Source organism: Clostridium gasigenes (assembly GCF_900104115.1).
Taxonomy (GTDB): domain Bacteria; phylum Bacillota; class Clostridia; order Clostridiales; family Clostridiaceae; genus Clostridium; species Clostridium gasigenes.
Genome location: NZ_FNJM01000003.1, coordinates 115343 through 173013, shown reverse-complemented (window position 1 = coordinate 173013; position 57671 = coordinate 115343). Strand labels below are relative to the sequence as shown.

The following is a 57671-nucleotide window of genomic DNA, read 5'->3' as shown; positions in this document are numbered from 1 at the left end:
GGTAATTTAAAATGATAAAACCAGAAATTTTAGCGCCAGCAGGAAGTCTAGAGAAATTAAAAATTGCAATTGATTTTGGAGCAGATGCTGTATATATAGGTGGTGGAAAGTTAAACCTAAGGGCTTTTTCAGATAATTTTACAAATGATGAAATGGCTGAAGGTGTTAAGTATTGTCACGATAGAGGGAAAAAACTTTATGTAACAATGAATGTATTTCCAAGAAATTTTGATTTAAAGGGAGTAGAAGAGTATATTCTATCTTTAGTGGAACTGGGAATAGATGCTATAATTGTAGCAGATCCAGCTATTATAGTTGCAGCAAAAGAAGTGGCTCCGAATTTAGAAATACATTTAAGTACTCAAGCTAATACTGTAAACTGGAAAGCTGCAAAATTTTGGCATGAACAAGGAATTAAGAGAATTGTTTTAGCTAGAGAACTAACATTTAATGAAATTAACGTAATTAAAGAAAACTTACCAGAAGAATGTGAATTAGAAGCTTTTGTACATGGATCTATGTGTATAGCTTATTCAGGTAGATGTTTAATTTCAAACTATATGTTAGGAAGAGATGCAAATAAGGGGATATGTTCAAATGCTTGTAGATATAAGTATTATTTAGTTGAGGAAACAAGGCCAGGAGAATATTATCCAGTAGTAGAAGATGATAAGGGAACATATATAATGAACTCTAAAGATCTTTGTATGATAAAACATATACCAGAGTTAATGAAAAGCGGGATATATTCATTTAAAATAGAAGGAAGAATGAAAAGCGAATTTTATGTAGCTTCAGTAGTAAAAGCATATAGAGAAGCTGTAGATTCGTACATGGCTGACCCTGAAAATTATGAATTTAAAGAAGAGTGGTTAGATACTTTATCAAGAATAAGCCATAGAAAATATCATACAGGGTTCTTTATGGGAAAAAGTGGAGAACAAACATATGATGTTTCATCGTATGTTAGAGATTACGAAATAGTTGGAGTGGTTCAATCTTATGATGACGAAACTAAAATAGCTACTATTTTGCAAAAGAATAGGGTTTATGATGGTGATGAGTTAGATGTTTTGAGAGCCCATACACCAAATTTCAATGTTAAACTTGAAGAAATGTTTGATGTTGAAAAGAAAGTGCCTGCAACTGTTGCAAATAGAGCACACATGATATTTAAGGCTAAAGTGGAGACACCATTAAAAGAAAAAGATATGTTAGTTAAATGTAAAAAAGGTTTGGAGCTATAAGATAACTTAGGAGGAGCTTAAATGAATAATGCTGTTTTAATCGGAATTGCTGGTGGGACTGGGTCGGGTAAGAGTACAATAGCTGATGAAATATACTCAAGCTTTTCCCATGAATGTATTGCTATGATACAACAAGATATGTACTATAAAGATCAAAGTCATTTAACAATTGAAGAAAGAGTTAAAACTAATTATGATCATCCTAGAGCTTTTGATAATGATTTAATGATAGAACATTTAAAAGCTTTAATTAAAGGTGAAGGTATAGAAAAACCAATTTATGATTTTGAAAAGCATAACAGATCAAAAGAAACTGTTACTGTTAATCCAAAAAGAATAATAATAGTTGAAGGTATATTAGTATTAGAAGATGAGAGAATTAGAAAACTTTTAGATATAAAAGTATATGTTGATACAGATGCAGATATAAGAATACTTAGAAGGTTAGTCCGAGATATAGATGAGAGAGGAAGAACTGTTGATTCAGTTATTCAGCAATACCTTACAGTGGTAAGACCTATGCATATGCAATTTATAGAGCCAACAAAAAGACATGCAGATATAATAGTTCCAGAAGGTGGACAAAATAAAGTAGCTATAGATATATTAGCTAGCAAAATTAAAGATATATTAAAATAATTTGAATAAAAAGCACCTCCATAGGCGATAATTAAGCCTAGGGAGGTGCTTTTTTTGTTTGAAAAAGAAAAAAAGAAATTTAATAGGATAAAGTATATAATGGGTATATTTGCAGTAGTATTATTATGTCTATCTGTAAGGTTATATTTTTTACAAGTACATCCTTCAGAAATGGTTGTAGGAAGAATGCAAAATCATCAAACAGAGAATATTGCACAGATGAAGTATAATATTTTAGATACAAATGGTGAAAATATGCTCGCGTATAATAAGGAATATGTAATGGTATTAGATACAGAGCCATTTAAACTTAATAATTATGAAGAAACATTACAGGATTTAATGGCATTAAATTTTATTATGAAATCTGAAGATAAAGATTTTAATTACACCGGAATAATGAATGAAGTTGGAAAACATTATTACAAAATTAGTAAAGAAACTTTTGAAAAAGTAAATAAATTATCTAATGTAAAAGGTATATATACGTATGTATACGATAAAATAGAAAGGAAAGAAGCTTGGGAAATAGGTAATTTATTATCTGAAATAGGTGAAAATGGTGATGTAGTTGAAGGATCTTTAGAAGCTGAATTAAATAAATACTTAGGAGAAAATTTAATACCACAATCTAAATTTTATTTGGATGATAAGGCTGTTTATAGTGATGGCAGTTTAGATACAAACAATGAAAATAAAAATTTAAAACTAACAATTAATAATGAATGGCAAAATAAAGTTAAAGAAGTTTTAAAAAGAAAAGATTATGATTTTTTAAAAAATGTAGGTGTAGTAATATCCGAAGCTGAAACAGGTAAAATAAGAGTTATGGCTCAAAAGGATGATAGTCAGGCTAATGTTAATATAGGTGTTGAAGCTCTGGGATTTGAGCCCGGATCTATTTTTAAAGTTGTTACAGAAGCAGTAGCTTTAGATTTAGGATTAATACATACTCAAGATGTATTTGGTTGTACGGGTCAAATATGTAGCAAAGATGGAAAACCTTATGGTCACGGTAACCTATCTGTAGAGGATGCAATAAAAATATCTTGTAATGACGTTACTGCAAAAGTAGGAGGATTGGCTGGGTATGAAAAAATTATGGAATATTCAGAAAAGATGGGATTATTTAATAGAGTGCTAAATATACAAGGAGAAAATAGAAATGAAGCTGCAGGAATAAAACCTCCTAAAGAAGCAGGAATTAATAATATTTCTATAGGTCAAACAATAATGGTTACACCACTTCAAATGGCAGGTGTTTATAATACAATTGCAAATGATGGAGTATATGTGAAGCAAACACTAGTAGAAGAAATTCTTAATAAGGATGGTAAACCAGTTAAGAAATTCAAAAATGAGCCAGTTAGAGTGTTTAGCCAAACTACTGCTAAAATAACTCAAGAAACTTTAGGAAAAGTAATTTGGGAAGGGTCAGGATTTGAGGCTAAGGTCAAGGGTGTAGAAATTGGTGGGAAAACTGGAACATCAACAGGGAAAGATAGAGCTGATCATGGCTGGTTTGCAGGCTATTTTGTTAAAGATGAAAAGAAGTATAGTATTGTTGTTATAGCACCAAATATAGGAACTAATCATCCAGATGGAAGAGAACTTGGGGGAGGAAATACAGGAGCTCCAATATTTAGAGATATAGTAACGGAACTTACATCAAAATAAAATAGGGAATTAACTAAAAATAATATTATAAGTGTATTAGGGAGTTAAAAGAAAATAGATCAGAATATGACTAGTTATTTTTGAAGCTCCCTTAGACATTTGAAAAAAATAGCAAGTCAATATATCATATATATTTTATAGTGAACTAGAAAATACAAAACATTAATAATTCAATAAACTTCTAATTAAATAATCTAAATTAGAAGTTTATTTTTTGTGTACAAGCAATATTTTTATATTAAGCCATATTATATAATAAGCATTAGTAGGAGGGCTTTCTATGTTTATTATATCAAATATAATAGAACTGATTTGTAATTCTATATTATTAACGGGATACATATCAGGTACTAATACATTTCCAAAACCTTTAGATGAGAAGGAGGAGGCACATTATTTAACACTCTTAAGGGAAGGTGATAAAGAGGCAAAAAGTGTACTAATAGAGAGGAATCTTAGATTAGTTGCACATATTGTGAAAAAATATTCGTTTCCGAATAAGGATATAGATGAGTTAATATCTATAGGAACGGTAGGACTTATTAAAGCTATAGATTCTTTTGATTCTCTTAAAGGAACAAGACTTGCCACCTATGCATCTAGATGTATTGAAAATGAAATTTTAATGTTGTTTAGAAACAATAAAAAGCAAAAGGGTGAAGTTTACCTTCAAGATCCAATTGGAGTTGATAAGGAGGGCAATGAAATATGTTTAATTGATGTTTTAAGTAGTGAAAAAGATTCTGTGCTAGAAAAGGTTGAAAGTAATCTTCAAATAAAGGCATTATATAGTAAAATATGTATATCTTTAAGTGAAAGAGAAGGTGAAATATTAAAAATGAGATATGGACTTATAGATGGCAGGTGTAAAACACAAAGAGAAATAGCTGTTATATTAGGTATTTCAAGATCTTATGTATCTAGAATAGAGAAAAAAGCGTTGAAAAAATTAAAGAAAGAATTATATAATAATTAGAAAAATATACTTTTATTAAAAAATATATTTAATAAAAAAGGATTGCAAACAGTTTTATAGAATATAAGCAAGAATAGAACTGAATTTTAGGAGGAAATAATGTATTTTTTAAAAGAATTATTGAGTAAAACAATAGAAGTAGGTGCTTCAGATTTACATTTGACTGTTGGAATCCCACCAACAATAAGAAGTAATGGCAGATTAATTAAATTAGGTGTGGATAAGTTAGCTCCAGAAGAGATTGAAGCATTTGCCAGAGAAATATTAGGAAGCAAGTTTGAAAGATATCTACAAATAGGGGAAATAGATACCTCATATTCTATGCAAAAAATAGGTAGATTTAGAGTTAATATATTTAAACAAAGAAATAGTGATGCTATAGCTATAAGAGTAATTGCATTAAAAATTCCAACGGTAGACGAATTAAATCATCCACCTGTAATAAAGGACTTAGTTAAAAAGCAAAGAGGATTAGTTTTAGTTACTGGACCTACTGGAAGTGGTAAGAGCACAACTTTAGCAGCTATGATTAATGAAATTAACGCTACTAGAGAAGCTCATATTATTACGCTTGAGGATCCTATAGAATATTTGCATAAACACAATAAGTGTATTATAAATCAAAGAGAGATCGGTAAAGATAGTAAAAGCTATCAAAATGCTTTAAGAGCAATTCTAAGAGAAGATCCAGATGTTATTCTTGTAGGAGAAATGAGAGATTTAGAAACAATATCAATTGCTATTACTGCCGCTGAAACTGGGCATTTAGTATTTTCTACATTACATACAATAGGAGCAGCTAAAACTATAGATAGAATAATTGATGTATTTCCACCACATCAGCAACAGCAAATTAGAGTTCAATTAGCAGCTGTTCTTCAAGGTGTAGTTTCGCAACAGTTAGTTGAAACTGCAGATGGAAAAGGTAGAGTTGCTTCATTAGAAACAATGGTTACTACACCTGGAATTCAAAACTTAATAAGAGAAGGTAAAACACATCAAATTGAGTCTGCAATTCAAACGGGTAATAAGTATGGAATGAAAACTATGGATATGGCTCTTGCTGAATTATATAAAAAAGGAATTATTACAATTGAAACAGCATTAACATATTCAGTGGATAGGGAAACTATTAAGAGAATTATGATGTTATAATAAATTTAAATAACTATAATTTATGTAGTTAGGCATCTTTTTAAAATAACTAGTTAATATGCTAGTCTATTTTGTATCGTTCTTTGTTGATATAAGTTATTGATAGAACAACTATCAGTAACTTGTATGGATTAGTTCTAGTATAAAATATACATTGCACATTGGTTTGGTATTTTTTTAAGGTGCCTTATTTATTTTTTTGTAAATACATAAAAATTTATGGAGGAAATTCGGAATATATGTGGAATACATTAATATATAATTCTTTATACTAAATTCAAATGTATTGAAATAAAAAAGTGATATTAAATTTATTACAATTATTCAAGTAGATAAGTTAAAAAAATACTAAAATCTAACTACAAAACTATCTATAGTGACAATAGTAGAGAAAAAAAATTAAAAATAGGGACATGTATTGTAGATAAATAGTTGTTTTATTTATTAGTAAATGATAAAATGAAAGAAATATTAAATTTTATTAAAATTAATTCAAAAAATACTGGCTATTTTTATAGAATTAGTAGTATAATTTTATTTAATAGTGGTATGATTTTAAAAAAGTATATTAATGAACATACCAAATTTAATATATGTGAAGAATATAATTATTTTACAAAAGAACTAATGTAAATGCAAAATTCTTCATTATTTAACTTATTAGCTATTGTTAAGAATGTATATAATGAGTTAAAATTAGTATATGAGTATAAATGTAACGTATACAACAATAAAGAAGAAATAAAAAGAAGTGAAAAATAATAGATGAAATTAATCTTTTAACTAAGGTGAAAAAATACTACTAGATATTTTCTGAGGGAGGAATTGTTTTGTTAGATTTTGAAGTGGATATGCAAGAATTAACCAATATTAAAGTTGTTGGTTGTGGTGGCGGTGGTGGAAATGCCGTTAATAGAATGATTACAGAAGGTTTGAAAAATGTTGAGTTTATAGTTGTTAATACTGATAAACAAGCTTTAATGTTATCTCATGCTAATATTAAGATTCAAATTGGAGAAAAATTAACTAAAGGGTTAGGAGCCGGAGCTAATCCAGAAATAGGTAAAAAAGCAGCAGAAGAAAGTAGAGAAGAAATTGCAGAATCTATAAAGGGCGCAAATATGGTATTCATAACGGCAGGTATGGGTGGCGGAACAGGAACTGGAGCAGCTCCTATTGTAGCTCAAATAGCAAAATCAATGAATATTTTAACAGTCGGTGTTGTAACTAAACCCTTCCCATTTGAAGGTAAAAGAAGAATGACGCATGCTGAAATGGGTATAGAAAACTTAATGCAAGCTGTAGATACATTGGTAATTATTCCAAATCATAGATTATTATTAATGGCTGATAAGAAGACAACACTTCTTGATTCATTCAGATTAGCAGATGATGTTTTAAGACAAGGAGTACAAGCTATATCAGATTTAATAACTATTCCAGGGGTAGTTAATGCCGATTTTGCTGATATAGAAACAGTTATGTTAAATAAAGGCTTAGCTCATATGGGTGTAGGTTATGGTACTGGGGATAATAAGGCTCAAGATGCTGTAAGGCAAGCAATATCATCACCATTGTTAGAAACATCAATAGATGGTGCTACAGGAGTTATTATTAACTTTACAGGTGGGGTTGATTTAGGTGCTATAGAGGTATTTGAGGCTGCAGATATTGTACGAGAATCAGCAGATCCAGATGCTAATATAATCTTTGGAGCTGTTATTGATGAAACTTTAAATGATGAAATTAGAATAACTGTAATAGCCACAGGTTTTGAAGAGGATGAAAATAAAGTTCCTCAAGCTAAACCAGTAGTTGAAACAAAGAGATTTTCTGGAAAAGCTAATAATGTAGTTGCAGAAGAACCTGTAATACAAGAAATGCCAAAAGCTGATCCATTATTAGAGTTTGACACAGAGAGTGTTAATATACCGAGTTTTTTAAGAACAAGAAAATAGTATATTAATATAAAAAATAGTCAAGATAACATATATATTCCAGTGAATTACTAAAAAATGAAAACTCTAAGAGTAGGTTTATAGGTGGATTCCATAGATAAAGTATGTTATAAAATAGACTGGTGGTTTTTAAAATATCTCATATGTAAGTAAAGACAAGGATTAATAGCTATTAATCCTTGTCTTATTTTATTTGGGAAAAAATAAGTCTTATTAAAAGAAATAAGTGTAAATAATTGTAAAAAATAAGGGAGGAAAATATATTTTTTGGTTAGTTATTATGACAAAATTTTAAGGTATAAGAGTTTATAATTTAATTATAGAGGAGGAGGGGGTATGGTTGTATATATTGATGTATTATTATTTGAAAATTTTGTGGTTAATTTATTTTTGCTATTATTAACATTTAAATTATTAAGATTTAGTTATAAGAAGAGGATATATTTATCGGCTATATTAGGATCTATATATACATTAGCTTTATTCTTAGAATGGCCTTTGGGGACAAGTTTTATTGCGAAAATATTGGTTGCAGTATTAATGATAATTATTGCAATAGAAAAAAGAAAAATTAGTAATATATTAAAATGTGTAGGATGTTTTTTTATTCTCTCATTTACACTTTGCGGGGTATGTTTTAGCTTTGCATTAATGCAAAATAAATATGGGATTATGCAAAAATTTGAGATGAATAACTATTCAATAAAATATATATTAATATCTATAATGATACTATACATAGTTATAGTTAGGGCTTATGAATATTTAAGAGGGAGAATTATTGTAAAAAGCCTAATATATGATATAGAAATATCAGTTAATAAAAATATATTTTATATAAAGGGATTTTTAGATACGGGTAATGATCTAAGGGAGCCGGTAACCAACCTACCTTGTATTATTGTAGAAGATGGTTACTTGAATGAAGTACAACTTCCAGAAAAGGAATATTTTAATATTTCCTATAGTACCATTGGAGACAGTGGAAAAATAAAAGGATTTAAAGGAGAAAAAATAAGAATAAAAAGTCAAGATGAAGATTGGAGAACCGTTGATGCAATTATATGTAGTTGCACTAATAAATTAAGTAAAGAAAATGATTTTAATGCGCTATTATCAAGAGGGATAATTTAGGAGGGCAATATGTTAAGACTATATATTTTAATAAATAGAATTTTAGAAAAATTAAATATTTTTAAATCTAAAGTACATTACGTAGGGGGAAACGATTCTCTTCCACCACCATTAAAAAAGGAAGAAGAAGAGGAATTAGTTGAAAGACTAATGAAAGGAGATGAAACTATAAGAGATATTCTTATAGAAAGGAACTTAAGGCTAGTAGTATATATTGCAAGAAAATTTGAGAATACTGGTGTATGTGTGGAAGATTTAATTTCTGTTGGAACTATTGGGCTAATAAAAGCGGTAAACACTTTTAATCCAGAAAAGAAAATTAAATTAGCAACCTATGGCTCAAGATGTATAGAAAATGAAATACTTATGTATTTGAGAAGAAATAGTAAAGTAAAGGCAGAAATTTCTTTTTATGAACCACTAAATATTGATTGGGATGGAAATGAATTATTATTATCTGATATATTAGGAACAGAAAATGATACGGTTTACAATTTAATTGAAGATGAAGTTGATAAGCAATTATTATTTTTAGCCCTTAAACATTTAAATGATAGAGAAAAAGAAATTGTTAAATTACGTTTTGGGTTAAATGGAACTAAAGAAAATACGCAGAAGGAAGTAGCTGACATGCTTGGTATATCACAATCATATATTTCAAGATTAGAAAAAAAGATAATAAGTAGATTAAAAAAAGAAATCAATAAAATGATTTAGGTTGTCTTTAGTATAAAAGCAAACCCTCTCGGAAATAATGTTTAATGCAGTATGTTATTACTTCCGAAGGGGTTGATGATTTTGATCATTAATAAAGTAGAAATATGTGGAGTAAACACTTCAAAATTACCAGTAATAAAAGAAAAAGAAAAAAGAAAACTACTTCTTAGTATGAGAGCAGGAGACCCAAATGCAAGAGAAACATTTATTAATGGTAATTTAAGGTTAGTTTTAAGTGTAATTCAAAGATTTAATAATAGAGGAGAAAATGTTGATGACCTATTTCAAGTTGGATGCATAGGGTTAATGAAATCTATTGATAATTTTGATTTAGGTCAAAATGTTAGATTTTCAACTTATGCAGTACCTATGATTATAGGCGAGATTAGAAGATACTTAAGAGATAATAATGCTATAAGAGTAAGTAGATCTTTAAGAGATATTGCCTATAAGGCATTATTAGTTAGAGATAGGCTTGTTAAGGAGAATAACAAGGAACCTACAGTATCACAAATAGCAAAAGAATTAAATTTGCCAAGAGAAGATGTAGTATTTGCATTAGATGCAATTCAAGATCCAGTATCATTATTTGAACCAATATACCACGACGGTGGAGATGCAATTTATGTAATGGATCAAATAAGTGATTCGAAAAATACAGATGAGAGTTGGCTTGAGGATATTTCAATAAAAGAAGCTATGAAAAAATTAAATGATAGAGAAAAATTAATTTTAACATTAAGATTTTTTAATGGAAGAACACAAATGGAAGTAGCAGACGAAATAGGTATATCTCAGGCACAAGTATCAAGGTTGGAGAAGACTGCACTAAAACATATGAAGAAGCATGTATAAAGGAGCTCGTTTGAGCTCCTTTATATTTAGGAACATGGGAATAAATAACAAGACAATATACATAGTACGTTGTCTTGTTATTTATTTTCAAATGTATTATAAAATATTTTGTGTAGGACATGCATATACTTATAAGGGTAAGAGAACTGAAAGAAAATAGTAAGTCAAAGACTCTGAGCATATTTAAAAAGAAAATTAATGGAAATGAAAGGGGGTAGATTAATATGTACACTAAATTTAATGATGGAAATACGGATAATAGTATAGCTTTAGAAAATAATATTTTAGAAGAGAATTTAGAAAATGATATAATATTACACTCATTAAATGCAATAAGATCCATGGAAATAATAGATATTAGAACTGGATGTAAGCTTGGATTTGTACAAGAATTAGTAATAGATATTGAAGAGAGTAAAATAGTTTCTATTATAATACCATCGGCAGGTAAAAATTGGTTTAACAAAGAAGAGGATATTGAAATTCCTTGGGGAAAAGTTATAAAAGCTGGAATGGATGTTATTTTAGTTGATACTTCCAAATAGAATTTCAATTATATATAGATAAATTGTATTTTAAATTGTATAATGATAATATAAGGATAAAATTAACTATAAGGCACTTTCAAAAAATAATAGAGCAATTTGCTAATCTGTTATTTTTTTTCAAGGGTCTGAGAGAAAGGCGTGAAAAATATGAAATGCCCTTTTTGTTCATTTGAGGAGAGTAAAGTAGTAGATTCTAGATCAACTGATGATAATACTACAATAAGAAGAAGAAGAGAATGTTTAAATTGTGGGAAAAGATATACCACTTACGAAAAAGTAGAAGATATACCAATTTTAGTTGTTAAAAGAGATTTAACAAGGGAAATATTTAATAGAGAAAAAGTTGTTAATGGCTTAATAATTGCTTGTCAAAAAAGACCTGTATCAAGAAAACAAATTGAAAATATAGCAGAGGATATTGAAAAAACAATATCTAATAAAATGTTAACAGAAGTTGAAACAGGATGCATTGGTGAAATGGTAATGGATAGATTAAAGGAAATAGATGAAATATCATATGTGAGATTTGCATCTGTTTATAGACAATTTAAAGATATTAATACATTTTTAGAAGAAATTAAAAATTTAGTTGAAAAAAATAAATAAGTTATCTAAAAACAACTAGTTTATAAATTAATTATTTTCAAAACATTTATAAAAGAAATCCTAATTTATTTTAGGATTTCTTTTTTTATTTGTAGTTAAATATTTATATTGTTTTTTCGATTGCCTAAAGTTAAAATTATGTTAAATAAAGTTAAGATGTTATGATAAAATAGAAAAAATATTGATATAATGTTAAAATACATTATAAGAATACAAGAGGTGAAAAATGAAAAAAATTAAAGCTAATAGTTTAAAAGTAAATAAGGATTTTCTTGAAATAGATTTAGAAGGTATTAAAATTGTATTTTCAACAGCTGAAATGGATAGAAGTTTTAATAGACATAATGAGCTTGGAGTAGTAAATTTAGAAAGTATAAGAGATGATTTTAAAGTTGATAGTGTTAAGTATTTACAACAGATACATAGTGATAAGGCTTATATATATAATAAATATTATAAAAACATAAAAGATGAAGAGGGAGATGCGATAATTACAGTAGAAAAAAATGTTGCAGTAGGGGTTTTTACAGCAGATTGTGTTCCTATAATTATAGTGAATGAAGAGAAAAAAGTAGTGGCTGCGGTACATAGTGGATGGAAAGGAACTTTTAATTCAATAGTAGTAAATACTATTAATAAAATGAAGGAAGAATATAAAATAAATATTTCTAATACAAAAGTATATATAGGACCACATATAAGACAATGTTGTTATGAGGTTTCAGAAGAATTAAAAGAAAAATTCATTAAGAATACGAGCGTAGAAGAGGGCAAATTATTTAAAGGAAGAAATCTTAGTATGGAAGAATTCATATTAAATGATCTAAGGACTTCAGGAATAAAAGAAAATAATATATTTTCTTTAGATTTATGTACTCATTGCGAAAAAAGCATAAAGTTATATTCATACAGGTCAACAAATGGAATATATGGACGATTATTTTCATTTGTATATATAAAATAAATAGATAGGGGGGAATAATAATGGCTCAAGAAAAAATATTAGTAGTAGATGATGAAGGGCATATTGTTGAATTAATTAGCTATAACCTTAGTTTGGCAGGATATAAAGTAGTGACAGCTAGTAATGGATTAGATGCTGTTAAAATAGCAAAAGAAGAAAAACCAAGATTAATTCTTTTGGATTTAATGATTCCTGGATTAGATGGTTTTGATGTGTGTAAAGAAATAAGAGGAAATAAAGAACTTAAAAATACATCTATTATTATGCTAACTGCTAAAGGAGAAGAACTTGATAAAATACTAGGGTTAGAGCTCGGTGCTGATGATTATATAACAAAACCTTTTTCAGTTAGGGAATTATTGGCTAGAGTAAAAGCAGTACTTAGAAGAGTTGGAACAGTAAAAGAAGAAAACGATATATTTGTTGCAGGTAATTTGAAGGTTAATTTTGAAAGAAGAGAAGTGTTAATTAGTGATAGTAAAGTAGATTTAACATTAAAAGAATACGAACTTTTAGATATTTTAATTAAGAATAGAGGGAAAATATTAACTAGAGATACCCTTCTTGATAAAGTGTGGGGATATGAGTATATAGGTGAAACCAGAACTGTAGATGTTCATATAAGATATATTAGAAAAAAAATTGAAGAAGATGATAAGAATCCTAAATTTATAGAAACTATAAGAGGAGTAGGTTATAGATTTAACCCGAATGAATATTAAATGAAAAAGAGAATAATAGTATTTAATATAATAACAGTTTTATTTGCATTATTAATACTAACAAGTTCATTTGTAGCTTTGGTTAATGTTAATGAAATAGAAAAAACAAAAAGTTTACTATCTTCTTATAATAAAATAATGATTTTAAATCCAAATTTTACTGAAAAAAATTTGGAGAATTTTAAAATAAATAATGTTAGAGTTAGGTTTACCTTGATAGATAAGAATGGTAATGTAAAGTTTGATAGTAGCAACAAGGACTTAGAGAATCATTTCGATAGAGAAGAAATAATTGAAGCAATTAAAAAAGATGAGGCAAGTATAACTAGATTTAGTAAAACAGAAGGAGTAAATTTAGTTTACTATGCAAATAAGTTAGATGACGATATAATTATAAGAAGCGCAGTTCCGCTATCTACAGTAAAGGTGCTCTCTTTGAGATATTTTAAATATTATATTTTAGTTATTATCTTAGTGCTTTTATTATCATTAGGGTTATCATTAAAATTAGTAAGAGCAATTATTTATCCAATAAAAGAACTAGAAACAGCGACAGCGAAAATTGCAAATGGTGACTTTAATAGAAGAGCTAAAATTCATACTAATGATGAGGTTGGATCACTTGCACATACTTTCAATAATATGGCGGATCAGCTTCAAGTTAGAATAAGTGATTCTTTAGATAAACAAAATAAGTTAGAATCAATATTAGAAAGTATGGAGAGTGGAGTTATTGCAATAGATAAGCAAGAAAAAATTATGCTTATAAATCCATATGCTAAAAGAGTCTTTGGATTAAATAAAAATATAATAGGCAAAAATATAGGTGAATACATTATAGATTATGATTTGATAAAATTTATAAAAGATACACCGGAAATAGAAACTGTGGAAGTTAAAATACTACATCCTTTTGAAAGGGAACTTAGGATAAAAAAGGCACCAATAATAAATAGTATTAAATTGCCTATAGGAACTGTAATTGCGGTTCAAGATATTACAGATATTAAAAGGCTTGAAAATATGAGAAGTCAATTTGTTGCTAATGTATCCCATGAATTAAGAACACCATTAACTTCTATAAAAGGGTTTGCAGAAACTTTAAAGTATGTTAAGGAAGATGAAACTAAAAATAAATTTTTAGACATTATTGATAAGGAAGCTGATAGGCTTACAAGATTAATAAATGATATATTAGTTTTATCAAATATTGAGAACAATAATAATGTATTAGAAGTTGAGTTTGATCCAAATGAAGTTATAACAGAGGCAATTAACATGGTATCAGGTCAAGCTGTACTTAAAAATACAAAAATAGAAATTTTAAATAATTACAAAGGATTATTAGTTGGAGATAGAGATAAATTTTTTCAACTAATACTTAATCTAGTTGAAAATGCTATAAAATATTCAGGTGAAGAAAGCAATGTGCTAGTAAAAAGCTATAATGTTAATGATTATATATATATAGAAGTAGCAGATAATGGTTTTGGAATACCAAAAGAAGATTTGCCAAGAATATTTGAAAGATTTTATAGAGTAGATAAATCAAGAGCTAAGGGTGGAACTGGTCTAGGTCTTGCTATTGTAAAACATATAGTTAAAATATTTAATGGAGAAATATATGTAGATTCTAATGTTGGATTTGGAACAAAATTTACAGTTAAAATAAAAAAGATATATTAAGGATTTGAAAAAATAGATTAGCATATTTACTAGTTATTTTTCGAGGATGCCTTATGTGTAGATAGTTAGTATGAATTTTAATTAGGGTATCTAGTTTTTAATAGACTGGTTACCCTATTTTTTTTATAAGTGGTAATGTTAAGTTTTATTAACAAAATTCTAATGTTTGTTAACACTAAAATAATATTTACTTAACTTTGGAAAGCTAATATAAGCACATGAGATATATGAAAAAAATAAGAAATGTGGGAGGAAGAAATATGTTGAATAAAGGTTTTAAATTAGTTGCTAGTTCAATAGTAGTGTTAATGATTGGTGGGGTATTCGTAGGGTGTTCAGGTAGTAAAGTAAAGACAGAAGGAAAAACAGAGGAAACTAAAATTTCTGTATCAGGATCTACTTCGGTAGGACCATTAATGGAAAAGATATCAGAACAATATGAAAGTGAAAATGTAAATACAACAATAGAAATTAATCAAGTTGGTTCATCAGCAGGGATTAAGGATACAATAAATGGTGTTTCAGAAATCGGTATGTCTTCAAGAGAATTAAAAGATGAAGAAAAGAAAGATGTAACAGCAACAACAATAGCATACGATGGAATAGCTTTAATAACTCATAAAAACAATACAGTTAAAGAAATAACATTAGAACAAGTTAAAGGCATATATACTGGGAAAATAACTAATTGGAAAGAAATTGGAGGGAAAGATGCTCCCATAGTTGTAGTATCTAGAGAAGAGGGGTCAGGAACTAGATCTGCTTTTGAGGAAATAGTTAAATATAAATCAGAAGAACTAGTATCATCAGCAACAATTTCAGATGGATCAGGAAGCATAAAAACTACTGTTGCCGGCAATGAAAATGCAATTGGGTTTGCTTCGTTTGAATACTTAGATGATACAATAGGAGCATTAAATCTTGGAGGGGTAAAACCTGAAGCGAAGTTTGTTAAGAGTGGTGAATATAAATTATCAAGACCATTTATATTAGTAACTAAAACTTCAAGCCAATCAGAGAATAGTAAAAAGTTAATTGATTATATATTAAGTAAAGAAGGTCAAAAAATAGTTGCAGATAATAAGCTTATAACGTTGGAGTAATAAATAAGTAATTAATATATAGTTTTTTTATGGGGTATCTAGTTTTTAATAGACTAGGTATCTTATTTTTTTATAAGAGGGAAAAAATATTCCGAAAAAATAACAAGTAAAAATTTTTGAATTGTTATTTTTTTTAAGTCCCTAATGTTAAGTTTTCTTAACAAAATTATAATATTTCTTAACATTAGAATAATATTTTCTTAACTTTGGAAAGATAATATAAATACCATAGTAATAAAGAAATATTGGAGGAAGAATATGTTGAATAGAGGTTCAAAATTATTTATTAGTGCAATATTAGTATCGATGATTGGGGTATTATTTGTAGGATGTTCAAATAATAAGGAAAATGCAGAAGGAAATACAATTTCTATATCAGGATCTACCTCAGTGGGGCCATTAATGGAAAAAATAGCAGCTCAATATGAGAGCGAAAATGAAAATACATCAATAGAGATTAACCAAGTTGGTTCATCAGCTGGGATTAAAGATACAATAAATGGAGTTTCACAAATTGGTATGGCTTCCAGAGACTTAAAAGCAGAAGAGAAAGCAGAAGTTACAGGCACAATAATAGCATATGATGGAATAGCTTTAATAACACATAAAAACAATCCAGTTAAAGAAATAACATTAGAAGAGGTTAAAGGTATATATACTGGGAAAATAACTAATTGGAAAGAAATAAATGGAGGAGCAGATTTACCTATAGTTGTAGTATCTAGAGAAGAGGGATCAGGAACTAGAACTGCTTTCGAAGAAATAATTGGATATAAATCAGAAGACTTAGTAGTATCAGCAACAATTTCAGATGGATCAGGAAGTATAAAGACTACTGTTGCTGGTAATGAAAACGCAATTGGGTTTGCTTCGTTTGAATACTTAGATGATAAAGTAGGAGCATTAAATCTTGGGGGAGTAAAACCAGAAGCTGATCTTGTTAAAAATGGTCAATATAAATTAGCAAGACCATTTATACTAACAACTAAAACTTCAAGTGAAACAGAAAATAGCAAAAAAATAATAGATTATATATTAAGCGATGAAGGTCAAAAAATAGTTTCTGATAATAAGCTTATAACTATTAAGTAACATAGCAGAAGTTAAGGCGTTTGAAAAATAATAAGGCATGGAATATATAAATTGACTAGTCTTTTAAAAAGATTATCTATATTATAATTTTTTTAATTTATGTAGTATGCTCTAGGAGGTATTTGGTATGATAATTGCGAATGAAAAAAAAAATAATAGAAAATATATAATAGAAAATATATCGCATGCTGTATTTTTAATAAGTGCATTAATTGCAGTAATTAGTTTGCTCCTGATAATAGGGTTTGTATTTTATAAAGGATTAACACCTTTTATTAGTAAGGGGTACTCATTTAAAGAATTTTTGTTTGGTACAAAATGGGTTCCTAGTGCTGATAAATATGGAATATTGCCTATGATTTTAGCATCAGTATTTGGCACGGTAGGATCCCTAGTTGTAGGAGTTCCAATAGGTATATTAACAGCAGTTTTTATTGCAGAAATAGCACCTAAAAGTGTTGGCAAAATAATATCAACTGCAGTTGAATTGTTAGCGGGAATACCCTCTGTTTTATATGGAGTATTTGGACTCGCTATTATAGTTCCTTGGATACAAAAAACTTTTAATCAACCAATGGGACAAAGCTTGTTTGCAGTAATTATAGTATTATCTATTATGATGTTGCCAACAATAATTACTGTAGCAGAAACTGCAATTAGATCAGTTCCAAAAGCTTATAAAGAAGGTTCTTTAGCACTTGGTGCATCTCATATAGAAACAACTTTTAAGGTTGTAATTCCAGCGGCTAAATCAGGAATTCTAGCAGCTGTAGTACTTGGAGTTGGTAGAGCAATAGGAGAAACAATGGCAATAATACTTGTTGCAGGAAACTCGCCAATTATAGCGAATTCTATATTTGATGGGGTAAGACCTTTAACTACTAATATAGCATTAGAGATGGGATATGCATTTGGAACTCATCAAGAAATGTTATTTGCTACAGGTGTAGTATTATTTCTATTCATATTAGTATTAAATCTAGTGTTAAGTAAACTTTCGAGCAAGGAAGGTATGTAATTATGAGGAAGTTCAAAGAAAATATATTAAAGTCATTAGTATGGATGTCTGCAATTATTACGGTAATAGCCCTTGTAGCTATTCTTTCATTCATATTTATAAAAGGATGCAAATTAATAACATTTAAATTTTTAACAGCAAACTATTCACCTAGTGGGAGCGGTGGAATATTTCCAATGATAGTAACAACTATCTATACTGTAATATTAGCAGTAGGGATTGCAACTCCAATAGGAATATTAGCAGCTATATATCTTCGTGAATATGCAAAGCAAGGAATAATTGTTAAATTAATAAGATTTGCTACAGAAAGCTTAGCGGGGATACCTTCAATAGTATATGGATTGTTTGGATCTATATTTTTTGTAGTAACATTAAAACTTGGATATTCAATTTTAGCAGGGTCTTTGACAGTTGCTATAATTATTTTACCAGTTATTATACGTACTACTGAGGAATCTTTAAAATCAGTTCCAGATGCTTATAGAGAAGCATCTTTAGGCCTTGGAGCAACAAGGTTTCAAACTTTATATAAAGTTATTGTGCCAAGTGCACTACCTGGTGTTTTATCTGGAATAATTCTTTCTATAGGACGTGTAGTTGGGGAGTCAGCAGCAATACTTTTAACAGCTGGTACAGTTGCAAAAATGCCAAAAGGAATTATGTCTAGTGCTAGAACACTTACAGTGCAATCTTATTTAGTAACTAAGGAAGCAGGAGATATAGAACAAGCGGCAGCAGTAGGAATAGTATTAATAGTAATAATATTAGTTTTAAATACTATAGCTAAGTTAATTGCTAAAAAGTTTAGTAAGGCTAATTACTAATGTTAAGTAAGTTATTTTCTCAAAGGACTAATAGAAATATTATTAAGAGGTGTAAAAATGTCAAATAAAACACAAGCTAAGATACAAGTTAGAGATTTAGATTTATTTTATGGTGATAATCAAGCATTAAAAAAAATAAATATAGATTTAGAAGAAAATAAAGTAACAGCATTTATAGGACCATCTGGATGTGGAAAATCAACTTTTTTAAGAACACTAAATAGAATGAATGATTTAATTGATGGTGTTAAGGTAACTGGAGAAATAATAGTAGATGGAGAAGATATATATAAGAGTTCTGATGTAATTGCACTAAGAACTAAGGTAGGGATGGTTTTCCAAAAACCAAATCCATTCCCAATGTCTATATATGATAATATAGCATATGGGCCAAGATTACATGGTATTAAAAATAAAAAGATGTTAGATGGAATTGTTGAAAGAAGTTTAAAAGATGCAGCGCTTTGGGATGAAGTTAGTGATAGATTAAAGAAAAGTGCATTAAGTTTATCAGGAGGACAACAACAAAGATTATGTATAGCAAGAACTATAGCAGTATCTCCTGAAATAATATTGATGGATGAACCAACATCTGCATTAGATCCTATATCAACAAAAAAAATGGAAGAACTAATGGATGAATTAAAGAAAAAGTATACTGTAATAATAGTAACGCATAATATGCAACAAGCAGGAAGAATAGCAGATAAAACAGCATTTTTCTTACATGGTGAAATTATTGAGTATGGAAATACAGAAGATATATTTTATAAACCAAGAGATAAAAGAACAGAAGATTATATAACTGGTAGATTTGGCTAAAATAAATTATATGAGGTGATAAATATGAGAATAGATAGGGTGAAAATATTAAATGCAGATTTAATAAGTATGGCAAGTTTAGTTGAAAAGCAAATATACGATAGCATGGTTGCATTAAAAGAGCAGGATTTAATTCTTGCAGATAAAATAATTAAAAATGATGATAAGGTAGATGACATGCATAGAGATATAGAAGAAAAGTGTGTGAAATTTATGGCTACAGAATCTCCAGTAGCTAAGGATTTAAGACGTATATATACTACATCTAAAATTGTTACAGATTTAGAAAGAATGGCAGATCATGCAGTTGATATTTGCAAAATTGTAAAAAGGTTAAAGGGTGTTAGCTTTGTAGATGAAATAACACCGATATGGAGAATGGGTGATATAATTATTGAAATGATAAAATTATCCATTGATGCTTATGTAAATGGAGATGTAGATGCAGCTTATGAAATATGCCATATGGATGATAGTGTTGATGAGATTCATCAAGGTATGTTTGAAACGGTTTTAAAAAAAATGGTAAAAGATGACACTGCAATAAATCAAGGAACACAAATTCTTTTTATATCTAAATATATAGAAAGAATAGGGGATCATGTAACTAATATATGTGAATGGATTATTTTTTCTAAAAAAGGTACTTATGTAGATTTAAATGAATAATTTTAATAAAAGATAGAGGCTTTTTAAAAAGCCTCTATCTTTTATTAAATAACATTTGTTCTAATTAATTGACTATCAACTGTTATTAAGGTAATATAACATAAAGGTACTATGTTATTATAGGAGTGAAAAAATGAAAAACTTAATTACAAAAGTAGAACCAGGAAGCATTGCTGAAGAGGTTGGAATAGAAATTAATGATGTTCTACTAGCTATTAATGATACAGATATTGATGATATTATAGATTATAAATTTTTAATGCCTGATGAAGAAATAGTTTTAGATATAGAAAAACCAAGTGGTGAAGTTTGGTCTTATGAAATAGAAAAAGAGTACGGAGAAGATATTGGACTTGAATTTGGTGGAGGTATAATGGATAAAGCTAAAAGCTGCAGTAATAAATGTATGTTTTGTTTTATAGACCAATTACCAAAAGGAATGAGAGATACTTTATACTTTAAGGACGATGATTCAAGATTATCTTTTCTTCAAGGTAACTTTGTAACTCTTACTAATATGAAAGACGCAGATATTGATAGAATAATAAGGTATCAAATTAGTCCTATTAATATTTCAGTACATACAACAAACCCGGAGCTTAGAGTTAAAATGCTTAAAAATAGGTTTGCAGGTTCAATAATGGAAAGACTTCAAAAATTAAAAGATGCCGGAATAGAAATGCATGCGCAAATTGTTTTAATTCCTGGGGTTAATGATGGCGAGGAGTTAAAAAGAACTATAACTGAGCTTTACAGTTTAACACCTTATGTTAAAAATATTGCGGTAGTACCAATTGGTATTACTAAATATAGAGAAGGCTTAGCAAAAGTAGATACCTTTAACAAAGAAATGGCTAAAAAAGAAATAATCATGGTACAAGAATTTCAAAACAAATATATTAAAGAAACAGGAGTCCCATTTGTAAGACTATCAGATGAGTTTTATCTAACTTCAGGTATAGAAGTACCAGAAGAAAAATTTTATAATGGATATGAACAAATTGAAGATGGTGTAGGTATAATTAGATACTTTAGGGACAGAATTATAAATGATGTAGAATTCTTAAATAAAAACATTAAAGGAAGCTTTTCTTTAGTTACAGGAACTTTAGCTTTTAATGAAATAGATAGGGCTGCAAAATTAATAAATAATACAAATCCCAATATAGAAATAAAAGTTTTCAAAGTTATTAATAATTTTTTTGGCGAAACAATAACTGTAGCAGGACTTTTAACAGGAACTGATATAATAGAACAATTAAAAGGAAAAATAACATCGAAATATTTAATTATGCCAGATAATATGTTTAGAAAAGGATACGAATTAGGTCCTAAAAATGAACAAATAATGTTAGATGATATTAAAATGAAAGATTTAGAAGAAGCATTAGGTATTAAGATTATAGTTTGTGATTACACAGGTGATGATCTTATTGACATAATAAATACACATTGCAAGGAGGAAATATAATGGGAAAACCAATAGTTGCTATAGTTGGGAGACCAAATGTAGGTAAATCAACGTTATTTAATAGATTGGCAGGTAAAAGAATATCTATAGTTCAAGATACTCCAGGGGTAACAAGAGATAGAGTCTATGCTGAAGCTGAATGGTTAAATTACAATTTCACAATGATAGATACAGGGGGTATAGAACCTGCAAGAGAAGATTTTATTATGCAACAAATGAGAAGACAGGCAAACATTGCTATTGAAACAGCAGATGTTATAGTATTTATAGTTGATGGTAAAGAGGGATTAACTCCAGCTGACCATGAAGTAGCTAATATGCTTAGAAAAAGTAAAAAACCAGTAGTTCTTGTAGTTAATAAAATCGATAATATGAAAGATGAAGACAATGCTTGGGAGTTCTACAATTTAGGGATTGGTGATCCAGTTACTATATCTGCAGCTCAAGGTCTTGGTCTTGGAGATATGCTAGATAGAATAGTTGAGCCTTTTGATAAGGTGAAAGCTGATGAAGAAGATGATGATGTAGTTAAAATTGCTATGATTGGGAAACCAAACGTAGGTAAATCATCATTAATCAACAGACTTTTAGGTGAAGAAAGACTTATTGTATCAGAAATTGCTGGTACTACAAGAGATGCTATTGATAGTAAACTTGAAACTGATAAGGGTAAGTTCTTACTTATTGATACTGCAGGGCTTAGAAGAAAGAGTAAAGTTAAGGAAGAAATCGAAAGATATGCTGTAATTAGAACTTTTACTGCAATTGAAAGAGCTGATGTATGCATCTTAATGGTAGACGCTACTGAAGGTGTTACAGAACAGGATGAAAAGATAATAGGATTTGCACATGAACTTAATAAAGCTATAATGGTTATTGTTAATAAATGGGATCTTATTGAAAAAGATGATAAAACAATGCAAAAATATAAAGAAGAACTACAACTTAGCTTAAAGTTCTTAAAATATGCTAAATATCTGTTTATTTCAGCAAAAACTGGTCAAAGAGCACATAAGGTACTTGAAGTAGCTCAGGAATGTTATGCTAACTACAACAAGAGAATAGGAACAGGGGTATTAAACGAAGTAATAAATAGAGCTATTCTTATGAAAGAACCACCACTTATAGCGCTTAAGAGAGTTAAAGTTTATTATGCAACTCAAGTTGCTACAAAACCACCAAAATTTGTGTTCTTTATAAATGATTCAAGAGCACTACATTTCTCATATCAAAGATACCTAGAAAATCAACTAAGAGATAGTTTTGATTTCAGTGGTACTGGTATCCAAATAGAATATAGAGAAAAGAAAAACTAGATATGAAAAAAGTGACTTTTTTGGGAGGAGGTAGTTTTGGTACAGCGCTTGCCATACTACTTGCAAACAAAGGAAATATAGTTAATATATACGCTAGAGAAGACTCGGTAGTTAATGATATAAATAACAACAGAAGAAACGATAAGTATATTAAGGGCTTATGTATACCTGAAAATGTCATGGCTTTTACAAATTTAGAGGAAGCTGTTAAGGACTCAGATTATGTTGTCCTTGCAGTTCCATCACATGTAATTAGAAGCTTAAGTGCAAGTTTAAAGGGCAAAATTAGGAATAGTGTACCTGTAGTTAGTATTGCAAAAGGTATTGAACAAGACACTAACCTAAGATTATCTCAAGTAATAGAAGAAGAACTACCAAATCCAGTAGTTATTTTATCAGGGCCTAGCCATGCTGAAGAAGTAGCTTTTGGAATTCCAACAACAGTAGTAACTTCCTCAAGAGATATGATGTATGCAAAGGATATTCAAGATTTATTTATGACTAATAGCTTCAGGGTATATACTAATGAAGACTTAATTGGAGTAGAAATTGGAGGGGCTGTAAAAAATATTATTGCATTAGGAGCAGGTGTTTGTGATGGTATTGGATATGGTGATAATTCTAAAGCTGCATTAATGACAAGAGGAATGGCTGAAATAGTTAGAATTGGAATGAAGCTTGGTGGAAAGCCAGAAACATTCCTTGGATTAACAGGTATGGGCGATTTAATAGTTACCTGTACAAGTAAGCATTCTAGAAATAGAAGAGCAGGATTTTCATTAGGTAGTAGAAAAACTGTAGAAGAATCAATTAATGAAGTTGGAATGATTGTAGAAGGAATAAAAGCTTGCAAAGCATTTTATGAATTAAAAGAAAAGTTAGGGGTAGAAATGCCTATAACAGATGTTTTATATAAAATATTATTTCAAGGCGAAGATCCTAAAAAAGCCGTTGCTCATTTAATGGAACGTGGAAAGAAAAATGAAATATATTAAATAAAATAAGAAGAGAATAGCATTTGCTATTCTCTTCTTATTTTATTTAGAATTAGTTGTAACATTTTTAATTTTTATTGTAATTAGAAGTTTGAATATCATTTTGTAATGGGATATATAAAATAAAAATAATAGATATTAGTAATAAATTAACATATGAGTTCATAGTATTTATAGTAAGGGAGAGGAATTAAAGAGTGGTGAAAATATAAATATAAATTTTAATAAACTTGTATACTTTTTTAATAACTAGAATATATATATAGTGTTAAAAATATTTAGGAGGGTACAACGTGGACAGCTTTAATATATACAAGGATATTGCTGAAAGAACCCAGGGGGACATATATGTAGGAGTTGTGGGACCAGTAAGAACTGGAAAATCAACTTTTATAAAAAGATTTATGGACCTTATGGTTATACCAAAGATTGATAATGCCTATAAAAAAGAAAGAGCAAAGGATGAGTTACCACAAAGTGGGTCAGGTAAAAGTATTCATACAACAGAACCTAAATTCATTCCAAATGAGGCCGTAGAAATAACATTAGATGAGGATATTAAATTTAAGGTTAGAATGGTTGATTGTGTTGGCTATATTGTAAAGGGTGCACTTGGATATATGGATGGAGAAGAAGCTAAAATGGTTAATACTCCATGGTATGATTATGAAATACCTTTTGAAGATGCAGCTGAGATTGGAACTAGAAAGGTAATTACAGATCATTCAACTATAGGGCTAGTAATAACTACAGATGGTAGCATCACAGGTATAGATAGAGAAGAATATTTAGATGCAGAAGAAAGAGTTATTAATGAATTGAAGGCTATAAACAAACCGTTTATTGTAGTACTTAATACAAAGAATGTTAACGCTCCAGAAACTAAGGAATTAAGAAAAGAATTAGAAGAGAAATATAACGTTTCAGTTCAAGTTATTGATGTATATAGTATGAACCAAGAAGATATAGAAAAAATATTTAGACATGTACTTAAAGAATTCCCAGTAAAAGAAATAAATATAGATATGCCAAAATGGATTGAAAAATTAGAGGCAGAACATTGGTTGAAAAAAGATTTCTTTAATATAGTTAAAGTAATGTGCAAGGACATAAGTAGAGTTAGAGATATAAAATCGACTCTAAATTCATTTAAAGAAGAAGAGTACTTAGGAGCAACTGATTTAAGCGAAGTTAATTTAGGAAGTGGGACAGCAAGGTTAATGATGAAACCTAAAGAAGGTATTTTCTATAAAATATTAAGTGAAATATGTGATTTAGATGTAGAATCAGAAAGTGAACTTTTATCTTTAATTAAAGATCTTAATTTTGCTAAAAAGGAATATGATAAAATAAAGGATGCACTAGTTGATGTTAGAGAAACAGGATATGGACTTGTAGCACCGCAATTATGTGAAATGAAATTTGAAGAACCAGAGATGGTTAAACAAGGAAATAAATTTGGGGTTAAGCTTAAGGCATCAGCACCATCACTTCATTTTATTAAGGCTAATATTAAGACTGAAATCAGTCCAATTATGGGGTCAGAAAAAGAAAGTGAAGAACTTGTAAAATCTCTTATGGACCAATTTGATAAGGATCCTGCATCGCTTTGGCAAAGTAATATGTTTGGTAAATCCTTAGAGGTGTTAGTTAAAGAAGGATTACAAAATAAATTATATAAAATGCCAGAAGATGTTCAAGTTAAGATTCAAAAAACACTTCAAAAAATTATTAATGAAGGTAATGGCGGTTTAATTTGTATAATTCTATAATTTAAAATCTTAAAAACAAACCTTTTGAGAAAGTTCCACTTGGAACTTTCTTTTTTATTTTCAAGTATTATCACTATATAGTTACCTTGGGGAATATAATACAATATACAACTTTGTTAGAAATATTCAGTGCGCTACGCACAATAGAGGTATAGCATATGGAAAATAAATTTTACACCTATAAAAGAGTTGGATATTTTAGACGCAAAATGGCAAATGTTTTAGGCTTATCCTATAGTGGAGTAATATATGCTTCTCCAGGAGTACTTAAGCATATAAAGAATAGACATGGAAAACAGCTATCAAAAAAAGTGATAACAAATATTCTAGATGTTATAAAAAAAATAATTAATGAACCGGATTATATTGGAATATATAAACTTAGCAATAGTAAAGCTTCTATTGAAATTATTAAAAAAATTAATGTAAATATTTTAGTGGGGATAGAAGTAGATTTAAAAAAAGATTATATATATGTTTCTACAATGTACCCAATTACTGAGGAAAAAATAAAAAGTAAGTTGTATAGTGGGAGAATTGTAGAATGGAAGAAATAAGGGCTCTGAATAAAATAGGCCAGAATCTGACTAGTTAATTTTTTGAAGCTTTCTAGGTTCTTGAAAATAAAAGTTGAAACATGACTATGTGAAATGTATAATATGTATATTGTGTTGAATATTATTGAGGTGAGAAATGGCTCCTCATACGCTGAATTAATCAGTAAATAGAGGCGTAGGACGCTGTCCTGCCAATAAGATAAAATAAAGCTTTTGGATCATCCAAAAGTTTTATTTTTTGAAGATCCCTTAAATAAACATAAGAGGATTTAGGAGGAATAGTATGAAAAAAATAGCAGTAGTATTTAATGGTGGAACAATATCGATGAAGATAGATGAAAGAATTAAAGCAGCTGTGCCTAGTTTAACTGGTGAAGAAATAATGTCAATGGTAACTGGTATAGAAGATTTTGCAGAGGTTGAATCTTATAATTTCTCAAGTATGCCATCGCCGCATATGTCTGTGGAAATAATGCTTGAATTAAGCAAATTTGTTGAAGAGTTATTAAGCCGAGAAGATATAGATGGGGTTGTTATAACACATGGAACAGATACCCTTGAAGAAACAGCATATCTTTTAGACTTAACTTTAAAAACAGAAAAGGTTGTAGTAATAACTGGATCAATGAGAAGTAGTTCAGAACTTGGCTATGATGGTCCTTTTAATTTGGCAGCATCTATATGTACTGCAATATCAGAAGAGGCTAAGGGAAGAGGTGTCCTTGTTTGTTTTAATGGAGACTTGAATTCAGCAACAGAAGTAACAAAGGCCAATTCTATGGCTTTAAGTGCGTTTAGAACACCAAATTTTGGACCAATTGGAATGGTAGATAATAATAAAGTTCTTTTCTATAGAAATGTACAAAAAACAAATACATATGAAGTTGAAGAGTTAAGAGGTGAGGTAGCACTTGTTAAATGTGTTGCTGGAATGGATTCATCATATATTAATTTTATAATAGATAAAGGGGATAAAGGTATAGTAATAGAAGCTATGGGGAGAGGGAATGTCCCGCCTAAAATGATACCTGGAATAAAAAGGGCAATAAATAAAAATATCCCAGTAGTAATAGTGTCTAGATGTTTTGAAGGAAGAGTATTTGAATCTTACGGATATGAAGGCGGGGGGAAAATGCTTAAAGATCTAGGTGTAATATTTGGAGATACATTACCAGGTCAAAAGGCAAGAATAAAATTAATTCTTGCAATAGGAGCGAAACTTAAATTAGAAGAAATTAGAAATAGTTTTTAAATGATAAAAACAAATGTTAACAATATATGAACAAACTGTTGACAGATGTAACTATACTTTATTAATATGAAACTTGTGATTAATAAAGTATAAAATAAATTTGTTTTCAGGGAGGAAAGTATGGTTAAAAGTATGACTAGCTTCGGAAGAGCGAGTAGCAGGCAAGAAAGTAAACATTTATTTTCAGTAGAAATGAAAAGCGTAAATCATAGATACTTAGATGTTAACGTAAAAATGCCAAAGAGTATGATATCTTTAGAAGAACAAATAAGGAAATTAATTAATAAAAGTCTTTCAAGAGGTAAAGTAGACGTCTTTATTAATTTGAAAGGTAACTCTGAGGGAAATGGCGTTGCAAAAGTAAACTTAGATTTAGCAAAGAGCTATTTAAAATGTTTAATGGACATAGAAGAAAGCCTGGGAGTTAGAAATGATATTACTATTAACCAAATAGCAAGATACCCAGAAGTAATTAAAGTAATGGAAGAAGAAGATTCCATAGAAGAAATATTTAAAGAAATTAAACCACTAATAGAAGAATCTATTTTAATGATGGAAGAGATGAGGAAAGTTGAAGGCGAAAAGCTTAAAGAAGATATACTTTTAAAACTTTCAGAAATAGAAAATCTAGTAGAAGAAATTTCTAAAATTGCAGAAAAAGTGCCAATGGCATATAAAATAAAACTTGAAGAAAGATTAAAAAAATTACTTGATGGTATAGAAATTGATGAAAGTAGAATAGCATTAGAAATTGCAATTATTGCTGATAAGGCGTCAGTAGATGAGGAAATAACTCGTCTGCATAGCCACATACATCAATTAAGAAAAACTTTCGAAGAAGATGAAACAATAGGAAGAAAGTTGGATTTTATAATTCAAGAAATGAATAGAGAAGCGAATACAATAGCATCTAAATCTAGCGATGTTTACATGACAAATATTGTCATTAACATAAAGAATTTAATCGAAAAAATGAGAGAACAAGTACAAAACATTGAGTAACAAGGAGGAAAAAAATGGGAATTAAATTGATTAATATTGGATTTGGAAACATAGTTTCAGCTAATAGATTAGTTGCTATTGTTAGTCCTGAATCTGCACCTATTAAAAGAATAATCCAAGAAGCTAGAGACAGAGGAATGTTAATAGATGCAACTTATGGAAGAAGAACAAGAGCAGTTATAATAACTGATAGTGATCATGTTATTTTATCAGCAGTACAACCAGAAACGGTAGCACATAGACTTTCAAATAAAGATGGAACAGTAGATGAGGTTGACGAATAATGAATACAAATAATAGAGGCGTGCTAATAGTTATTTCAGGTCCATCTGGTGCTGGAAAAGGAACTATATGCAAAGCTTTATTAGAAAAACATAAAGACTTATACTTGTCAGTTTCCGCAACAACAAGATCGCCAAGAAATGGTGAAGTAGAAGGCGTAAACTATTATTTCCTTACAAGAGAGCATTTTCAAGCACAAATTAATGAAAATGGGTTCTTAGAACATGCAGAAGTTTATGGTAATTGCTATGGCACTCCAAAAGCAAATGTAGAACAAATGCTTGAGGATGGTAAGGATGTAATTTTAGAAATAGATATTCAAGGTGCTTTAAAAGTAAAAGAAAACTTCAATGAGGGTGTATTTATATTTGTACTTCCACCATCAATGGAGGAATTGAAACAAAGAATTATTAAACGAGGCAGTGAAACAAAAGAATCTTTAATGACAAGATTTAAATCTGCTTATCAAGAAATTAATTATATTTCTAAATATAATTATGCAGTAGTAAATGACACTGTTGAAGTCGCAGCTAGTAAAGTTGAAGCAATAATTGCTGCTGAAAAATGCAGGGTCGATAGAATAAAAGACACAATATTAGATTCTAAGGAGGGCTTTATTCATGAACAACTCTATGATTAATCCATCAATAATGGAGCTATTAGAAAAGGTAGAAGATAGATATACTTTAGTTACAGTTACTTCAAAAAGAGCAAGACAAATAATCAATGGTAGTGAACCACAAGTATTTACAAAATCACACAAAGCTTTAACAATTGGGATTCAAGAAATATTTGAAGGTGTTGTAGAATATCATAAGCTTACAGAAGAAGAACAAAAGCTAGAGGATGAAAAATAAAAATGAAAAGTAAAAAGTGTGTGGTTATTGGAGTAAGTGGAGGCATTGCGGTGTACAAAGCTCTTGATATAATTAGTGCTTTGAAAAAACAAGATGTAGATGTAAGAGTTATAATGACCGAGTCTGCAACTGAATTTGTTACACCTCTTTCTTTTCAATCTTTAAGTCAAAATATGGTAGCTACAGATATGTTTGCAGAACCTAAAGCTTTTGAAATACAACATATTTCTTTAGCTCAAAAAGCTGACCTTATGCTTATAGCGCCAGCTACTGCAAATATAATTGGTAAAGTTGCAAATGGCATAGCAGATGATATGCTATCTACAACAATAATGGCTACAAAAGCAAAGGTTATATTTGCTCCGGCTATGAATACAAATATGTATGAAAATGTTATAGTTCAAAGTAACATAGAAAAGCTTATATCTTATGGATATGAGTTTATAACACCAGGATCGGGCAGGCTTGCTTGTGGAGATGTTGGGGTTGGTAAACTAGCGGATGTTAATATAATCGTTAATAAGGTCTTAGAGGAGCTAAATAAAGCTACTAAAAAACAAGATTTAAAAGGGAAAAAAGTATTAGTGAGCGCAGGACCAACTATAGCACAGATTGATCCAGTAAGGTTTATTACAAATAGATCTACAGGAAAAATGGGTTATAATTTAGCACAAGAAGCAAAAGATAGAGGCGCTGAAGTTGTTTTAGTTTCAGGACCAACTTCTTTAGAAAACCCAAAAGGTGTTAAAGTTATAAATGTAAACACTAATGATGAAATGAAAGATGCAATTTTAGAACATTTTCATAATAGTGATATTGTTATAAAAGCCGCTGCAGTTGCAGATTATAAGCCTAAAGAGTACAGCACACAAAAGATAAAAAAAGGTGACGGAGATTTAAACTTAGTATTAACTAGGGATAATGATATCTTAAAGTTACTTGGAGATAAAAAAACTCATCAGTTATTAGTAGGCTTTGCAGCTGAAAGTAATAATGTAATAGAAAATGCGAAAAAGAAGTTAGAAAAGAAAAATCTTGATTTTATTGTAGCAAATGATATTACAGCTAAGGAAACTGGATTCGGTAGTGATGATAACAAAGTTATTATTATCTCAAGTACTGGAGAAAAGAAAGAACTAGACAAGATGAGCAAAAAAGAGGTAGCATCAAATATTTTTGACACTATTTTAGAAAAGCGCTAATTGCGCTTTTTCTTCTATATATAGTTTGGGAAGATACCTAAATAAAAGGTGTGATAAATTTGAAAACATATGCAGAAATAATAGTAAATAGTGATGTATTAGATATAGATAAACCATTCACTTATGAGGTAACAGAAGAATTTAAAGACCATATAAGGCAAGGACAATTAGTCAAAGTACCTTTTGGAGTTCGAAATACATTAACAGACGGATTTGTATTAGGTTTAAAATATGAAGATGATATAAAAGGTATGAGAATTAAAAAAGTTAAAAAAATTAGTTTTATAGAGCCTGTATTAACTAGTGATGATTTAAGCCTAATTGAATTTCTAAGAGATACTTATTTATGTAAGTATATAGATGCAATAAGACTTTTAATACCACAAGGGATATTGAAGGGAACTAAAAATAAAAGTAAAAAAGTGATTATATGGATTAAAGACATACAGGATAAAAATAAAGAAGAAAAGTATGGAGAAATATTAAACTATATAAAAGCTAATGATGGAAAGTTTACTAAAAGTGAATTAACTAAAGAAAAAAATTTGTCTTTATACAAAATTAATAAACTTATAGAAGAAGAATATTTAGGATGCCAAGAAGAAATAGTGTATAGGTATAATATAAGAGAATATAAGGCCTATGGAGAAAAAAAACTTACAGATGAGCAATTTATGGCAATAGAACAAATTAAAGCATCAAAGAATAATCTGTATTTATTAAAAGGGGTTACAGGATCTGGAAAAACAGAGGTTTATATGAAACTTGTTGAAGAAACTATTAAGAACGGTAATTCTGCAATTGTTTTGGTGCCAGAAATAGCACTAACTCCACAGATGATTGAAAGATTTAAAGGTCGCTTTGGAAAAGAGGTAGCCTTATTTCATAGTAGATTATCAGAAGGGGAAAGACATGATGAATGGCATAGAGTTCATGATGGAAATGCTAAACTAATAGTTGGAGCAAGAAGTGCACTGTTTTTACCAGCTAGGAACCTGGGATTAATTATTATAGATGAAGAGCATGAAAATACTTATAAATCAGAACAAAATCCTAAATATCAAACTAGGGAAGTTGCAGAGTTTTTATCTAGGCTAAAAGGCTGTAAGGTTATTTTTGGTTCAGCAACACCATCTATTGAAAGCTATTATAGAGCTATTTCAGGTGAAATGAAATTAATAGAGCTGAATAAGAGAGTAGACAAAAAACCTATGCCAAAAATGCAAATAGTAGATATGAGAAATGAATTAAAGTCAGGAAACATGTCTATATTTAGTAAGGAACTATATAATTCTGTTAATGAAGCTCTGAAAAATAAGGAACAAATTATTTTGTTTTTGAATAGAAGAGGCTTTTCTACATTTGTTTCATGCAGAGGATGTGGTTATGTATTTAAATGTCCTAACTGTGATATTTCAATGACATACCATAAAAATGGTTTTTTAGTTTGTCATTATTGTGGTAAAACTGAAAAGCAACCTAAAATTTGCCCAAAGTGTGAAAGTAAATATGTGAAATTTTTTGGATCTGGAACACAAAAGGTTCAAGATGAAGTAGTTAAATACTTTCCATCAGCCAGGGTTCTAAGAATGGATGTAGATACAACGAGGGGAAAGAATGCTCATGAAAATATCTATAATTCTTTTAAAAATGGTGAGGGAGATATATTAATAGGTACTCAAATGATATCAAAGGGGTTAGATTTCCCAAATGTAACTTTAGTTGGAATTATAGCAGCAGATATATCTATAAACATACCAGATTATAGATCAGCTGAAAAAACTTTTCAAATAATAACTCAAGTTGGAGGAAGAGCAGGACGAGGCGAAAAAGAAGGTAAGGTTATTATACAAACCTACACGCCAGATTATTATGGGCTGATTTATGCAAAAAATTATGATTATGAAGGTTTTTATAATGAAGAATTTGCATTAAGAGGGCTAATGGGTTATCCTCCATTTGGTAAACTATTATTAATTAATGGTTCCTCTAAAAATGAAGAACAGCTTAAAGTATTTATGAAGAACTTAGCAATAGAGTTAAAAAAGATAAATAATGAATATACTTATATTAATATGTTAGGACCAGTACCTTGTATTATTACCAAAATTAAGGATAGTTATAGGTGGCAAATACTATTTAAAGGGGAATTACCCCAAGAATTTTGCAAAAAAATCAAGGATAGGCTTTATGAATTTAATAAAAATGTATATAATGAGATAAGAGTCAGTATAGATATAAATCCAAATAATTTAACATAGGAGGGCTAAAGATGGCTATTAGAAATATAAGGGAAAATGGAGACGATGTTTTAAGAAAAAAGAGTAAGAATGTAGAAGAAATAAATTCAAGAATAATTACTCTTTTAAAAGATATGGCAGAAACAATGTATGAGGCAGATGGCGTTGGGCTTGCAGCAGTGCAAGTTGGAATTCTTAAAAGAATATTTGTAATTGATGCTTATGATGATGAAGGACTTAGAGTATTTATAAATCCAGAAATATTAGAAACAAAGGGTTCACAATTAGGAGAAGAAGGCTGTCTTAGTGTGCCAGGACAACTAGAAGATATAGAAAGAGCTAATTATGTAAAGGTAAAAGCTTTAAATGAAAGAGGCGAACAATTTATATTAGAAGCTGAAGAATTATTAGCAAGAGCTATATTACACGAATATGATCATTTAGAGGGAATTTTATTTATAGATCTTATAAAGTAATAAAGTGTTTTAAAAAATAATAGTTAGAGTTAGGTGTATATTGACAATTGTTAAAAAAACATGCCTAAAGGAGGGATAAAATTTTGAAAATAGTATTTATGGGAACCCCAGAATTTTCAGTTCCTTCACTAAAAAAACTTATAGAAACCTATGAAGTTTGTGCAGTTTTTACTCAACCAGATAAACCAAAAGGTAGAGGTAAAAAAATGGCGTATTCCCCAGTAAAGGAAGTAGCCTTAGAATATGATATCCCAGTTTACCAACCTATAAAATTAAAAGATGATAGAGAATGTATAGAAGCACTTAAATCATTAAATCCAGATTTTATAATTGTAGTAGCTTTTGGACAAATATTAACACAGGAAATTTTAGATGTTCCAAAGTATGCATGTGTAAATCTACATGCTTCACTATTACCTATGTATAGAGGTGCAGCACCTTTAAACTGGGCTATTATAAATGGAGAAAAGGTATCTGGTAATACTACAATGTTAATGGGGCTCGGGATTGATACTGGAGATATGCTTCTTGAAAATCAAGTTGAAATTACAGAACATATGATAGCTGGAGAACTTCATGATTTATTAATGAGTTCAGGGGGAGATTTATTAGTCCAAACAATAGAAGGATTAGTAAATAAAACTATTATTCCTAAAAAGCAGCATGGAGAAACTTTTTATGCTAAAATGCTTAATAAGGAAACAGGAAGAATAAATTGGAATAATTCTGCAAAAGATATTCATAATCTAGTTAGAGGATTGAACCCGTGGCCAATTGCACATACTACTTATGAAGATCAAACAATGAAAATTTATAAGAGTACTGTGATAAATGAGCAAAGTGATAAAGATCCTGGAACAATAATTAGAGTTGATAAAGAAGGGGTTAAGGTTAGCTGCTTAGAAGGAATACTTTTAATAGAAATAGTACAATTTCCAAATGGAAAACCTCTAACAATAGAACAATATATAAATGGAAAACCTATAAAAGAGAATATTAAATTAATATAATTGATATTAAGGAGATGTTTTTATGTATTTTGATTCCACATATTTGTTGTTAATTCCAGCTATGCTTATTGCATTTTGGGCACAAACAAAAATTAACAGCACTTATAATAAATATAGTAAAATAAGAACAGTAGGTGGAAATACAGGCGCAGAAATTGCACGAAGTATATTAGATGGTGCAGGGCTTTTTGATGTAAGGATAGAAAGAACAAATACAAAACTTGGGGACCATTATGATCCAAGGGATAGGGTAGTTAGACTCTCGCCAGAGGTTTATGCAGGGGCTACAATTGCATCTGCAGGAGTAGCAGCTCATGAGGTTGGGCACGCTATTCAACATCAGAAAAGTTACAAACCATTAGTACTTAGAACAACAATAGCACCAGTTGTAAATATTGGAAGTCAAGCTTCTATGATTTTGTTTTTTATAGGAGTGTTGTTTAGCTTTAAAGGGCTTACGACAATAGGAATAATATTTTTCTCAGTAACAGTAATTTATCAATTAGTAACGCTTCCTGTTGAGTTTAATGCTTCAACAAGAGCTTTATCAATATTAAAATCTAATGGGATATTATATGGTGATGAAGTAAAGGGAGCACAAAAAGTATTAGATGCAGCTGCTATGACATATGTAGCAGGAGCACTGATGGCTATTTCTCAATTAGTTAGATTAATAGCTTTAAGTAATAGATATAACGAATAATTAAAGAAAATGAGGTATGAAGGATGAATAGTAGAAATATAGCAAGAAAAATAATACAAAGAGTTTTAAGTGAAGGAGCATATTCAAATATTGTTCTTTCAAATGAATTAAATAACAATGAATTATCAGATAAGGATAAAGCGTTAGTGACAGAAATAGTATATGGTACTTTAAGAAGAAAAAAAACAATTGATGTTATAATAGCTAATTTCGTTAGAGATATGACACAAATGGATGATGGAATTGTAAATATATTAAGAGTTGCAATATATCAAATGCACTTCCTTGATAAGGTTCCGGGATATGCAGCTGTAAATGAAGCTGTTGAGGAAGCTAAAGATATTTCATTAGAAGGATCAAAATTAGTTAATGGAATACTAAGAAGTTATTTAAAAAATGAAAAAGAAATAACAGTAAAAGGAAATAGAATAGATGAGTTAGCTTATAAATATTCTCTTCAACCTTGGATGATAAGATTATTTATAAAACAATATGGAGAAGAAAAAACCATGCAAATTATGAGTGGTTTAAATGCAACTCCTAAGGTTACTGTAAGAATTAATGGCATAAAAGGTGAATATGATGATATATATGAAAAATTAGAAGAAGCTGGATATGAGATTGAAGAAGGTTACGCTTGCCCAGAAGCAATTTCAATTAAAGGTGGTAGCGGAATAGAAAAAAATCCTCTATTTGCAGAAGGTCTAATAACAGTACAAGATGAAAGCGCTATGCTAATAGCTCCACTTTTAGATTTACAAGAAGAAGAAACTGTACTAGATTTATGTGCAGCTCCAGGTGGAAAAACTACTCATATAGCTGAATTGCTTGAAAATACAGGGGAAGTTTTAGCTTTTGATTTATATGAAAATAAATTATCATTAATTGAAGAAAATGTAGCTAGACTTGGAATAACAAATGTTAAAACAGAGGAAATGGATGCATGTACATTAGATACTAGATTTATAAGTCATGCAGATAAAATCCTTATTGATGTTCCGTGTTCAGGCCTTGGAATAATAAGAAAGAAACCAGAAATAAAATGGAATAAAACAAGACAACAATTAAAAGATTTAGTTCCAATACAAAGAAAAATTATGGAAAATGCATGGCAATATCTTAAGCCAAGTGGGACATTAGTTTACTCTACATGTACACTAAATAAAGAAGAAAACGAAGAAAATATAAAGTGGTTCCTATCAAACCATAGTGATGCAACTGTGCAAAAAATATTCTTAGGTAAGAAAGATAACTTTATATATGATAAAGATGGAAGCTTAACTATAATGCCAAATGAATATATGGATGGCTTCTATGTAGCAAAAATTAAAAAGTCATATTAGGAGAAATAATGGAAAATATATTGGATTACACTTTAGAAGAATTATCAAATTGGATGAAAGATAATGGTGAAAGTGCTTTTAGAGCTAAACAAGTTTTTTCCTGGATATATAAGGGTGTTTGGATTTTTGAAGAAATGAAAAACATCCCTAAATCTATAGGAGAAAAATTAAATAATCACTTTTATATTGGAATTCCAAAAATAATAGAAAAATTTGAATCAGACATAGATGGTACACAAAAATTATTGCTTGGATTTAAAGATGGAAATTTAATTGAAAGCGTAATAATGAGATATAAGCATGGAAATTCTATTTGTATATCAACTCAAGTAGGCTGTAGAATGGGATGTACATTTTGTGCATCTACATTAGAAGGTCGAATTAGAAATCTAACAAGTGGAGAAATTTTAGCTCAAATAATAGTTGCTCAAAATCAATTAGGGGAAAGAATTTCAAATGTAGTATTAATGGGAAGTGGAGAACCTTTAGATAACTATGATAATGTAACTAAGTTCTTAGAACTTGTAAATGCAGATTATGGACTTAATATAGGACAAAGACATATTACTCTTTCGACCTGTGGTATAGTACCTAGAATCTATGAATTAGCAGATAAAGAATCGAGCATAACACTAGCTATTTCGCTTCATGCATATAGTGATGAAATAAGAAAAAACATTATGCCTGTTGCTAATAAATATACTATTAAAGAGGTTCTAGACGCATGTAAATACTATGTAGATAAAACGGGAAGACGTATAACTTATGAATATGCATTAGTTTCTGGAATTAATGACAGTGCTGATGATGCAAAATCATTAAGTAAGCTTCTAAGAGGTATGTTATGTCATGTTAACCTTATTCCTGTAAATGAAATAAAAGAAAATACGCTAAAAAGACCATCTAAGAAAATAATTGAGGACTTTGAATCAATACTTAAGGATGAAGGAATTGAAGTTACAGTTAGAAGAGAAATGGGAAACGATATAAATGCAGCTTGTGGTCAATTAAGAAGGAGCTATATAGAAACCCAAAAATAAAGGGAGAGGGTATTGATGACTGGTATAAAAAGTGATGTTGGTATAGTAAGAGAATTAAATGAAGATTATGCAAAGTATGTTGAAAATGAAAAATTTAAGGCATACGTTGTTGCAGATGGTATGGGTGGTCATAATGCTGGTGAAGTAGCTAGCAAAATGGCAACTGAAAAAATAATAGAATATATAGAAGCGAATTTTACAGAGGAAAATAAAGAAGAAATACTAAAAAGAGCTGTTCTATATGCAAATAAAGAAGTATACTCTTTCTCTCATAAGGAGGAAGAGTATACTGGCATGGGGACAACCTTGACAGCATGTCTTATTACAAATAAATTTATTCAAATCGCAAATGTTGGTGATAGTTCTTGCTTTGGTATTAGAAACAAGAATATTGAGAAAATAACTAAAGATCATTCTTTAGTACAAGAACTTTTAGATTTGGGTACGATAAGTGAAGAAGAAGCAGCTAAACATCCACAAAAAAATGTAATAACTAGAGCTATAGGCACTAAAGATTGGGTGGATATAGATGTGTTTAATATAGAACTTGGGAAATTCCAAACTTTAATGCTATGTTCAGATGGATTATCAAACGAAGTTAATAAACAGGATATTTTATCTATAATTAATGAAGCTGATAATATTAATATTGCTTGTGAAAAGCTAGTTGATGTAGCAAAAAGTAGAGGTGGAAGAGATAACATAACAGTAATGTTATTCGAAGGAGAGGTGTAGTATGAAGGGAATTGTACTTGGCAATAGATATGAGCTATTGGAAAAAATAGGCGAAGGCGGAATGGCTGAAGTATATAAAGCTAGATGTAATAAGTTAAACAGATTTGTTGCAGTTAAAATACTAAGAAAACAATTTGCTAATAATGAAGAAATATCACAAAAATTTAAAAAAGAAGCTACTGCAATAGCTAATTTATCTGATGCGAATATAGTTAATATTTTAGATGTTGGTACTCAAGATGATATAGATTATATAGTTATGGAACTGGTAAATGGAAAAACATTAAAGGATGTTATAACTTTTAATGGTAATCTTGGATATGCTACTGCAATAAAAATAGGACTACAAATAGCAAAGGCGTTAGATTGCGCACATAAAAATAATATTATTCATAGAGATATAAAACCCCAAAATATACTTATTACTGAAAATGGTGATGTTAAAGTAACTGATTTTGGAATAGCAAAATCAACAGATTCATCAACAATTACTAATACAACAAGTATTATAGGGTCTGCACATTATTTATCACCAGAGCAAGCAAAGGGTACGTATATAGATTGTAGAGCTGATATATATTCTTTAGGTATAGTTTTATATGAAATGGTAACTGGAAAGCTTCCATTTGAAGGAGATTCACCTGTTACTGTAGCGCTTAAACATCTACAAGAAGAACCTGTGGCACCTAAAAATATTAATTCAGCTATACCAGATAGTTTGAATAAACTAATTTTAAAAGCTATGGAAAAAGAAGCTGTTAAAAGATATCAAAGTGCAAAAGATATTATTCAAGATCTTCAGAAGATACAACAAAATCCAGATATAATAATAAGTGATAAACCTATACAGGATAATCAGTATACAATAGTTATGTCACCAGTAAGCCTTGATACTAATAAGAAAAATAATATGTCGAAATTAGAAGAGGATTACTATGAAGATGAAGATGAAGCCTACGAAGATGAAGAAGACGAAGAAGATGATGATGATTATGAAGAAAAGAAAGTAAAGAAAAAGAAAAAAGGTAGCAATGTAGCTAAAAAAATTATAATTGCAATTGTAGGTGTATTAATTTTAGTAGGATTAGTAGCAACTGGGCTTAAGATAGCTACTGGAGTCACAAAGGTGAAAGATGTTAAGGTTCCAGAAATTAGCGGGAAGACTGTGGAAGAAGCTAAAGTTATATTAGAAAAGGTTAAGTTAGAAGTTGAAGAAGTTGGGTCAAAGAAAAGTGATAAGCCAGAAGGTGCAATTGTTGAAATTGACCCTAAGGTTGGAACTGTAGTTAAAGAAAAAACTAAAGTGAAAGTAATGGTATCAGCTGGAATTGAAAAACTTAAGATGATAGATCTTAGAGAAGTAGAATTTAATGAGGCTATAAAAAGATTAAAAGATATGGGTATTACAAATGTTAAAAAAACAGAAGAATTTAGTGAGAGTATTCCTTATGGATTAGTAATTAGCCAAGATCCAAAACTTAAAACAGAAGTTACAGAAGATACGGCTGTCAATCTAGTTGTAAGTAGAGGAGCAGAAAAGAAATTGGTTGATATCCCAAATGTAATTGGAAAAAGCGCAAGTGATGCAAAGTCAAAGCTTGAAGGCTTAAAATTATCAGTGGAGATAAAAGAAAAGGATACAGATAGGGAAAATGAAAATGGTATAGTACTTGAACAATCTATATCTGATAAAAAGGTTGAAGCAGGTACTGCTATAACTATTTCTGTAGGTAAATATGTAAAACCTATTGTGTTAATTAATTTAGATGAATTAGGCATTAAGGGTTTAAAAGTATCTGAGGCAAGAGGCAAATTAGAAGCTAAAGGGCTTAAGGTTGTATTTGCCAATGGTGGAGTTGATGAAGCAAATGATATAGTGAGTGGGTATAACCCAGCTAAGGCAGAAGCGGGGGCGACAATAACATTAAGTACAGAAAAACCTAAACAGGAAAAACCTAAACCGGATAATACAAATAAACCGGATAATACAAATAAACCACCTACTCAGTAAATAATAACTAATAGGAATGAAAAGATTAAATTTTCATTAATGTGGGTAAAAATTAAGAGGGCAAATATAATTTGCTCTCTTTCACTTTAGGTATATTTCAAAAAAATGTTTTTTTTATTGCATTTTTTGGTGAAATCTGTTTATTATAAGTAAGGAGAATAAAATATTTGGAGGTATTATGAAAGGAAAAATTATTAAAGGAATTGGCGGGTTTTATTACGTAAAAACTGAAGATGGATTAATAGAATGTAAAGCGCGTGGAATATTTAGACATAAAGATATTGTACCTATGGTAGGCGATAACGTAGAAATAGAGGTTGATAGAGGTAAGGGGGTAATTGAAGAAATTTTTGAAAGATCTTCAGAACTTATAAGACCAACAGTGGCTAATGTAACTATAGCTTTTGTTGTTTTTGCAATTAAAAGCCCTGATATTAATTTTGATCTTTTAAATAGATTTTTAATTCTTTGTGAGCACAATAAAATGGAAGCTATTGTTTGCTTAAACAAGGTGGATTTAGTAACAGAGGAAGAGAAAGAGGAAGTAAAGAAAAAAATTAATGATATTGGTTATGAAGTATTATATATTAATGCTAAAAAAGGGGAAGGTATAGAATTATTAAAGGAAAGATTAGAAGATAATATAACAGTGTTATGTGGGCCTTCAGGGGCTGGTAAATCAACTTTGATAAATACGCTCTTAGCTAAAGAACATATGGAAACTGGAGTTGTTTCTAATAAAATTGGTAGAGGTAAACATACAACAAGGCATAGTGAATTAATTGAAATGGGAGAAGGGTATTTAGTAGATACTCCAGGATTTTCAAATCTAGAAATAACATTTATGGAAGAAGAAGATCTAAGATATTGTTTCCCAGAGTTTAAAGAGTATAATAGTAAGTGTAAATATAGAGGATGCCTTCATAATAAAGAACCACATTGTGCTGTGAAAAATGCAATAGAAGAAGGAAAAATAAATGAATTTAGATATAAATTTTATATAAGAACTTTAGAAGAAATTATAGATAGGAGGAAAAATAAATGGTAAAGATATCACCATCAATTTTATCAGCAGATTTTTCGAAATTAGGAGAAGATATAGAAAAAGTAGATAATGCAGGTGCAGATTTTATTCATATAGATGTAATGGATGGATCTTTTGTTCCTAATATATCATTTGGGATGCCTATTGTTAAAGCAATAAGAAATAAGACAAAAAAGGTATTTGATGTGCATTTAATGATAAATAATCCTTCGAATTATATAGATGAATTTGTAAATGCAGGAGCAGATATAATAACAATACATTATGAAGCTGAAAAGCATATAGACAGAGCTATAGAATATATAAAATCTAAAGGAGTTAAGGCTGGAGTTGCGTTAAATCCTGGAACACCTACAATAGTTTTAAAAAATATTATAAATAAATTAGATATGGTTTTAATAATGTCTGTTAACCCAGGATTTGGAGGACAAAAATTTATTCCTTATGCTTTAGATAAAATTAAGGAAGTTAAGGAAATGAGCAAAGAATCTAATAAGGATTTATTAATACAAGTAGATGGGGGAGTAGATAGAAGCAACATTTCAGAAGTTATAAAGGCTGGAGCAAATGTTATAGTTGCAGGCTCTGCAATATTTGGAGATGGTAAATTAGAGGAAAATATTAAGGCGTTAAGAGAGGCGTAAAAAATGAAGGCGTTAATTGTATCTGGAGGAAGAGCTCCTTCGGAAGAATTATTATTAGAGTACATAGTAGACTCTGAACTTATAATTGGAGCTGACAGAGGCTGTGAGGTGCTTTTAAAGTATGGTGTAGTACCGAACTACATAATAGGAGACTTTGATTCGGCATCTAAAGAGACTATAAAAAAACTAGAAGAAATGAATGTTTGTAAATTTAAGTATAAAAAAGAAAAAGATTATACAGATACAGAATTAGCATTTAAGTTAGCTTTAGACAAGGGTGCAACTGAAATCATAATGATGGGAGTTACAGGATCTAGATATGATCATACATTAGGGAATATAGGGTTATTATTAAAGGCTTTAGAATTAAAGGTTAATGCTAAAATAATTGATGATAATAATAAAATATATTTAATTAATAAAAATACTAAATTTACTGGACACTTTGGAGATATTATATCTTTTCAAGCGTATTTTCAAACTGTGAAATCCTTAAATATTAAAGGTGCCAAATATGAATTAAGTAATTATGATTTAAAAATAGGAGAATCCATAACTACATCTAATGAATTTTTAGAGGAATCAATAGAAATTTCCTTTGAAGAAGGCGTCTTAATGGTTTTACATACAAGGGATTAAAAAAAATAAAAATAATAATCACCAGATCTAATTATACTGCATACAATAAGTATAAAGAGATTTGGTGATTTTTTTATTTTTAATATTACATATTTAAAATAAAATACTAAGAAGATCTAGAAATTATTAGTAGTAAGGAGGGATTGTTAATGAAGATTTTTGCAATTAAATTACCTAGATTTATCTCAAATTTTATAAAGTTTTTTAGAAGAAAAAAATAATACATAGGAAAAAAGAAGAAAAAATAAAAAATGCAATTGATTAAATCAATTGCATTTTTTATTGTAACTTATATTGCTCTTTGAACCTTACCGGATCTAAGGCATCTTGTACATGTATGAACCGTTTTTGGTGTTCCGTTAACTAAAGCTTTTACTCTTTTTATGTTAGGAGCCCAAGTTCTTTTTGATTGACGATGTGAATGACTGTACTGAACACCAGCAACAACGCCTTTATCACAAATCTCGCATCTTCTTGCCACTTGAAAACACCTCCTTATTTATGAATATAATTTCTCTTCAATAGGACAGATTAGAGTTTATCATATAAAGGGTTGAATTTGCAAGCAAAATATTTTTTTTATTGTACATACTATGTTTATAGGTATATTTATTTGTAGGTATGATTAGAGATATTCAAAAAAAATAGTCGGATTATTGTCTATTTTATATTATTATTAATTAAAATAGACTTTTAAATAGGATAATTATGTGAATTTTATGGTCCTTCTAGTAATGGAAAAATATCTACAGAATGTTTGGCTTGTTATTTTTTTCATCTCTTTTAATAAAATACTGAAATAAGCATTATAATATTTACTTGAATATTATCTGTAAGTAATATAAAATATAATATAAGGAAATTTATAAGGAGGATTCTATATGTTAGGATATTCAAATGACCTTGGTACAATACATTATTCAGAAGAGGTACTAGGAAAAATAGTTGGGCTTTCAACCATGGAATGCTATGGTGTAGTAGGAATGGTTTCTAAGAATGCTACAGAAGGTTTATGGGAAATAATGAGAATAGAGAATTTGAGCAAAGGTGTTAAATTAAATTTTAATGAAGACGATAAATTAGTAATAGAATTATTTATTATGGTAGAATACGGAACAAAAATTTCAGTAATAGCTAACAACATAATAAAAAAGGTCCGTTATAGCGTAGAGAACTTTACTGGATTAAAAGTTTCATCTGTTACAGTAAATGTTCAAGCTGTTAGAGTCTAGGAGGTAAAAGGATGAAATATCAAAAAATAAACGGCCATGATTTTTATAATATGGTTGTTAACGGTAGTAATAGATTATTAGAGCAAAGCGATTATGTTAATGCATTAAATGTATTTCCAGTCCCAGATGGAGATACAGGGACTAACATGTCAATGACATTTAAAGCAGCTGTAAAAGAAATAGAAAACTTAAACTCAAAATCAATAGGGGAGACTTCAAAGAAGCTTGCAAAAGGTGCTTTAATGGGTGCTAGAGGAAATTCAGGAGTTATTCTTTCACAAATATTAAGAGGTATAGCAAAGGGTTTAGAAGAAAAAGAAGAAGTTACATCACAAGAATTGGCAATTGCGATTCAAGAAGGTAGTAAGGCAGCATATAAAGCTGTTATGAGACCAACAGAGGGAACTATATTGTCAGTAATTAGAGCAGCTGCAGAAGGTGCGGCAGGTACAAAATCGGATGATGTTGTTGATTTCTTAAATACTGTAGTTTTAGATTCTAAAATTATGCTTGATAAAACACCAGAATTGCTACCAGCACTTAAAAAGGCAAAAGTAGTAGATTCAGGTGGGATGGGATTGTATATAATATTTAAAGGTATGCATGAAGCTTTAAGAGATGGTATAAAAGCAGAACTTAAAGATATAAAACCAGCTGAAGCTGGTGGGGTACGTGCACAAGGAACTGAAGAAATAGACATTACATTTGGTTATTGCACAGAATTTATAGTTCTAGGAGATGCTTCAAAAGCTAAAAATTTCCAAAAAGATATAGAAAAGCTTGGAGATTCTTGCATAGTAGTAGGATATGAAGATGTAATTAAAGTACATATTCACACAAATGATCCTGGAACAGTACTGGCAAAAGCAGTTCAAATTGGCGAATTATCAAAAATTAAAATTGATAATATGAGAGAAGAACATAGAGAACTTTTAAATGCAGGAGCTTACGGTAATTCAGAAGTTGCTAGGGATGAAGAAGAGGCAGAAGAAGAAAAAGAATTTGCATTCATTTCAGTAGCAATGGGTAATGGAATTACTAATATATTCAAAGATTTAGGTGTGGATTATGTAATTGAAGGTGGTCAAACCATGAATCCTTCAACACAAGATATGATAGAATGCATTTCAAAATTAAATGCTAAGCATATATTCATATTACCTAATAACAAAAATATAATTATGGCAGCAACTCAAGCAGCTGAAATTTCAGAAAAAGATGTTAGAGTGATTAAGACTACAACAATACCACAAGGTATTACAGCTATTACAATGTTTAATCATGAAGAAGACGTAGATTCAAATGAAAAGGCATTAAAAGAAGCTATAGAAGTGGTAAAGACAGGTTCTGTTACTTATGCAGTAAGGGATACTGAAATTGATAATATCGAAATAAAAGAAGGCAATATGCTTGGGTTAATTGAGGGCAAAATTAAAAAGGTTGGAGAAGATTATTGCATAGTTGCTGAAGAAATATTAGAGGCTATGGTGGATGAAGATAGCGAACTTATTACAATATTTTATGGCATCGATGTTGAAAAAGATAAATTAGATGATTTAATTAAGCGATTAGAAGATAAATATGGAAATGCTGATGTTCAATGTTATAGTGGAGAACAACCACTTTATTATTTCATAATGTCAGTAGAATAAGTGATTTTCAAAAACAAGCCAATATAAAGATTTGAAAGTTAATTTAAATTTACAAAGCACAAGTAATTACTTTATTTACATAAAGTGTTGCTTGTGCTTTAATATTTATAAAATAAAGTTTTAGAGGTGAAAAGATGCAAGTTTCAATAGAAATATCTTCATTAAAGGGTGTAGGGCCAAAGTTAAATGAAAAACTTAATAAGTGTGGGATATTTACTATATTAGATTTGCTTTTATATTTTCCAAGAAATTATGAATTCATAAGGGCTAATATAGCCTTTGAAGAAATAGATGGAGAAGAAAAACAAATATTATCATGCAGGGTAAAGGGTTTTGATAATGATATTAGAACTAGAACTGGGAAATATATTAGTGGGATAAAGTTTGAATATGATGGACATATAGTTGAGGGAAAGTGGTTTAATCAACGATTTATTAAAAATTCTTATAAAATAGGGCAAAATTATGATTTAGTTGGTAAGTTTAAAAAAATAGGGAATAGATTAGAAATTATTAATCCAATTATAGGTTGTGCTCAGGCAAAGTCCAGTGAAATTATTCCTAGGTATTCACTTAAAGACGATTTATCAGATAAAATATTGATTAAGCTTATAAATCAAGTTATGGCTGATGTAATAATAAATGATAATTTACCTAAAGAGTTAATAGAGAAATATAATTTAATAGGATTAGATGAAGCTATAAGAAGTATTCATTTTCCAAAGGGAAAAGTTGAACTTGAAAATGCTGTAGTAAGACTAAAGTTTCAAGAATTATTTACATACTCTATGAAATTATTATTACTAAAAAACAAGGTTAGAAGTAATGATGGAATAAGGTTTAAACTTGTAGATGAATTAACCGATTTAAAGTTATCGCTACCATTTAATTTAACAAATGCACAAACAAAGGTAGTTAGAGAAATATTAAATGATCAAAGAAGCCCATATCCAATGAATAGGTTAGTTCAAGGAGATGTAGGTAGTGGGAAAACAATAGTTGCATTAATTGCAATGTTTAACGTTATAAAAAATGGTTATCAAGCATCACTAATGGTTCCAACAGAAATATTAGCGAATCAACATTATTTAGAGGCAAAAAAACTCTTTGAACCATTTAACATAGCAATTGAATTATTAACTGGAAGTACAACTGCGAAAGAAAAAAAGAGGATAAAAGAAAGAATATCAAGTGAAGAGGTAATTATTGTAATTGGAACTCATGCTCTTATTCAAGAAGATGTACAATTTAGTAATTTAGGTTTAGTTATTACTGATGAGCAACATAGATTTGGAGTAGAACAAAGAAGTAAATTAATTAATAAAGGTAGAAGACCAGATGTAATTGTTATGTCAGCTACTCCAATTCCGAGAACTCTAGCTCTTTATATATATTCAGATTTAGATGTTTCAATAATAGATGAGTTGCCACCTGGAAGAAAAAAAATTGATACAAAGTTCTTTGTGGATAGAGATAGAAACAAGGCTTATGACTTAGCTTTAGAAGAAGTTGGACTGGGGAGACAGGTTTATATTGTTTGTCCGCTAATTGAAGAAAATGAAAAAATGGATTTAAACTCAGTAGAAAAATTATACGATGAATTAAAAGATGGAATATTTAGAGATACTTCTATAGAGATACTTCATGGGAAAATGAAACCTAAGGAAAAAGCTGAAATAATAACTGCTTTTAAAGAAGATAAGACTAAAGTTTTGATTTCAACTACAGTAATAGAAGTTGGAGTTAATGTTCCAAACGCATCTATAATGATTATTGAAAATGCAGAAAGATTTGGACTTGCACAGCTACATCAACTTAGAGGTCGGGTTGGAAGAGGCGAGTATGCTTCTTATTGTGTATTGCTTGGAAATGCTAGGAGCAATACTACTAAAAAAAGAATGGAAATAATGACAGAATCTACAGATGGATTTTATATTTCAGAGCAAGATTTAAAACTAAGAGGTTCTGGAGAAGTATTTGGACTTAGACAAAGCGGAGATGCAGGTTTATTGCTTGCGGATATATATGAGGATACAGAAATATTAAAGTGCGCAAGAGGGGAAGCTCGGATTCTTCTAGGGTCTAAAGAACCTATGCATATGAAAACATGTAGTGATATAGAGAAGTCAATAGAGAGGTGGAGTCGATATATCTGCTTCAACTAAAAAAATTGTATAAATATAAAGATTATGTTAAAATTAAAATAATAGTACCTATAAGGAGTAACGAAAATGAGAATAATATCTGGAAAAGCAAGGGGACGTAAATTAATACCTCCTGCAACTATGGAAACAAGACCAACATTAGATAGAGTTAAGGAAGCTATGTTTAGTATGATATTAGGATATATTCCTGATGCTGTTGTTATAGATGTTTTTGCAGGAACAGGAAGCCTTGGATTAGAAGCTGCAAGTAGAGGGGCGAAGGAAGTTTATTTAGTAGATAAAAGTCCGATAACATTTCCTTTGTTGAAGGAAAATGTAGAGAACTTAAAGTTTTCAGAGTTTTGTTTTCCTTTAAATATGGATTCTTATGAGGCTCTACGAAGTCTTGCTAAAAAGGGGAAAATATTTGATTTGATATTTATAGACCCACCATATTGTAAAGAAATGATACCTAAGGCTCTAAAAATTGTTAAAGAAAATAACTTGCTTCAAAAAAATGGATTAATAGTAACTAAAATTGATACTATTGAAGAAATATATGAAGGTTATGAAAATATTACTTTAACTCAAAGTAGAAAATATGGAAATACAACAGTATGTTTTTATAAGTATAACTAAAATTGTTTTTGGAGGAAAGTATGAGAATAGCTATTTATCCTGGAAGTTTTGATCCTATAACAAATGGACATTTAGATATAATTAAAAGAGGATCAAAGGCTTTTGATAAGTTAATTGTAGCAGTTTTAATAAATGTGGAAAAAAAAGGACTATTTGATATTGAAGAAAGAGTAAAACTAATAAAAATGGTTACTGAAGATATTCATAATGTAGAAGTAGTCAGTTTTGAAGGGTTACTAGTTGATTTTGCGAAAATGAACAATTCAAATGTGATTTTAAAAGGACTTAGAGCAGTATCTGATTTTGAATATGAGTTCCAAATGGCTTTAATGAATTCAAAATTAGATCCACATATAGAAACTGTTTTTATGATGACTGCAGCTGAATGTTCATATTTAAGCTCATCATCAGTTAAGCAAGTAGCTAAATTTGGAGGATGTATAAAAGGATTAGTACCAGATATAATAATTCCAAATATAGAAAATAGAATTAATAATTAAAAGGGGTTGAGTTTTGTGGATAAACTAGAAGTTAATATAGTGGAACTTTTAGAGTACTTACAGGATATTATTGAAAGCGCACCAAAGGTTCCTATTACAGGTAAATCTATGGTAGATAAAAAAGAATTTAATGAAGTTATAGACCAAATAATAAACTATCTTCCAGATCAATTTAAAAAGGCTCAATGGGTTATGAATGAAAAGGATAGAATCCTAGGAGATGCCCAAAAAGAATATGAAACAGTTAAAAAAGAAACTGTTAAAATGATGAAACATAATGTGGAGAATCATGATATTGTAAAAGAAGCTAAAATACGAGGAGCTGAAATTCTAGCCCTAGCACAACGTGATGCTAAGGCTATAAGAATAGGGTCTAGAGAATATTCAAATGAAATTTTATCGGAATTAGATAAAGAGTTAGAAGATAAAAAGAGTAAGTTAATACAACTAATGCAAAAATCATTTGAAGTAGTTGCAAAAGAAATTGATGAAAATATGTCTAATGCAAGTATAACAATAAAAGAAAATATAGCTGAATTAAGAAATATGTAATTTCTTAAAGTGTTTGAAAAAATTAACAAGTCAAGGTGCGAATAGACTAGCATATTGGCTTGTTATTTTTTTTGAAGATATCTAAACCTATAACAAATAAATTTAAAAGATAAAGTTAATAATAAAAGAATTAAGATCGGTAATATAAATACATAAATATTATTTATATGGCTACCCTTATTAATTATGCTTGAAGTAGCCACACTGGTTAATAACAGTTTGCTTGATACAAAAGTAATAACAAAGCTTATAACCCCTTGGATAAGCTTCCAGAAGGTGTATTTACCCATAGAGATGTTATCTTTACTAATAAACGAACTTACTTGTGCAAGTATAGAAAGTCCTGAGAAAGAACATATAAAACTTATCATACTAAGTTTTAAGTTTATAGAAAGAGTAGAGGTTGCAATAAGTTTACAACCATTAGTAAACTCTATACTACCTAAAAATAAAGAATAGATAGAATCAATAGGGAAATTTAAAAATGTTTCTAAATTATTAAAGGCAATGTTTATATAAGCATTGCCTTTAATTATGCTTATAATTACTGAAAATATAATAACAAATGCAGATACGTTTAAAGTAGTAGAAATCCCACTTTCTATTGATTCTTTTAATATAACACCAAAGTTTTTTTCTGTGTAAGATGGTAGTTGTATAGAAGAGCTAGGAAGGTTATTATTTTTTTTCTTTGTTAAAAAACCTACAAAAATTAGAGAAAGATAATTAGCTATAAGCAATATATATCCATAAATAGGGCTTGAAAGCATAGCGGTACCAATAGATCCAATAAGAAAAATAGGACCAGCATTTGAAGCTATGTTTATTAGTCTTTGATATTCAATTTTTTTTATGTATCCCATGTTATAGAGATCTGATGAATATTTTGCACCTAGTGGATAGCCACATAAAAAGCTAGCAGCTATTGGAAATGAACAGTTTTTAGATAAACCAAGTGGCTTGCAAAACAAAGGTCCGATCACCTTAGAATAAAGTCTTATCCCATCAAAGGAAATCAAAAGGTTACATATAACTGTAAATGGGAATATAGTAGGTAATATAGCTTTTACAACTAAATCGGCTCCATCTATTGCAGCTATAATGCAACTATCCATATTAATAGCGAATAAAACTATAAGAAAAGTAATTAAAAAGCAAATCAAATAGTTCTTTTTTATGTTTAAAAGTTTTAAAAGGGTAATAATTAAAACAATAATAAAAATCCATAAGATAAAAATATAAAACATAGAATTCCTCCTGTCTTAGGAAGTCTTCAAAAAAATAACTAGTTAGATTCTTTTAGCTCCCTTAATATTTATATGCAAATGGTTACTTATTATTAATGTTTTATTATAGGACCTTTTAAATAATCGCTAAAAGGATGAACTTTAGCATTAAGTAAGGAATAACACTTAGTAGCGGCTATATCTAATTCAAGTAGGGGGTTATCTATATTCTTTGGAACCTTTGTAATTAAAGGAATGGTAGAAGTTTTTTTCATTTCTTTTAAAATCTCTCTGCCTTTATTGTTAAAACCAAGGATTCTCGCATAAAGTAAATCTTTATTAAACAAATTTTTAGAGTTATAAATATCAAGTCCAATAAATATTTGTGTAAGAAGTCTAGAAATTTTTGTATAGGTATATCTTTTGCTTTTTATATTTAAAACAAACTCTTCATAAGAGTTACTATTGTATATTTCTTTGATAATTTTATTATCAAGTCCCTCAGAGATTTCTAAAAGGTTGTTAAAATTTATACAATTACTAACTATCCTGTACTTTATGAACTTAAACATTTCTTCTTCAAAAATAAAAGGGTAATCATTTTCCTGTAATTTCTTTAATATTTCATAACTTTTTGGTGGCATATATTTTGCTAATTCATCTGATGAATTAGGATTTTTTAAAGATTCTCTAATGCTAGTAGCAGATGAAAACTCAGAGGCCAGGTTTTTATCGTTATAAGCTGATCCTTTTCTTTTTAGAGTAATAGGCTTGATCTTACTATTAAGTGATAAAATTGCTTTTATGTATTCTATTCCAAGAATATTATTAGAGTTTTGAAGTATCTCTGATAAAGTCTCGTCTCCTAATACTTTTACTAAAGAAAGTTCTCTTGATTTAGCAAATGTTAGGCCTTTGTTTAAATTTACTTTTAACTCATTTTTAAATTCTAGGGGTTCATCAGTTAAAACACTAGCTATTTTAACTAAATCTTCTACATTTCCACATTCACTTCCAAAAAAAATGTTATTAATTATGCCTAAAGAGTCAAGAATAGATAATGAGCCTTTTGCAAAATGTTCTGCTGAAGATAAAGCATAAAATGTTGGAAGTTCAATAACTAGGTCTACTCCATTTTCAATTGCCATATATGTTCTTTCCCATTTATCAATTATTGCAGGTTCACCACGTTGCATGAAATTTCCACTCATTATGCAAACTACGCCATCGCAGCCAGTTACTGCCCTCGCAGATGATAGGTGGTGGAGATGTCCGTTGTGAAAGGGGTTATATTCTGTTATTATTCCGGTAATATTCATAATTACACTCCTTTATGAAAATATAAAAATATTATAACATATTATTAAAAAAGTAAAAGATAGAATGTAAGCCATTACTATTGTAGAAGTTAATTTTGGGTATTTTCAGAAAATTGCTAATATAAAGAATTAAATAGTTGAAGCATTTTAGTGTTGAAAAGCATACTTACTTAGTAGTATATTAGTATATGAAGATATATGTATCTTTATTGAAAGGAGCAATTAATTATGGAGCTTATGAAAAAATTATGGAATGCAGCAAAGGCTGATAAGAAAAGAATCGTTCTTCCAGAAGGTGAAGAAGAAAGAACTTTATCAGCAGCTGAAAAAATTTATAAACTTGAACTCGCTTATCCAATTTTAATTGGAGATGATGAAAAAATTTACAGAAAAGCAAAAGAGATAGGTGTGAATTTAGAGGGGATAGAAATTGTTAACCCAGAAAAGTCAGAAAGACTTGGAGAATATATTAAAGAGTTTTATGAACTAAGAAAAAATAAAGGTATGACAATGGAAAAGGCAGACAAAATTGTTAGAGATCCTTTATATTTTGGAACAATGATGGTTAAACTAGATGATGCAGATGGAATGGTTTCAGGAGCAATTCACACAACTGGTGACTTGTTAAGACCAGGACTTCAAATTATTAAAACAACACCAGGTGTTTCGGTAGTATCAAGTTTCTTCATAATGATGGTACCAGGTTCAAAGTATGGTGAAGAAGGATTATTATTATTCTCAGATTGTGCTGTAAACCCAAATCCGACTTATGAGCAATTAGCACAAATTGCTATAGCTACAGCAGATACAGCTAGAAAATTATGTAAAATAGAGCCAAGAGTTGCCATGTTATCATTTTCAACTATGGGAAGTGCTGACCATGAAACTGTAGATAAGGTTAGACGCGCAACAGAACTTGCTAAAGAATTAAGACCAGATTTATTAATAGATGGAGAAATGCAGTTAGATGCTGCAATAGTTGAAAAGGTTGCTTCTCAAAAAGCACCAAACAGTAAAGTAGCTGGAAGAGCTAATGTTTTAATTTTCCCTGATTTACAAAGTGGAAATATTGGATATAAATTAGTTCAAAGATTTGCAAATGCAGATGCTATAGGACCAATGTGTCAAGGTTTTGCAAAACCAATTAATGATTTGTCAAGAGGATGTAGTGATGACGACATAGTAAATGTTGTAGTATTAACTGCAGTTCAAGCACAAGAGCAAAAATAAACCAATAATTTTTAGGAGGAATTTCACGAATGAAAATATTAGTAATAAACTGTGGTAGTTCATCATTAAAATATCAATTAATAGATATGACAACTGAAGAATCTTTAGCACAAGGATTAGTTGAAAAAATAGGAATCGAAGGTTCAGTTTTAATCCAAAAGGTTGAAGGAAAAGATAAATATATAATTAAACAACCAATGAAAGATCACAAAACTGCAATAAAACTGGTTTTAGAAGCGTTAGTTGATAAGCAAAATGGTGTTATATCTTCAATGGAAGAAATTTCATCAGTTGGTCATAGAATTGTTCATGGTGGAGAAAAATATTGTGAATCAGTTTTAATTAATGATGAAGTTATGGCAGATATAGAAGCTTGCGTAAAGCTTGCACCATTACATAATCCAGCACATATAATTGGAATTAATGCTTGTAGAGAGTTAATGCCAAAAACACCTATGGTTGTTGTTTTTGATACTGCATTCCACCAAACTATGCCAGAAGAAGCATTTATATATGCTCTGCCATATGAATTATATGAAAAACATTCAATAAGAAAATATGGTTTCCATGGAACTTCACACAAATTTGTTTCAGAGCAAGTTGCAGAAGTTATGGGAAAAGATATAAAAGATTTGAAAATAATTACTTGTCATTTAGGAAATGGAGCAAGTTTATGTGCTGTTAAAAATGGTATATCAATTGATACTTCAATGGGATTCACACCTCTTGATGGAGTTGCTATGGGAACTAGATGTGGAAGTATAGATCCAGCTATTGTTACTTATTTAATAAAAGAGTTAAACTATTCAGTTGAAGATGCAAACAATCTTTTAAATAAAGAATCAGGAGTTCTTGGAATTTCAGGAATAAGCTCGGATTTTAGAGATATAGAAGATGCGGCATTTAAACAAAATAATCGTAGAGCTAACTTAGCTTTAGATATATTCCATTATAAGGTTAGAGCTCAAATAGGGGCATATGCAGCTATTATGGGTGGCGTAGATGCAATAGTATTTACAGCTGGTGTTGGAGAAAATGGTCCGGAAACTAGAGAGGCATGCTTAAAAGGATTAGAATTCCTAGGAGTAGAAATAGATACAGAAAGAAATGCAGTAAGAGGAAAAGTTAGAGAAATATCTAAGGAAAACTGTAAAGTTAAGGCATTTGTAATTCCAACTAATGAAGAATTAATGATTGCAAGAGACACAGTAAAATTAATATAAGAGTAATTTTATATAAATTGCTTGACTTTTTTAGTTGCAGTTTATATAATAAATTGTGTTTATTGGGTATATATTGTACGGAAAAATTTTTAATACTAAAATTATAGAAATACATATACTAACAGTAAAAGCATTTAATGTCTTAGGACATAATTCGGAGGGTTACATATGATTATAGAATTTAGAGAATTGATGTCTAAAAAAGAAAGAAAAAGAGAAATCAATGTAACTTATGATTTAAAGCCATTATATTTTGATGGTGAAAAGATTACAGCAGAAGCAGTTGAGGTTGTTGGTGAAGTTAAATCAACAGAAGAAATATTAACTGTTAATGCTTCAGTTAAGACAGAGCTTAAGCTTTGTTGTTCAAGGTGCTTAGGAACCTTTATCTATCCAATAGATATTGATATAGAAGAAAGGTTTACGATGGATAAGGAACTTATCGAAGATGAGCAAATTATTTTTGTAGAAGGTGATTCAATAGATATCACCGAAATAGTTGAAAATAGTATTATTTCAACCTTACCTATTAAGAGGCTGTGTAAAAATGACTGTAATGGACTTTGTCACCAATGTGGTAAAAATCTTAACGAAGATAGTTGTCAATGTACGACAAATGATGTAGACTTAAGATTGGCAAAGCTACAAGAGTTGTTTGCAAATGAGGAGGTGTAATAATGGGAAATCCTGCTAGAAAAACGTATAGAGCAAAGAGAGATTCAAGAAGAGCTCAAACTTATAAGTTAAGCTTACCTGGAATAGTTAAGTGTCAACAATGTAACGAAATGAAGTTATCTCACAGAGTTTGTAAAAACTGTGGATTCTACAAAGGTAAAGAAGTGGTTGCTACATCAGCAGAATAAAGAAAGTCTTAAGACTTTCTTTTCTTTTATATATAAGAATAAGGGGCGAATTTTATGAAGATAGCTATAGATGGTATGGGTGGAGATAATGCACCAAAAGCTGTAGTGGATGGTGTTATTCAAGCTATAATGGAATATAAAGATATTAAAGTATATATAACAGGACCAAAGGAGCTAATTGAAGAAGAATTTAGAAAACAAGAATTTATTAGTAATTGTATAACAATTATAGATGCAAAAGAGGTAATTGAGCCTAATGAACATCCTGTAATGGCTATAAGAAAGAAAAAAGATTCAAGTATATGTAAAGCTTTGAAGTTAGTTAAAGATGGAGAATGTGATGCAGTTATTTCTGGTGGAAGCACAGGAGCATTTCTTGCAGGATGTACTTTGATAGTAGGAAGAATTAAAGGCGTTGAAAGACCAGCTTTAGCACCTATAATGCCAGGTAAAAATGGTAGCTTTATGATAATTGATGCTGGAGCCAATGTAGATTGTAAGCCAAATTATTTAACTCAATTCGCTCATATGGGGAAGATTTACTATCAAGGTGTAATCGGAAACGAAAAACCTTCAGTTGGTCTTGTTAACATAGGAGCAGAAGAAGAGAAAGGTAATGAATTAACTAAAGCCGCATTTAAGCTATTAAAAGAAGAACAAAACCTAAACTTTGTAGGGAATGTAGAACCAAGAGATGTATCGGCTGGTGATGTTAATGTACTAGTTTGTGATGGTTTTACAGGTAATACTTTATTAAAGATGTATGAAGGAGTAGCTTCTACACTTTTAGGTATGATGAAAGATGAGATTTTAACTGGTGGAATAAGAGGTAAACTAGGAGCTTTGCTTTTAAAACCTGTTTTCAAAAGTTTAAAGGTTAAATTTGACTATAAAGAATATGGTGGAGCACCATTCTTAGGCGTGGATGGAATTTGCATAAAAGCTCATGGAAGTTCTGATGCAAAAGCATTTAAAAATGCTATTAGACAAACAAAAGCTTTTTATGATAATGATGTCTTAGCCAAGATAAAAGAAGAACTTCAAAATAATCTATAATTTATATTATAAGAGATATTGACTATAAATATAATATATAATATTATCTTAATGGATGTATTTAGGAGGTGAAAACAATGTTCGAAAAAATTAGAGGAATAATAGCTGATAAGTTAAGCATTAGCGAAGATCAGATTACTATGGAGTCAACATTCTCAGAGGATTTGAATGCAGATTCATTAGATTTAGTTGAACTTATGATGGCTCTTGAAGAAGAATTAGAAACTGAAATTCCAGATGAAGATACAGAAGGATTTTCAACTGTAGGAGATGTAGTTAATTACTTAAAAGCTAGTCTAGAATAATAATAAAATCCCGCTAAGTTAGCGGGATTTTATATTTACTATATTTGGTTTATTCTTGAATTTGTTAGTTATTTTTAAAAATATCCGTAAGCAAATTGAAGAATAAACTCCAAGGAGTGTAATAAAAATGAATAAATTTAATATAAAGGAAATTGAAGAAACTATTGGAGTAAGTTTTAATGAAAATAAGTTACTTAAAACCTCATTAACACATAGCTCTTATGCAAATCAACATAAAGACCAAGAATATAATGAGAGATATGAATTTATAGGAGATGCAATACTACAACTTTGTGTAACAGAATATTTATTCTTAAATTATAAAGAGAAAAGTGAAGGTGAGCTTACTAAAATAAGAAGTTTAATAGTTTGTGAAAACTCATTATATGAAATAGGCTGTAAACTTAAACTAGGATCATTTATTAGAATTAGTAGAGGCGAAGAACTAACAGGCGGAAGAGAAAGAGTATCTATAATAGCAGATGCTGTAGAAGCATTAATAGCTGGAATATATTTAGATAAAGGATTAGAATTTGTTAAAGATTTTATCTTAGGACATTTCCAAATAATAATAAATATGGCGATTAATAATGATATAGTATTAGACTATAAAACTAAATTGCAAGAAGAACTTCAAAAGACTGGAGAAGTTTCTATAGTATATGAGTTAACAAAGTATGAAGGTCCACCACATAGAAGAAAATTCTTTACTACAGTAATAGT

Annotated in this window: 60 protein-coding genes (2 of these 60 running past the window's edge); 57 read left to right on the top strand and 3 right to left on the bottom strand. The window is 29.5% G+C overall.

The annotated features are described in order from the left end of the window. The 44 genes from BLS77_RS08225 to BLS77_RS08010 all read left to right on the top strand — a co-directional run. A protein-coding gene (locus tag BLS77_RS08225; protein WP_089968031.1) for an O-methyltransferase crosses the window boundary here: on the top strand, positions 1-5 show its 3' end. The gene continues 640 nt to the left of window position 1, outside the view; the window shows 5 of its 645 coding nt (coding positions 641-645); its start codon lies beyond the left edge, outside the window; it ends in the stop codon at positions 3-5. Positions 6-11: 6 nt separating this feature from the next. Further along, positions 12-1247, top strand: coding sequence for a peptidase U32 family protein (locus BLS77_RS08220; protein WP_089968028.1), 1236 nt, complete (start codon positions 12-14; stop codon positions 1245-1247). Between the two features lie 21 nt (positions 1248-1268). Continuing rightward, positions 1269-1886, top strand: coding sequence for a uridine kinase (gene udk, locus BLS77_RS08215; protein ID WP_089968025.1), 618 nt, complete (start codon positions 1269-1271; stop codon positions 1884-1886). A 45-nt stretch (positions 1887-1931) separates the two neighbouring features. Continuing rightward, positions 1932-3563 (top strand): penicillin-binding transpeptidase domain-containing protein, encoded by a 1632-nt coding sequence (locus tag BLS77_RS08210; RefSeq protein WP_341423436.1) that lies wholly within the window; start codon positions 1932-1934, stop codon positions 3561-3563. Positions 3564-3843: 280 nt separating this feature from the next. Beyond that, positions 3844-4539 carry an RNA polymerase sporulation sigma factor SigK gene (gene sigK, locus BLS77_RS08205; protein WP_089968022.1) on the top strand — a complete coding sequence of 232 codons (696 nt, stop codon included), beginning with the start codon at positions 3844-3846 and terminating at the stop codon, positions 4537-4539. Positions 4540-4638: 99 nt separating this feature from the next. After that, positions 4639-5694 carry a type IV pilus twitching motility protein PilT gene (locus tag BLS77_RS08200; RefSeq protein WP_089968019.1) on the top strand — a complete coding sequence of 352 codons (1056 nt, stop codon included), beginning with the start codon at positions 4639-4641 and terminating at the stop codon, positions 5692-5694. Positions 5695-6327: 633 nt separating this feature from the next. Beyond that, positions 6328-6456: a hypothetical protein gene (locus BLS77_RS20555; protein WP_278336654.1), complete on the top strand. Its 129-nt coding sequence runs from the start codon at positions 6328-6330 to the stop codon at positions 6454-6456. Between the two features lie 68 nt (positions 6457-6524). Continuing rightward, positions 6525-7652 (top strand): cell division protein FtsZ, encoded by a 1128-nt coding sequence (ftsZ, locus tag BLS77_RS08190; RefSeq protein ID WP_089968015.1) that lies wholly within the window; start codon positions 6525-6527, stop codon positions 7650-7652. Positions 7653-7988: 336 nt separating this feature from the next. Next, positions 7989-8786: a sigma-E processing peptidase SpoIIGA gene (locus tag BLS77_RS08185; RefSeq protein WP_089968011.1), complete on the top strand. Its 798-nt coding sequence runs from the start codon at positions 7989-7991 to the stop codon at positions 8784-8786. 9 nt (positions 8787-8795) lie between these two features. Next, a complete protein-coding gene (gene sigE / locus BLS77_RS08180; RefSeq protein WP_089968007.1) occupies positions 8796-9503 on the top strand; it encodes an RNA polymerase sporulation sigma factor SigE in 708 nt (235 codons plus the stop codon). 81 nt (positions 9504-9584) lie between these two features. Then, positions 9585-10358 (top strand): RNA polymerase sporulation sigma factor SigG, encoded by a 774-nt coding sequence (gene sigG / locus BLS77_RS08175; RefSeq protein ID WP_089968004.1) that lies wholly within the window; start codon positions 9585-9587, stop codon positions 10356-10358. A gap of 224 nt (positions 10359-10582) precedes the next feature. Next, positions 10583-10903, top strand: a complete 321-nt coding sequence (locus BLS77_RS20305) for a YlmC/YmxH family sporulation protein (RefSeq protein WP_089968001.1) — start codon at positions 10583-10585, stop codon at positions 10901-10903. A 150-nt stretch (positions 10904-11053) separates the two neighbouring features. Further along, entirely contained in the window at positions 11054-11512 is a 459-nt protein-coding gene (nrdR, locus tag BLS77_RS08165; protein ID WP_089967998.1) for a transcriptional regulator NrdR, read from the top strand. 226 nt (positions 11513-11738) lie between these two features. Continuing rightward, the gene (gene pgeF / locus BLS77_RS08160) at positions 11739-12476 is read left to right on the top strand and encodes a peptidoglycan editing factor PgeF (protein ID WP_089967995.1); all 738 of its coding nucleotides are present in this window, start codon (positions 11739-11741) and stop codon (positions 12474-12476) included. A gap of 20 nt (positions 12477-12496) precedes the next feature. Next, positions 12497-13198: a response regulator transcription factor gene (locus BLS77_RS08155; RefSeq protein WP_089967992.1), complete on the top strand. Its 702-nt coding sequence runs from the start codon at positions 12497-12499 to the stop codon at positions 13196-13198. Beyond that, entirely contained in the window at positions 13199-14884 is a 1686-nt protein-coding gene (locus BLS77_RS08150; RefSeq protein ID WP_089967989.1) for a sensor histidine kinase, read from the top strand. Positions 14885-15144: 260 nt separating this feature from the next. Further along, on the top strand, positions 15145-15987 hold the full coding sequence (locus BLS77_RS08145; RefSeq protein ID WP_089967986.1) for a phosphate ABC transporter substrate-binding protein: 843 nt from the start codon (positions 15145-15147) through the stop codon (positions 15985-15987). 258 nt (positions 15988-16245) lie between these two features. Next, positions 16246-17079, top strand: a complete 834-nt coding sequence (locus BLS77_RS08140; protein WP_089967984.1) for a phosphate ABC transporter substrate-binding protein — start codon at positions 16246-16248, stop codon at positions 17077-17079. 127 nt (positions 17080-17206) lie between these two features. After that, complete coding sequence (gene pstC, locus BLS77_RS08135) at positions 17207-18097, top strand: phosphate ABC transporter permease subunit PstC (protein WP_089967981.1); 891 nt, start codon at positions 17207-17209, stop codon at positions 18095-18097. Between the two features lie 2 nt (positions 18098-18099). Next, the gene (gene pstA, locus BLS77_RS08130) at positions 18100-18924 is read left to right on the top strand and encodes a phosphate ABC transporter permease PstA (RefSeq protein WP_089967979.1); all 825 of its coding nucleotides are present in this window, start codon (positions 18100-18102) and stop codon (positions 18922-18924) included. Between the two features lie 57 nt (positions 18925-18981). After that, positions 18982-19746, top strand: a complete 765-nt coding sequence (gene pstB, locus BLS77_RS08125) for a phosphate ABC transporter ATP-binding protein PstB (RefSeq protein ID WP_089967976.1) — start codon at positions 18982-18984, stop codon at positions 19744-19746. Positions 19747-19770: 24 nt separating this feature from the next. Beyond that, positions 19771-20415 (top strand): phosphate signaling complex protein PhoU, encoded by a 645-nt coding sequence (gene phoU, locus BLS77_RS08120; protein ID WP_089967973.1) that lies wholly within the window; start codon positions 19771-19773, stop codon positions 20413-20415. Between the two features lie 133 nt (positions 20416-20548). Further along, the gene (locus BLS77_RS08115; protein ID WP_089967970.1) at positions 20549-21886 is read left to right on the top strand and encodes a DUF512 domain-containing protein; all 1338 of its coding nucleotides are present in this window, start codon (positions 20549-20551) and stop codon (positions 21884-21886) included. Next, positions 21886-23202, top strand: a complete 1317-nt coding sequence (gene der / locus BLS77_RS08110) for a ribosome biogenesis GTPase Der (RefSeq protein WP_089967967.1) — start codon at positions 21886-21888, stop codon at positions 23200-23202. Before BLS77_RS08115 ends, der begins: the two co-directional genes overlap by 1 nt. A 2-nt stretch (positions 23203-23204) precedes the next feature. Further along, complete coding sequence (locus BLS77_RS08105; RefSeq protein WP_089967964.1) at positions 23205-24197, top strand: NAD(P)H-dependent glycerol-3-phosphate dehydrogenase; 993 nt, start codon at positions 23205-23207, stop codon at positions 24195-24197. Positions 24198-24490: 293 nt separating this feature from the next. Then, the gene (spoIVA, locus tag BLS77_RS08100) at positions 24491-25969 is read left to right on the top strand and encodes a stage IV sporulation protein A (protein WP_089967961.1); all 1479 of its coding nucleotides are present in this window, start codon (positions 24491-24493) and stop codon (positions 25967-25969) included. A 158-nt stretch (positions 25970-26127) separates the two neighbouring features. Further along, a complete protein-coding gene (locus BLS77_RS08095; protein ID WP_089967957.1) occupies positions 26128-26526 on the top strand; it encodes a PBECR3 domain-containing polyvalent protein in 399 nt (132 codons plus the stop codon). Between the two features lie 283 nt (positions 26527-26809). Beyond that, positions 26810-27778, top strand: coding sequence for an asparaginase (locus BLS77_RS08090; protein WP_089967955.1), 969 nt, complete (start codon positions 26810-26812; stop codon positions 27776-27778). A gap of 120 nt (positions 27779-27898) precedes the next feature. Beyond that, positions 27899-28780 carry a YicC/YloC family endoribonuclease gene (locus tag BLS77_RS08085; RefSeq protein ID WP_089967952.1) on the top strand — a complete coding sequence of 294 codons (882 nt, stop codon included), beginning with the start codon at positions 27899-27901 and terminating at the stop codon, positions 28778-28780. A gap of 14 nt (positions 28781-28794) precedes the next feature. Further along, positions 28795-29064 carry an extracellular matrix/biofilm regulator RemA gene (gene remA / locus BLS77_RS08080; protein WP_089967949.1) on the top strand — a complete coding sequence of 90 codons (270 nt, stop codon included), beginning with the start codon at positions 28795-28797 and terminating at the stop codon, positions 29062-29064. Beyond that, positions 29064-29702: a guanylate kinase gene (gene gmk / locus BLS77_RS08075; RefSeq protein ID WP_089967946.1), complete on the top strand. Its 639-nt coding sequence runs from the start codon at positions 29064-29066 to the stop codon at positions 29700-29702. The genes remA and gmk overlap by 1 nt, the downstream gene beginning before the upstream one ends. After that, positions 29683-29919, top strand: coding sequence for a DNA-directed RNA polymerase subunit omega (gene rpoZ / locus BLS77_RS08070; protein WP_089967943.1), 237 nt, complete (start codon positions 29683-29685; stop codon positions 29917-29919). Before gmk ends, rpoZ begins: the two co-directional genes overlap by 20 nt. A gap of 2 nt (positions 29920-29921) precedes the next feature. Further along, positions 29922-31121: a bifunctional phosphopantothenoylcysteine decarboxylase/phosphopantothenate--cysteine ligase CoaBC gene (coaBC, locus tag BLS77_RS08065; RefSeq protein WP_089967941.1), complete on the top strand. Its 1200-nt coding sequence runs from the start codon at positions 29922-29924 to the stop codon at positions 31119-31121. A 59-nt stretch (positions 31122-31180) separates the two neighbouring features. Next, complete coding sequence (priA, locus tag BLS77_RS08060; protein ID WP_089967939.1) at positions 31181-33382, top strand: primosomal protein N'; 2202 nt, start codon at positions 31181-31183, stop codon at positions 33380-33382. 11 nt (positions 33383-33393) lie between these two features. After that, positions 33394-33837 (top strand): peptide deformylase, encoded by a 444-nt coding sequence (gene def, locus BLS77_RS08055; protein ID WP_089967936.1) that lies wholly within the window; start codon positions 33394-33396, stop codon positions 33835-33837. An 83-nt stretch (positions 33838-33920) separates the two neighbouring features. Next, positions 33921-34847 carry a methionyl-tRNA formyltransferase gene (gene fmt, locus BLS77_RS08050; RefSeq protein WP_089967934.1) on the top strand — a complete coding sequence of 309 codons (927 nt, stop codon included), beginning with the start codon at positions 33921-33923 and terminating at the stop codon, positions 34845-34847. Positions 34848-34869: 22 nt separating this feature from the next. After that, positions 34870-35550, top strand: a complete 681-nt coding sequence (locus tag BLS77_RS08045) for a zinc metallopeptidase (protein WP_089967932.1) — start codon at positions 34870-34872, stop codon at positions 35548-35550. 23 nt (positions 35551-35573) lie between these two features. Continuing rightward, the gene (gene rsmB, locus BLS77_RS08040) at positions 35574-36893 is read left to right on the top strand and encodes a 16S rRNA (cytosine(967)-C(5))-methyltransferase RsmB (protein ID WP_089967929.1); all 1320 of its coding nucleotides are present in this window, start codon (positions 35574-35576) and stop codon (positions 36891-36893) included. 8 nt (positions 36894-36901) lie between these two features. Beyond that, a complete protein-coding gene (gene rlmN, locus BLS77_RS08035) occupies positions 36902-37933 on the top strand; it encodes a dual-specificity RNA methyltransferase RlmN (protein ID WP_089967927.1) in 1032 nt (343 codons plus the stop codon). A gap of 15 nt (positions 37934-37948) precedes the next feature. Next, positions 37949-38668 carry a Stp1/IreP family PP2C-type Ser/Thr phosphatase gene (locus tag BLS77_RS08030; RefSeq protein ID WP_089967925.1) on the top strand — a complete coding sequence of 240 codons (720 nt, stop codon included), beginning with the start codon at positions 37949-37951 and terminating at the stop codon, positions 38666-38668. A 1-nt stretch (position 38669) separates the two neighbouring features. Next, positions 38670-40679: a Stk1 family PASTA domain-containing Ser/Thr kinase gene (gene pknB, locus BLS77_RS08025; RefSeq protein ID WP_089967923.1), complete on the top strand. Its 2010-nt coding sequence runs from the start codon at positions 38670-38672 to the stop codon at positions 40677-40679. A gap of 178 nt (positions 40680-40857) precedes the next feature. Further along, entirely contained in the window at positions 40858-41727 is an 870-nt protein-coding gene (rsgA, locus tag BLS77_RS08020) for a ribosome small subunit-dependent GTPase A (RefSeq protein ID WP_089967919.1), read from the top strand. Further along, on the top strand, positions 41721-42368 hold the full coding sequence (gene rpe, locus BLS77_RS08015) for a ribulose-phosphate 3-epimerase (RefSeq protein ID WP_089967916.1): 648 nt from the start codon (positions 41721-41723) through the stop codon (positions 42366-42368). The genes rsgA and rpe overlap by 7 nt, the downstream gene beginning before the upstream one ends. Before the next feature lie 3 nt (positions 42369-42371). Beyond that, the gene (locus BLS77_RS08010; RefSeq protein WP_089967915.1) at positions 42372-43007 is read left to right on the top strand and encodes a thiamine diphosphokinase; all 636 of its coding nucleotides are present in this window, start codon (positions 42372-42374) and stop codon (positions 43005-43007) included. A gap of 289 nt (positions 43008-43296) precedes the next feature. Here the strand turns inward: BLS77_RS08010 and rpmB are convergent, their stop codons facing one another. Beyond that, the gene (rpmB, locus tag BLS77_RS08005) at positions 43297-43488 is read right to left on the bottom strand and encodes a 50S ribosomal protein L28 (protein ID WP_089967912.1); all 192 of its coding nucleotides are present in this window, start codon (positions 43486-43488) and stop codon (positions 43297-43299) included. Between the two features lie 400 nt (positions 43489-43888). Between rpmB and BLS77_RS08000 the strand changes: the two genes are divergently transcribed. The 6 genes from BLS77_RS08000 (at position 43889) to BLS77_RS07975 (ending at position 49726) form a co-directional block, all read left to right on the top strand. Beyond that, positions 43889-44239 (top strand): Asp23/Gls24 family envelope stress response protein, encoded by a 351-nt coding sequence (locus BLS77_RS08000; RefSeq protein ID WP_089967911.1) that lies wholly within the window; start codon positions 43889-43891, stop codon positions 44237-44239. An 11-nt stretch (positions 44240-44250) separates the two neighbouring features. Continuing rightward, positions 44251-45891 carry a DAK2 domain-containing protein gene (locus BLS77_RS07995; protein ID WP_089967908.1) on the top strand — a complete coding sequence of 547 codons (1641 nt, stop codon included), beginning with the start codon at positions 44251-44253 and terminating at the stop codon, positions 45889-45891. Between the two features lie 134 nt (positions 45892-46025). Then, entirely contained in the window at positions 46026-48056 is a 2031-nt protein-coding gene (gene recG / locus BLS77_RS07990; RefSeq protein ID WP_089967905.1) for an ATP-dependent DNA helicase RecG, read from the top strand. A gap of 66 nt (positions 48057-48122) precedes the next feature. After that, entirely contained in the window at positions 48123-48674 is a 552-nt protein-coding gene (rsmD, locus tag BLS77_RS07985) for a 16S rRNA (guanine(966)-N(2))-methyltransferase RsmD (protein ID WP_089967902.1), read from the top strand. A 20-nt stretch (positions 48675-48694) separates the two neighbouring features. Next, on the top strand, positions 48695-49174 hold the full coding sequence (coaD, locus tag BLS77_RS07980) for a pantetheine-phosphate adenylyltransferase (RefSeq protein ID WP_089967899.1): 480 nt from the start codon (positions 48695-48697) through the stop codon (positions 49172-49174). 15 nt (positions 49175-49189) lie between these two features. Then, on the top strand, positions 49190-49726 hold the full coding sequence (locus BLS77_RS07975; protein ID WP_089967898.1) for an ATPase: 537 nt from the start codon (positions 49190-49192) through the stop codon (positions 49724-49726). Positions 49727-49788: 62 nt separating this feature from the next. Here the strand turns inward: BLS77_RS07975 and ylbJ are convergent, their stop codons facing one another. After that, complete coding sequence (ylbJ, locus tag BLS77_RS07970; RefSeq protein ID WP_089967894.1) at positions 49789-50973, bottom strand: sporulation integral membrane protein YlbJ; 1185 nt, start codon at positions 50971-50973, stop codon at positions 49789-49791. A 92-nt stretch (positions 50974-51065) separates the two neighbouring features. Then, complete coding sequence (locus tag BLS77_RS07965) at positions 51066-52271, bottom strand: nucleotidyltransferase (protein WP_089967891.1); 1206 nt, start codon at positions 52269-52271, stop codon at positions 51066-51068. A 228-nt stretch (positions 52272-52499) separates the two neighbouring features. Here BLS77_RS07965 and pta point away from each other — a divergent pair, with 228 nt between their 5' ends. The 7 genes from pta to rnc all read left to right on the top strand — a co-directional run. Beyond that, on the top strand, positions 52500-53501 hold the full coding sequence (gene pta, locus BLS77_RS07960) for a phosphate acetyltransferase (protein ID WP_089967888.1): 1002 nt from the start codon (positions 52500-52502) through the stop codon (positions 53499-53501). 29 nt (positions 53502-53530) lie between these two features. Continuing rightward, positions 53531-54724, top strand: coding sequence for an acetate kinase (locus BLS77_RS07955; RefSeq protein ID WP_089967885.1), 1194 nt, complete (start codon positions 53531-53533; stop codon positions 54722-54724). Between the two features lie 168 nt (positions 54725-54892). Further along, positions 54893-55399: a YceD family protein gene (locus BLS77_RS07950; protein WP_089967882.1), complete on the top strand. Its 507-nt coding sequence runs from the start codon at positions 54893-54895 to the stop codon at positions 55397-55399. 2 nt (positions 55400-55401) lie between these two features. Then, positions 55402-55587: a 50S ribosomal protein L32 gene (gene rpmF / locus BLS77_RS07945; protein WP_089967879.1), complete on the top strand. Its 186-nt coding sequence runs from the start codon at positions 55402-55404 to the stop codon at positions 55585-55587. A gap of 54 nt (positions 55588-55641) precedes the next feature. Beyond that, positions 55642-56643 carry a phosphate acyltransferase PlsX gene (plsX, locus tag BLS77_RS07940; protein ID WP_089967876.1) on the top strand — a complete coding sequence of 334 codons (1002 nt, stop codon included), beginning with the start codon at positions 55642-55644 and terminating at the stop codon, positions 56641-56643. 77 nt (positions 56644-56720) lie between these two features. After that, positions 56721-56948 carry an acyl carrier protein gene (acpP, locus tag BLS77_RS07935; protein ID WP_089967873.1) on the top strand — a complete coding sequence of 76 codons (228 nt, stop codon included), beginning with the start codon at positions 56721-56723 and terminating at the stop codon, positions 56946-56948. A 127-nt stretch (positions 56949-57075) separates the two neighbouring features. Beyond that, positions 57076-57671, top strand: the 5' portion of a protein-coding gene (gene rnc, locus BLS77_RS07930; RefSeq protein WP_089967870.1) for a ribonuclease III. It continues 103 nt past the right edge of the window; only the first 596 of its 699 coding nucleotides appear in the window; its start codon is at positions 57076-57078; its stop codon lies off the right edge, out of view.

Bases quoted from the DNA above. Each gene is read 5' to 3' on its own strand.
- BLS77_RS08220 (WP_089968028.1), top strand. From the start codon at position 12: ATGATAAAACCAGAAATTTTAGCGCCAGCAGGAAGTCTAGAGAAATTA.
- udk (WP_089968025.1), top strand. From the start codon at position 1,269: ATGAATAATGCTGTTTTAATCGGAATTGCTGGTGGGACTGGGTCGGGT.
- sigK (WP_089968022.1), top strand. From the start codon at position 3,844: ATGTTTATTATATCAAATATAATAGAACTGATTTGTAATTCTATATTA.
- BLS77_RS08200 (WP_089968019.1), top strand. From the start codon at position 4,639: ATGTATTTTTTAAAAGAATTATTGAGTAAAACAATAGAAGTAGGTGCT.
- BLS77_RS20555 (WP_278336654.1), top strand. From the start codon at position 6,328: ATGCAAAATTCTTCATTATTTAACTTATTAGCTATTGTTAAGAATGTA.
- BLS77_RS08185 (WP_089968011.1), top strand. From the start codon at position 7,989: ATGGTTGTATATATTGATGTATTATTATTTGAAAATTTTGTGGTTAAT.
- sigE (WP_089968007.1), top strand. From the start codon at position 8,796: ATGTTAAGACTATATATTTTAATAAATAGAATTTTAGAAAAATTAAAT.
- BLS77_RS20305 (WP_089968001.1), top strand. From the start codon at position 10,583: ATGTACACTAAATTTAATGATGGAAATACGGATAATAGTATAGCTTTA.
- nrdR (WP_089967998.1), top strand. From the start codon at position 11,054: ATGAAATGCCCTTTTTGTTCATTTGAGGAGAGTAAAGTAGTAGATTCT.
- pgeF (WP_089967995.1), top strand. From the start codon at position 11,739: ATGAAAAAAATTAAAGCTAATAGTTTAAAAGTAAATAAGGATTTTCTT.
- BLS77_RS08155 (WP_089967992.1), top strand. From the start codon at position 12,497: ATGGCTCAAGAAAAAATATTAGTAGTAGATGATGAAGGGCATATTGTT.
- BLS77_RS08150 (WP_089967989.1), top strand. From the start codon at position 13,199: ATGAAAAAGAGAATAATAGTATTTAATATAATAACAGTTTTATTTGCA.
- BLS77_RS08145 (WP_089967986.1), top strand. From the start codon at position 15,145: ATGTTGAATAAAGGTTTTAAATTAGTTGCTAGTTCAATAGTAGTGTTA.
- BLS77_RS08140 (WP_089967984.1), top strand. From the start codon at position 16,246: ATGTTGAATAGAGGTTCAAAATTATTTATTAGTGCAATATTAGTATCG.
- pstC (WP_089967981.1), top strand. From the start codon at position 17,207: ATGATAATTGCGAATGAAAAAAAAAATAATAGAAAATATATAATAGAA.
- pstA (WP_089967979.1), top strand. From the start codon at position 18,100: ATGAGGAAGTTCAAAGAAAATATATTAAAGTCATTAGTATGGATGTCT.
- pstB (WP_089967976.1), top strand. From the start codon at position 18,982: ATGTCAAATAAAACACAAGCTAAGATACAAGTTAGAGATTTAGATTTA.
- phoU (WP_089967973.1), top strand. From the start codon at position 19,771: ATGAGAATAGATAGGGTGAAAATATTAAATGCAGATTTAATAAGTATG.
- BLS77_RS08115 (WP_089967970.1), top strand. From the start codon at position 20,549: ATGAAAAACTTAATTACAAAAGTAGAACCAGGAAGCATTGCTGAAGAG.
- der (WP_089967967.1), top strand. From the start codon at position 21,886: ATGGGAAAACCAATAGTTGCTATAGTTGGGAGACCAAATGTAGGTAAA.
- BLS77_RS08105 (WP_089967964.1), top strand. From the start codon at position 23,205: ATGAAAAAAGTGACTTTTTTGGGAGGAGGTAGTTTTGGTACAGCGCTT.
- BLS77_RS08095 (WP_089967957.1), top strand. From the start codon at position 26,128: ATGGAAAATAAATTTTACACCTATAAAAGAGTTGGATATTTTAGACGC.
- BLS77_RS08090 (WP_089967955.1), top strand. From the start codon at position 26,810: ATGAAAAAAATAGCAGTAGTATTTAATGGTGGAACAATATCGATGAAG.
- BLS77_RS08085 (WP_089967952.1), top strand. From the start codon at position 27,899: ATGGTTAAAAGTATGACTAGCTTCGGAAGAGCGAGTAGCAGGCAAGAA.
- remA (WP_089967949.1), top strand. From the start codon at position 28,795: ATGGGAATTAAATTGATTAATATTGGATTTGGAAACATAGTTTCAGCT.
- gmk (WP_089967946.1), top strand. From the start codon at position 29,064: ATGAATACAAATAATAGAGGCGTGCTAATAGTTATTTCAGGTCCATCT.
- rpoZ (WP_089967943.1), top strand. From the start codon at position 29,683: ATGAACAACTCTATGATTAATCCATCAATAATGGAGCTATTAGAAAAG.
- coaBC (WP_089967941.1), top strand. From the start codon at position 29,922: ATGAAAAGTAAAAAGTGTGTGGTTATTGGAGTAAGTGGAGGCATTGCG.
- def (WP_089967936.1), top strand. From the start codon at position 33,394: ATGGCTATTAGAAATATAAGGGAAAATGGAGACGATGTTTTAAGAAAA.
- BLS77_RS08045 (WP_089967932.1), top strand. From the start codon at position 34,870: ATGTATTTTGATTCCACATATTTGTTGTTAATTCCAGCTATGCTTATT.
- rsmB (WP_089967929.1), top strand. From the start codon at position 35,574: ATGAATAGTAGAAATATAGCAAGAAAAATAATACAAAGAGTTTTAAGT.
- rlmN (WP_089967927.1), top strand. From the start codon at position 36,902: ATGGAAAATATATTGGATTACACTTTAGAAGAATTATCAAATTGGATG.
- BLS77_RS08030 (WP_089967925.1), top strand. From the start codon at position 37,949: ATGACTGGTATAAAAAGTGATGTTGGTATAGTAAGAGAATTAAATGAA.
- pknB (WP_089967923.1), top strand. From the start codon at position 38,670: ATGAAGGGAATTGTACTTGGCAATAGATATGAGCTATTGGAAAAAATA.
- rsgA (WP_089967919.1), top strand. From the start codon at position 40,858: ATGAAAGGAAAAATTATTAAAGGAATTGGCGGGTTTTATTACGTAAAA.
- rpe (WP_089967916.1), top strand. From the start codon at position 41,721: ATGGTAAAGATATCACCATCAATTTTATCAGCAGATTTTTCGAAATTA.
- BLS77_RS08010 (WP_089967915.1), top strand. From the start codon at position 42,372: ATGAAGGCGTTAATTGTATCTGGAGGAAGAGCTCCTTCGGAAGAATTA.
- BLS77_RS08000 (WP_089967911.1), top strand. From the start codon at position 43,889: ATGTTAGGATATTCAAATGACCTTGGTACAATACATTATTCAGAAGAG.
- BLS77_RS07995 (WP_089967908.1), top strand. From the start codon at position 44,251: ATGAAATATCAAAAAATAAACGGCCATGATTTTTATAATATGGTTGTT.
- recG (WP_089967905.1), top strand. From the start codon at position 46,026: ATGCAAGTTTCAATAGAAATATCTTCATTAAAGGGTGTAGGGCCAAAG.
- rsmD (WP_089967902.1), top strand. From the start codon at position 48,123: ATGAGAATAATATCTGGAAAAGCAAGGGGACGTAAATTAATACCTCCT.
- coaD (WP_089967899.1), top strand. From the start codon at position 48,695: ATGAGAATAGCTATTTATCCTGGAAGTTTTGATCCTATAACAAATGGA.
- ylbJ (WP_089967894.1), bottom strand. From the start codon at position 50,973: ATGTTTTATATTTTTATCTTATGGATTTTTATTATTGTTTTAATTATT.
- BLS77_RS07965 (WP_089967891.1), bottom strand. From the start codon at position 52,271: ATGAATATTACCGGAATAATAACAGAATATAACCCCTTTCACAACGGA.
- pta (WP_089967888.1), top strand. From the start codon at position 52,500: ATGGAGCTTATGAAAAAATTATGGAATGCAGCAAAGGCTGATAAGAAA.
- BLS77_RS07955 (WP_089967885.1), top strand. From the start codon at position 53,531: ATGAAAATATTAGTAATAAACTGTGGTAGTTCATCATTAAAATATCAA.
- BLS77_RS07950 (WP_089967882.1), top strand. From the start codon at position 54,893: ATGATTATAGAATTTAGAGAATTGATGTCTAAAAAAGAAAGAAAAAGA.
- rpmF (WP_089967879.1), top strand. From the start codon at position 55,402: ATGGGAAATCCTGCTAGAAAAACGTATAGAGCAAAGAGAGATTCAAGA.
- plsX (WP_089967876.1), top strand. From the start codon at position 55,642: ATGAAGATAGCTATAGATGGTATGGGTGGAGATAATGCACCAAAAGCT.
- acpP (WP_089967873.1), top strand. From the start codon at position 56,721: ATGTTCGAAAAAATTAGAGGAATAATAGCTGATAAGTTAAGCATTAGC.